Origin of the sequence: Nostoc sp. NMS9 (assembly GCF_017114995.1) — a bacterium.
Classification (GTDB): domain Bacteria; phylum Cyanobacteriota; class Cyanobacteriia; order Cyanobacteriales; family Nostocaceae; genus Nostoc.
In genome coordinates, this window is the sequence record NZ_JABXKL010000001.1 from 57,672 (window position 1) to 115,342 (window position 57,671).

Below are 57,671 nucleotides of genomic sequence, written 5' to 3' on the forward strand. Positions count from 1 at the left end.
GGGATCGATGGGAATTTGTCCCAACAGAGGCGCTTGTAATTCTGCCGCCAATTGTTCGCCGCCACCACTACCAAAAATCGGTGTGCGTGAACCACAATCACCGCACATTAAATAACTCATATTTTCAATGATGCCAAGGACAGGAACACCCACTTGGCGAAACATATATATATTACGTCGTACATCGGCAACAGCCACTTGTTGAGGAGTTGTCACTAAAATGACTCCACAAATTGGGCTTTCTTGGATAATTGTAATTTGAGCATCACCTGTACCGGGGGGTAAATCTATTAATAAATAATCTAATTCACCCCATTCCACATCTTGCAAAAATTGTGTGATAATTTTATGCAATACAGGCCCCCGCCATGCCAATGGACGATTTGCTTCTGCAAGTAAACCCACTGACATTATTTTTATTCCTTGAGCTTCTAGAGGTAAAAACTTATCACCTGTGGGAGTATTAATCACTTGAATATCAGTTTGTCCTAAACCCAACATTTGGGGAACATTGGGGCCATAAACATCAGCATCTAATAGTCCTACTTTTGCACCTTGTAATTTTAAAGCTGCGGCTAGATTAACGGCTGTTGTGGATTTCCCCACACCACCTTTACCACTAGAAACTGCAAGAGTTGTTTTAACACCGGGAATTGTACAAATTTGAATATAAGTTTTTTTACACCAATATAGAGATGATAATTTAGATTGAATTTCTGGCTGTAATTGGTGCTGATGAGAACCAATATATAAACGCAAGTAAATATAGTCATCAACTATGCGTAAGTTTCGTATCATTCCCAAACTAACGATGTCATTTTTTAAGGTAGGTTCGATAACCTGTTTGAGGAGTTGGACTACTTCTTGCTGCTGAAGATTAGTATCTGGTTTTACCTGATTTTCTGGACGCTGAAAGGGGTATTGGTGGTTAGACATTTAGAACTCCATAAAAATATTTATGTCAAACCTTGAATTTCCTCAAATGATGTATGCATAATAATTATAGACATAAAATAATACTAAATATAAATGCTTTTTCTCCTTCACATCCTCTGCAATACTTCTCTCACCCAAGCTTCTTCTGTGGGTGATTGCACTATCTTTAAAGGTTGTGAATAATCAATTGCCAAGTCAAATCTAGCACGTTCGTAAACTTCGTTTAATAACCTTTGCAATTCAAGTATCGGTTCAGGTTCTCCCTCACGCAAAGGTACAGGAAAAACAGGAATTGGGTTTTTTAAATCGAAAGTATATAAATCTGCATCAGGCCTGTTGTAGCTGCGACTGACCAAGATACTATAACTATAATCTGTGGTTGATGCTCCGAAAATAGGCATTGGCTGCCCTTGTCTGGTGAGGTCAACTTCTACTAAGTTGGTTGCAGAAGCCAAAATTTTCTGTCGTTTGCTTTCGTAGGCGGCTCTACCTTCTTTGGAGGGTTTATTTTTGGGAGAAAGTATTTCAATCACAGCGACTACTTCTTTGGTTGGAGTTGCTCGCACCTCTAAAAATCGCTCAGTTATCTGTTCAGGTACAGGAACTTTCACTTTACTGGGTTCAGCAAGTTTCGCAGCAGTCAAAGTTGTACTGATATCTGTAGTGTTACGTTTAGCAACTGCTACATCAGCAATTCCTACGAGTAAGACATCATCTACACTAGTGTAAACTCGCTCTTCAATGGAAACTCGGTATTTAGGGACGATTTGGGGAGTTAGGTCATCAGCGATCGCTACAATCAAACGATTGTGAACTTGATGCCAAAGTTCAGGCTGTTCCAAATACGGGTTCATTCCAGGAAATGGATTGTCCATTACGCTTTCCCTTAGTTATTTACTGCTCCCTTGAGACTATTCTATCTGTTTGAATCTTCTGAATTGCCCGTTGCGCTTGGATGGACACTTCTTTGTCAGGGTCATCTAAGGCTTGTTGTAGGGGGTTAATAACGTCGGGATGAGCTAAATTTCCAAGTGCGATCGCAGCTTCTTTGCGGACATCTGCATATTCATCTGTTAATGCTTGAATTAATCTTGGCATAACTTGAATATCTGGAATTTTTTGCAAAGCTTGCGCTGCTGATTTCCGCACTTGCCAATGTTCATCATTTAAAGCTATTTCTAATGCTGAAATTGCTTGATTATTTGCATGAATAGCTAGAGATTTAGCTGCATTTCGGCGAACTTGCCAGTCACTATCATTTGTGAGTGCTTGACAAAGTATTGTAATCACTTCTGGATCTTGTAAATGTTCTAAAGTTAAAGCAGCAGCACGACGTACACTTGCTTCATCATCAAAGATTAGATTTAAAGCTTGTGGACATTTTTCTAGTTGATTAATATATCGAAGTGTAGTAATGGCTGCTTCTCTTAACTCAGGGTTTTTGGATTCTAAAAATGGTAAAATGTTGGGTAAAGATTGAATATCATGTATCTTCCGCAAAAGCACCAAAATATTTAATTGAATATTTACATCATTATTTTGGAGTTTATTTAGTAAAAGTAACAATTCATTTTGTGTAATTAACTCGTTTAATGCTGATGCAGCTTCAGTACGAATATCTGTATCTGCTGAACCAAGGCATTCAATTAAAGCAGGGATGGCAACAGGATTAGCAATTTCCCAAAGGGCAGCGATCGCTATTTTCTGAACAGTAATATGTTCGTCTTTTAAAGCTATAATTAAACCATCAATTGTTTCATCATCACCTAAATGTTGCAAGGTTTTGACAGCTACTATACGATCATTTACGTCAGGCGATCGCAACATTTCTAGCCAATGCTTGAGGTCATCATTCATTAATTTTTACCACAGATAGTTAACGTAACAAAAAGGGAATTTGCACAGTAATTGCATTGGTTGGACATTCTTTTTCACAAGGTAGACAAAACCAACACTCATCATATTTCATGTAGGCTTTGCCTGTTTCTGGATTTTTCGCCAATACATCCAAGGGACAAACTTCAATACAGGCTGTACATTTTTCTAGACATTTCGATTCATCAACGATCACAGGAACATCTATTCTCTGATTGATTAAAGCCATAAAATAACTCCATAATTTTGTACTAAAACTGCTAATCGGTAAAATAAATGGGGTAAATTTGCATGAATTATCTCACCATTGTAGGTTGTTTAGATGCATACGATGTAGTTCATTCAAATATTTAAATCGCAGACGATCATTAAGCAGATGGTGAGTGGCAAATGTATTAATTAACTGCATATTTTTCACTAAAACAATTTTTTATGAAAAGTTAATGATTGTTTGATATTGGTATAGCCAATTTTCTCATAAAACAAGTGAGCTTCTTTGCGTTTAATATTAGAACGTAATAGAACACTATCACATCCAGCCAGAGAAGCCCACTGTTCAATTTGTTGCATTAAAAAACGTCCAATTCCACTATGACGATAATCTTTATCTACAACTAATCCCAAAATAATCGCTGGAGTCGGAATAACTATTGAGTCACAAATATGAGCGTGCGCCCAAGCTATTACATATTCATCTTCTAAAGTGGCAACATACACAATATGAGCATCGTTATTTTTAATTTTAGTAAGGCGCTGCTCTATTTTTTGATTTGTCACAGAATATTCAAGTTGTTCGCAAAGACTAGCAATTCTCTCGACATCTTTAATCTCAGCTTGTCTAATTTTAATTTTCTCACTTACACTAACTTTGTTTATCATAATTTAATTTTAAATTACAATTATTTAGTTATCCAGGGTTGCACGGATAAAACGATAGCCTATATCAATCTCTGTCAAATTGTGAATATCACCATATTTTTTCCTCCATTTTCCACTACTTAAATCTGCTGCAAGTAACTTTACTCCTTGCTCTGCTAAATCTTGATTAGCTAAAGCAAAAGATGATATTCCTGCACGTACTTCTGGTTGAAGATATAACTCTGGTCGTCTCCAGCCTGCTGCTGCGAATAAATCAGATAAATCGTATGGTAACAAAAGGGGTATAGCTTCAACACACCTTTTAGTATTACTCTGAATTAAATTAACCTGTTCGTTAAGTGGTAAAAATCGTAACGCATCTTCCCACAAAAACGAAAAATAATCATAAAGCCATATCTTCTGAGCTAATCTAATATCAAAAGTTAACAAAATTATTGCCCCATCTATAATTATTCTGTGCATTTCCTGAAAAGCTTTTTCGAGATGAGAAAAGTGATGAATTGCCAGGATACTTACAACAGCATCAACAGAGTTATCTAGTAGAGGTAAATTTTCTGCATAGCCAGTAAACCACTTAATTTGCTGATGTTCTACTGCTTGTTTTTGCATAACTACAGAAGGTTCAACAGCATTAACAAGAAATCCTTTATTAGCTAGCACTAGACTGTAACCACCAGTACCAGCGCCGATATCAGCAATAATGCTACCTTTGGGTAAATTGAGTAAATCAATTAATTTATTGACAATACGGATATCAGGAACGCGAGTTTTTGAGTATTGTTGACTAATTGAATTATATATAGACATATTAGAAAATTCCTCAAAATAATTTAAAACAAAGTATTTAAAATTTAACTTTAGATAAATAAATCAAAAATCTGTTAGTTAAACAATTCCAGCAAATTTAATAGTTCACTTATCATAAACTTTAGTTTTACTTCTTGTGGTAAACTTTGATTTTTTCTGTTGTAATAGCAAAAATCCATTTTGACTTGTATTGCTCCTGCATAGTCATGATTGAGAGAATCTCCTACATAAAGGACTTGTGCTGGGGTTAAATTTAACCTAGATAAAGCATGATAGAATATCTCAGGAGATGGTTTAGCAAAACCAATTGCTTCAGAAACTACAACTGCTTCAAAAAAATGCTCAATTCCAGCAGCTTGCATTCTCGGTAGTTGTGCTGATACAAAACCGTTCGTAATGACAGCCAAACGATAATTGCGTGCAAGAACAGTTAATACTTCATATACATCAGGTTCCAAGACACTTGAATGATTAAAAATCTCCCAAAAGATGTCTCCGAAATGGCTAATTTTCTCTGTTTTTATATTTAACTCAGCCAGTGTACTTTCATAAGACATCTTAATTAACTCACTAGGAGTAAAAATATCTCGCTGTCTCCAATACTGTGAGTTATAAGTTTCATATACTTGTAGAAAAATAGTTTCAGTTATCCTATGTAAATCTAAGGAGATTGCACAAGCTTCCAGTGTGCCAAGAATGGCTTTACGCTCACACAAATCAAAATTTAATAATGTATTATCCAGGTCAAAAATTATGGCTTTGTAACACATATTTGTTTTCCTAAACTGTAATACATCTACCAAATATCGATGATTTTCTATTAATAATAATTAATTAGTAGAAAGAATTTTTAAATACTCCTTCACAGCATTAAATAGTCCTATGTCTAAAGCATCTGCAATTAGGGCATGACCAATCGAAACTTCAAGTATATTAGGAATTGAACAAAATTTCTCTAAATTTTGTAAGTTTAAATCGTGTCCTGCATTGACTCCTAAACCAATTTCTTGAGCCTTTTTTGCCGATTGTTGATACTTTTGAAAAACTGATTCCACATCATCCTTACGAAAAGCTGTGGCATAAGGTTCTGTATATAGCTCTATGCGATGTGCGCCAATTTCTTTTGCATATTCAATTTGAGTTAAGTCGGGATCTAGGAATAGGCTGACTCGGATTCCAAGTTCTTTTAACTCTTGGATAATTGGTTTGAGCCAAAAGCCATTTGTAGCTAAATCCCATCCGTGGTCTGAGGTAAAAGCGTCAGGTGCATCAGGAACCAAAGTACACTGTGTTGGCTTTACCTCTCGTATTATGTTTAAAAATTGAGATGATGGATTACCTTCTATATTGAACTCAACAGTTAGCATTTCTGCCAATTCATAAACATCTTTAGATTTGATATGTCGTTCATCTGGACGTGGGTGAACTGTAATTCCATGTGCGCCTGCTTGAATGCAAGTAGAAGCTGCCTTGATTACGCTTGGTATACCAAAATTTCGAGAATTTCTGAGTAGAGCAACTTTGTTAAGATTAACACTGAGATTTATCATGAGATTAAATATATTACCTGACAGCTACATTGTATAATTCTTTGGCTGAATCTACTTCCACAATGTAAGTATCTACAGGACGCTTAAACAATATCATTTGTCCTGATTCATCTTTCTTTAAGTTGACATGACAAAACCATTCATCATCATTCTTTTCGGGGTAATCTAAACGGTAATGATAAAGTCCCCAACGAGTTTCTTGACGATATAATGATGCTCTGGCTGCCATTTCTGCACAGTCTCGAATAAAGTGAACTTCTAGACTACGCATCAATTCATGAGGGTCACGAGCGCCCATTAAATCTAATGTTTCTTGATATTGCACAAAATGTTTTAAACCAATCTCGATTTTATTACCTGATTTTGGTGGTTGTAGATAATCATTAACTAAGCGTCTTAATTTATATTCTACTTGGGTGTGAGGTACACCATTCGGACGAGTTAAAGGTGAATAAATTCTGGCTTTTTCAGCTTCTAAAAAATCTGTATCTGGCTCAATAAAATCTAAATCTTGGATATATTCAATGGCATGAGTTCCGGCTATGCGACCAAAAACAAATGCCCCAATCATGTAATTATGGGGAACGCTGGCCATATCTCCGGCTGCATATAAACCTGGGATGGTTGTTTGAGCGTTTTCATTCACCCACACACCAGAAGCACTATGACCACTACATAAGCCTATTTCAGAAATGTGCATCTCTACGCCGTGAGTGCGATAATCTTCATTTCTACCTTGATGAAAACGTTCTCTACTCGGTCGTTCATTCGCCCAAAGTATGGATTCAATCTCAGCGATTGTATCTTCATCCAAATGGGTCATTTTCAATTGGACTGGCCCTTTACCAGAATTTAATTCTTTCCAGATTTCCAACATCATTTGACCACTCCAATAGTCACAGCTAATGAAGCGATTTCCTTCGGCGTTAGCTGTATGTGCGCCAAAAGGCCCGGCAACATAGGCACAGGCGGGGCCGTTGTAATCTTTGATTAAAGGATTAACTTGAAAGCATTCAATATTACTAAGTTCTGCACCTGCATGATAAGCCATTGAATAGCCATCTCCAGCATTGGTAGGATTTTCATAAGTGCCGTAGAGATAGCCGGAAGCAGGTAATCCTAATCTGCCACAAGCACCTGTACACAGGATGACTGCTTTAGCTTGAATGACAATATAATCTCCGTTTCTGACATCAAATCCTACCGCACCAATAGCACGTCCTGCTTTGACTAAGACACGGGTTGCCATGACGCGATTTGTCACTTTGACTTTGTGGCGTTTGACTTGGCGGGTGAGAATTGTTTTGAGGTCTTTTCCTTCTGGCATGGGTAAGACATATTTACCCACACGATGCACTTGTTTTAAGTCATAGTTGCCTTGAGCATCTTTTTGAAATTTCACACCCCAACTTTCTAATTCTTGGATTACTTCATAACCTAATTTGCCTGTTTGATAAACGGCTTTTTGGTTGACAATCCCATCGTTAGCAAGGGTGATTTCGCGCACGTACTGTTCTGGGGTAGAATGACCGGGAATGACTGCGGTATTCACGCCATCCATACCCATTGCGATCGCACCACTCCGTCGGATGTTAGCCTTTTCTAAGATCAGCACCTCTGCATCGGGATTCGCTTGTTTGGCTTTAATTCCAGCCATTGTCCCGGCTGTACCGCCACCAATGACAAGTACATCCGTTTTTATTTGTTGGGTGTTGATGTCCATAAGCTTTTGCTAGTAGGGAGGAAGTTCTAAGATTTATTACTGTTCCAAACGATATCTTTGACTTGGATTTGCTTGGGAACTAGCTTAATTTTGTAAAAAGTATCCGCAATGTTTTGTTGCTGAGTGATTACTTCATCTGTTAGCGGTAAAACGCCATACTTTCGTCGTTTTTCGGCATTTTCTAATGCTGCTGCGGGAATACCTAACTCTGGTTCTAAAAACTTGGCAACTTCTTCTGGATTATTTGTTGCCCATTTATCTACTTTGCTGACTTCATCTAACAGGGTTTTCAACAAATCTGGATGAGAATTAACAAACTCTTGACGCGCAAGATAGTAACCCCGATTCGGTGCTAAATTTGTCGCATCTGTTAATATCCTAACCTTTGTGTCGTGTTCAACTGCTGCTAGGTAAGGGTCCCAAATTGCCCAAGCATCAACGTTACCACCAGTAAATGCTGCACGGGCATCTGCTGGTGTTAGATGTGCTGGTTGAATGTCGCTATACTTTAATCCGGCAGCTTCTACAGCTTTGACAACAAGATAGTTAGTGTTCGAGCCTTTAGCAAAGGCTACTCTTTTCCCTTTAAGGTCAGCAACCGTTTTAATTGGTGAATCTTTCGGTACAATAATTGCTTCAGCTTTGGGACCCCAAGGATCATAAGCAACATAAAGCAAGGGATTACCTCCAGCTTGGGCAAATATTGGTGGTGATTCACCTGTATAGCCAAAGTCAATACTACCTGCGTTCATTGCTTCTAGCATGGGTGGGCCTGCGGGAAATTCTGCCCATGTCACCGAAGCACCAGCAGTCGTTAAAGTTTGCGCTAAATTACCTCGGTTTTTGAGAGCACTGAGAATAGTCGCCGCTTTTTGATAACCGATACGAATTACCACACCTTGATTTGCTGTCTGTGTTGCTACAGAGTTACCTGTATTGTTGGCAGAACACGCAGATATCACAAGAGTCAAACTTAACCCACAGGTAAAGAATAAGGCAAATATGCCAATTCTGGATATTTCATAATTTTGAAGAAAGCTGCTGACAATCCTCATCAGTCGATGTGGTAAATACTTACTGAGCATACGTACATTAAACTACAAGCAATATCAATACTACTATAAATAGAGCAGCTTACCGTATTTTACTGATAGAATATTCACATAGATAAGCCGCAAATGCAAGATCCGAAAAAGTATGCCTATAAGGAAAACTACTATGGTTATTACGAATTAGCGCATAAAATTTTAGGGGTTTTTAAACGCAAAGGTCTGCTAAGGGAAGCGCAGAAGTACGCGGAGGATTTTTAAGAGGCGTTGGGTTTGATGCGTTGTAGGAAATCGATGTTTAAATCTAGGGCGTGTCATCAATTGAGCCAAATGACAGAAGCAGCCAGATAAATTGCACCTAGAAAGTTTGTAGCGCGTTTGTCGTAGCGCGTTGCGTCATGCTGGACTTTTGGAAAGACGGGTGATTTCGTAACGAGGGGAAAGTTTACAAGTGCCCTGGATTGGTCAAAGAATTAGCAATCCAGGGACTAGTACCGCAAGGCGGAAGTCAAAAGTCAAAAGTCACGCATAATTATATTCCAAGCTCTTGCGCCATTTGAAATGGTATGTTTATTTAGCCATGCTGTACTAGTACCTTATCTCCCCCCATACAGTTGTCGGCATACCTTCGCAACCTGGGCAATTACCAGCGGCATCACCGCTGATAAAGTTGCGCTCTGGATCGGTGACACTGTTCAGACCGTCTTGCAACACTACTGTCATCCAGAAGTGGTTAACGCTGAATGCCCCGATTTTTAGCTGCTACTAATTTGCTACTCAAAAATTACTTCTAAGTCAATTCCAGTCCACCTTGATAGCCAGTCACAATGCGGCCACCATCCTTGAGGATGTGGATTTCTATCTGGTCGCTAGCCCAAGTAATCTGGTCTTGGAAAGCCGGGTTTAACACCCGAACCCGTTGATTGCTAGAAGAAACTGGAGAATTGGGAGAATTAATTGCCAGAGATTGTACAAAAGGCCCGTCAATCAGGATATCAAGTTGTTCTAACAATGCTTGGGAACCTGGCGGCGCAGATTGGGACTGTAGCTGCTTAAGAGTGAACCCAGAAAAAGACATTACATTTAAACCAGCAGCTTTTACCTTCCGAGCTAAAGATGCTAGTGCAGTTGCTTGCCAAAAGGGTTCTCCACCAGAGAATGTTACACCTGTGTTGCGGGGATTGCTGAGAATATTTTCGGCAAGGGTATCAACAGCAATCAATTGGTTAGCCTCAAAAGACCAGGAGTTAGTATTAAAGCAGCCAGGGCACTCACGCAGACAACCTTGTACCCAGATGACTGCACGACAACCAGGGCCATTAACTTCTGATTGATCGACGTAACCCATAATATTGAGATAGCCTGGGGGAATTTCCATGAGTGCTAGCGATGGGTCAGTTGGCTTAATTTCCATCTCTTTAACTCCTTTTAGCCGTTAACTGTTAAATATAGCGAATCTCCAGTTAGATAACCGTGACAATGGTTATATAACTGGAGATTTAATTGATGATTAATCTCTCAAAAACTTTTGGGGGTTTGGAAAAGTCCGCTTTAACTTACTAGACTGAAGTTAGTTGCCTAATTAATATTGATTGTTCCATAACATAGAATAGATGACTGAACAAACTTCTAGAATTTGTATCCTTGGCGGAGGCTTTGGTGGTCTCTATACAGCCCTGCGGTTAAGCCAATTACCTTGGGAATCTACGCAAAAACCCGAAATTGTTCTAGTAGATCAAAGCGATCGCTTCCTATTCTCTCCTTTACTTTACGAATTACTCACTGGCGAACTGCAAACCTGGGAAATTGCCCCACCCTTTGAAGAACTTTTACAAGGTACAGGGGTGCGTTTTTATCAAGGAGTTGTGTCTGGAATTGACATTGACCAGCAACGGGTAAATATCCAAGAAGGCCCAGAAATCCCTTACGACCGATTAGTGCTGGCGCTAGGAGGTGAGACACCTCTAGATTTAGTCCCTGGTGCAACATCCTACGCCTACACATTCCGCACAATCTCTGATGCCTATCGTTTAGAAGAACGCCTGCGATTTTTAGAAGAATCGGATGCTGATAAAATTCGGGTAGCGATCGTTGGAGCTGGCTACAGTGGTGTAGAGTTAGCTTGTAAATTAGCCGACAGACTAGGCGAAAGAGGACGCTTTCGCATCGTTGAAATCGCCGACCAAATTTTGCGAACTTCCCCAGAGTTTAATCGGGAAGCAGCAAAGAAAGCTTTAGAAGCCCGTGGGGTGTTTCTTGACTTAGAAACCAAAGTAGAATCAATCGAACAAAATAGCATTTCCCTAGAGTACAAAAACCAGTTAGATACGATTCCCGTGGATTTGGTAATTTGGACTGTGGGAACTAGGGTTGCGCCTGTAGTGAAATCTCTTTCTCTCAAGCAAAATCAGCGTGGTCAAATCACCACTACATCCAATCTGCAAGTCCTCGATCATCCAGAAATCTTTGCCTTGGGAGATTTAGCAGACTGTCATGATGCTGAAGGACAGCAAGTCCCCGCTACTGCACAAGCGGCTTTTCAACAAGCTGATTATACTGCTTGGAATATCTGGGCAACTCTGACTAATCGCCCCCTCCTTCCCTTCCACTACCAGCAGTTAGGAGAAATGATGGCACTAGGAATAGATAACGCCACTCTCACTGGTTTGGGAATTAAACTAGATGGCCCCTTGGCATACGTCGCTCGCCGTGCTGCTTATTTATATAGGTTGCCAACTTTAGACCATCAGCTTAAAGTTGGTTTTAATTGGCTAGTCCGTCCGATCATAGAAACACTTTCTCGATAACTTTCAAGGTTGGGCATTGGGCATTGGGCATTGGGCATTGGTAAAAACCAAGATGTTTACGATGATTTGTTTTATTTCCGCCAATCTACTTAGCAGATGCTAGACTCTACCCACAGAAGCTCTTAACAAGCCAAAATCTAAAATTCAACATTCAAAATTTTCAAACTTTAATGGAACAACCGAAAGTTATTTTTTTAGATGCTGTGGGTACACTCTTCGGTGTTAAAGGTAGTGTGGGCGACGTTTATAGTCAGATAGCCCAGGAATTTGGCGTTATAGTTTCAGCTGAAACATTAAATACAGCCTTCATCCAAAGCTTTAAAGCAGCGCCGCCACCGATATTTCCAGATGCAGAACTGCAAGATATTCCCCAGCGCGAGTTTGATTGGTGGCGGATAATTGCTCTGAACACTTTTGAAAGGGCAGGTGTTCTCAAGGAATTTTCTGACTTTTCGGCTTTTTTTAGCGAACTTTACATTCACTTTGGTACTGGCGAACCGTGGTTTGTCTATCCCGATGTTCTACCAGCTTTAATCAACTGGCGGCGGTTGGGAGTCACTTTGGGAGTGCTGTCCAATTTTGATTCTCGGATTTACTCAGTATTGCAAAGTTTGGGATTGAGAGAGTTTTTTACTTCCGTCACCATTTCTACCCAGGTACGTGCAGCTAAACCCGATCCGCAAATTTTTGCTATTGCCTTAGACAAACATAAATGTTCTCCAGAGGCAGCATGGCATATCGGCGATAGCATTGTAGAAGACTATCATGCAGCTAAAGCAGCTGGACTTAGAGGCGTTTGGATTAACCGTGGTAAATGAGAATGAGGGGATACTTAGACGCTCCCACGGCTATGCAAACTTCTCTGTCACTCGTTTTCACGTAAAGCCGTAGAATTCTTGGCTGAATGAGTCCACTTAGCAAAAGTTGGTTTCTAAATTCATACTTCAATTCAGCAACGCCAAATTTTTAAAGTGGAATCCAATCCAATCTATCAATCCACTCTTCTGCCTCAGTCGCTTCCCAAATCAAATAAATTGTTTCTGCCCAAATACTAAGGTTCCCACTGGAACGCAACCAAACTAGTCCCCAAATATGTCCTCCATCTCCCCAGTGTTCTTCCAGATGTTCGGGCATACTTTTGCGGTTGTCTGTAACCAATATTACGTTGGGATAATTCCAGGTAGCGCAGGATATCTGGGTCAAGCGTACCTAATGGCGGTGCTTCGGGATCGCCTACGCGCAGAATAAGCTGTTAAGTACTTAATTTACACATTGAGACCGCAGGGGAGCAGAGGAGCAGGGGAGCAGGGGAGAGGGTTTGAAGTTCTTACCCACAATTTAAATTGTGCAACTTGTATGCACAACAGCTTATCTATTGGTGGATTGAGCCGCAAAACAGATGTCTTCAGCTTGGGCGACAAATTTTCATCAAGGAGAAAACGTACTTTCACCAAGAGTTTAGCAACTCCTGCTCACGTTGCGCCTTTAATGCTCTTTAACGTTGCATTAAAGGTGAAGGATTAGCTGATGATTCTTGATAGCGCTGTTCTCGCCACTTTGCTAGGCGTAACATATAAGCATCTATTTCAACACGATTATGCAGATAGTAGGTAAGCGTCGCGTAAATTTTCTCCAAATTCAGGGAAGGTAATTCCTCTATAATTTGCTCTGGTGAATATCCTTGCAAGTAATATTGAATCACATTATCAATACCAATGCGATGGCCTTTGATACGGATGTCATCTGGGTCTAAAAACTCAAAATAATCTTCTAGTTGCATTCATCTACCTCTCCAGGGTCTTTTAGCATTAATTCGTAATTGAATTCTATAATTACGAATTACGTTAGCGAGTCCGTGAGCATCATTATCAATTACGAATTATTTTGACATACTTTGTATTTATATTATCGAGACAAGAAACCACTCCAAGAGCGATCGCCTGATAAATTCCCTAGTCATCGGAAAACCTACCACTCCAAAATTTCCGATATTCTGCTCAAACGATGATGGATAAAGGGGACGGGGAAAAGTTAGAACTTAATGTATTAAGTTCAAAGACTCGTTCATCCACCTTTGAACTGGATTCATCTTAAATCCCAATTCTCAATGCCCAATGCCCCATCTCAATGCCCAATGCGCCCCAACACTCGTATGATCAACATATCAGGAAAACATAACAGCCAGATTTTTACCGCAAAATATGGGCAGTATTTGGGAAATCGATTTTTACTCCCGTCCGATTTTGGACGCTAATCAAAAAAAAGTTTGGGAAGTCTTAGTCTGCGAAAGCCCCTTGGATATCGGCACAAAAATAGACTCTTTGTTTCGCTATGCTCAATATTGTCCCAGTACCCAGGTAAATTCGGGCTGGTTGCGGACAGCATTGCAGGAGGCTATTAACCAAGCCGGAAAAGCGCCAATTAAAATCCGCTTTTTCCGCCGCCAAATGAACAATATGATTACTAAAGCCTGCCAAGATTTGGGCATTCCTGCCCAACCTAGCCGCCGCACTTTAGTTCTCAACCAATGGTTAGAACAGCGAATGGAAGAAGTGTATCCTCAAGAGGCAGGGTATCAAGGGGGGACTAATCCCTCAGTCCGCTTGGAGAAACCTTTGCCGCAACGTTTACCAGATGCTTTGGAAGGACAGCAGTGGGTATTTGTTACCTTAGATGGTGCGGATTTTGCTGATATGCCAGAGTGGGAAATTGGCTTTGGTGAAGCTTTCCCTTTAGAGTTGGCGAAAGTTTCACCCGAAGCCCGTATTCCTGGTATTTTGATTTTCTCATCGAGAGCGTTGCCCTTGGCTGGTTGGATGTCTGGTTTGGAGTTGGCTTTCTTAAGATTAGACACCAGCGAAGAGGCGAGATTGCTTTTAGAAACTGGTGTAACTGAAAGCTGGATTGTGGCAAATATCAAAAAAACTCAAATTCTAGCAGAAGCTAAAGGTTTTGAAGCAGCCAAGCAAAAAGCTAATGGAGTACATTTTCTCGGTATACAGTCCGATCCCAAAGCACAATCTTTTGCTGGTTTTTGGCTGTTGCAAGAGGTTAATCTGTGAAAATGGGCAGGGGGGCAGGGGAGCAGGGGAGAAGTTGCAGTAAGTTTTTCACCTCTGCCCCTCCGCACCTCTGCCCCTCTGCCTCTTGTGCCCAATGCCCAATGACAAATGACTAGATCCGTTGAGACATGACAATGATTTGGGATAATTAACTGCGTCCATCAGTATTGATCTGCGGTTCCAAATCGTAACTGTAAGGAAACACTGATGATTTTTGGATAGTTATCTGCGTTCATCACTGGAAAGTGCGATCGCACTTCTCTTGAGACAGCGTTGATATGCAGTTCAAAATCCACAATTCACTAAGGGTCATGGGTTCTGAAAATTTGTCACAAGATACACTAGCCGAGCAGTTGCTGGAACTAGCTATAAAATCTGGAGCAGAAGCTGCTGAGGTGTATCAGTCGCGATCGCTTTCTCGCCCAGTGTTTTTTGAGGCAAACCGACTCAAACAGCTAGAAACTAACCAATCTGAAGGCACTGCACTACGGCTTTGGCGAAACGGGCGTCCGGGACTAACGGTGGCTTACGGTTCTGTCTTAGCCGAAGTAATGGTGGAAAAAGCTCTGGCTCTGAGTCAACTAAATCAACCGGAAACTGTAGAATTAGGCTCTAACTCTCAGCCCTCCTACCCCGATTTAGGAGAAAGTTTACCGATAGAGGTTTTGGTGGACTGGGGCAAAGAAGCGATCGCACTCATCCGTGATGTCTATCCCGATGTTGTATGCAATGGTGACTGGGAATGTGATATTGAAACCACCAGACTAGTCAACACCAAAGGTTTAGATTGTCACTATACTGACACTACCCTCAGCTGCTATGTATCAGCAGAATGGGTACGTGGTGATGATTTTTTAAGTGTTGCTGATGGTCAAACTAAGCGGGGGGAACTTGACCCAGAGAGATTAGCTAACCAAATTTTACAACGGTTAATTTGGGCCAGAGAAAATATCTCACCTCCTACTGGTCGTGTGCCGATTTTGTTCACTTCTAAAGCCGCCGATATGCTTTGGGGTACTGTGCAAGCCGCTTTAAATGGCAAGCGAGTTTTAGAAGCAGCTTCACCTTGGGCAGAACGTTTGGGTAAGGAAGTCGTTGCACCCAGTCTCACCATCTACCAAGATCCAGAAGCTGGCCCTTACAGTTGCCCTTTTGATGATGAAGGCACTCCGACTCAATCTCTGGTATTTATCCAAAACGGAACTTTACAGCATTTTTATGGCGATCGCACCACCGGCTCTCAACTGGGTACTGATACCACTGGAAATGGTTTTCGCCCTGGTTTAGGTAGCTATCCCACCCCTGGTTTATTTAATTTTCTCATCCACCCAGGTTCGGCATCGCTACCAGATTTGATTCAACAATTAGATGATGGCTTGATTGTCGATCAAATGTTGGGTGGTGGCGGCAGTATTTCTGGAGATTTTTCGATCAACGTCGATTTAGGCTACCGCGTCCAAAATGGTCAAGTAATTGGGCGCGTTAAGGATACGATGGTTGCCGGTAATGTTTACACAGCCCTGAAGCAATTGGTTACACTAGGCAACGATGTTGATTGGAATGGTTCTTGTTATACTCCGTCTCTGATAGTAGAAGGGCTATCCACGACGGGGAGAAATAATTGAAGAAGAAGTCAGGAGTCAGAATTCAGAATTCAGAATTGATTATTACTCTACCTATAAAGAGATAGAGTAATAATCAAGGAAAAATATTTAACATTAGTTTCGCCCACTAGGGGCGAAAGCGCGTAGCGAGACGAAGTACGGTTTTAAACCATATATTCAGAGACTTTCTACGAGACGCTATGCGTAGCTGGCTTCTGGGCAAGAGTACGCGGACTCGCTACCGCGCTATCACCCAGTCGGACTCCAATTCATACTGAATTCTGACTCCTGAATTCTGAATTCTTTTTGATAAATTTGACATTATGTGGTACTCACCTATCTTCCAACGCTTGCGGCAACTGCTACAACCACGGCGTCGTTTAGCAATTTTTGAAGCTTGTCTGATTGGTTTGGTTTCTGCTCTTGGAGCAGTCTTACTTAAATCGGGGGTAGGATTGCTAGGTGCCTGGCGAGTGCAGACATCGCTGCTGCTACCAGCTTGGTTGGTGTTACCAGGTATCGGACTCGCCTTTGGATTCCTCGCAGGATGGCTGGTTGAGCGCGTAGCACCAGAAACTTCTGGGAGCGGGATTCCTCAGGTGAAAGCAGTGTTAGCCCGTATACCAATTGCTCTAGATTTGCGGGTTGCCCTGGTCAAACTAGTGGGTGGTATTCTGGCACTAGGTTCTGGGCTAGCTTTAGGGCGGGAAGGGCCAACAGTTCAACTTAGCGCAGCTTTAGCAGCTCAACTCAGTCGGTGGTTTCCGACTTCGCCAGATCACCGTCGCCAGTTGATTGCTGCTGGTGCTGGTGCAGGGTTAGCGGCTGCCTTCAATACGCCGATTGCAGGTGTGTTGTTTGTAGTAGAAGAACTGTTACAGGATTTTTCTGAATTTACCTTGGGTACTGCGATTCTGGCTTCTTTTATCGGTGCCGTCGTCTCGCGCGTATTGGGTGGTCGCAGCCTGGATCTCAATCTAGCATTAACTGCTTCCAAGACTGATTTTTTTGTTCAAGATATTCCCTTCTATTTGGTGTTGGGGGTTGTGGCTGGGTTGATGGGGGCGTTATTCAATCGCGGGATTATTGCCAGCTTAACTGTTTACCGCCGCTCTCTCCGTTTTGGATTACCTGTTCGTGTGGCTCTAGCTGGGTTAGTGTCTGGGATGATTGTGGCATTACTACCTATAGCGTTTCGAGACAACACGGGACTGCGGGAAATTTTAATTACAGGTGAGGCTAGCTGGTCAATAGCCGCGATCGCTTTTATCTCCCAATTTATTCTAACTCTCGTCGCTTATGGCTCTGGTGTGCCAGGAGGCTTATTTGCTCCCGCTTTGACCCTTGGGGCTGCCCTTGGTTACTTGGTAGGTATGGGAGAACAGACTTTGCTTCTTCCTTTCGGGATAGCGAGTGGATTACCAATTACTTATGCCTTGGCAGGAATGGGCGCATTTTTTACTGCGGTAGCCAGAGTGCCCATGACGGGGATAGTAATTGTGTTTGAAATGACTACAGATTTTAACTTAGTGCTGCCTTTAATGATTGGCTCTGTAACATCGTATCTAGTCGCCGAAAAGTTAGCGCCAGGATCGCTATACGACAAACTTTTAGCGTGGAATGGCATAACTATCGAAAAAGCAGCACCGGCGGGGGGGATAATGACAAATTTGACAGCCAAAGATGTCATGCAGCAACAAGTAGAAACTCTCGATACAGAGATGCCTTTAGATGAAGTGATCCAAGCATTCGCCCGTTCCCATCATCGTGGTTTTCCAGTGGTAGAGGAAAGTAAACTTGTAGGAATTGTGACGCAATCAGATTTACTAAATATTCGCGATCGCAATTTAGCAACCGATACTCCCTTAGGGGAAATTATGACTACCACTCCGGTGACAGTAACACCAATTCACACCCTAAGCAATGTCCTGTATTTACTCGATCGCTATCAAATCAGTCGCTTACCAGTCGTAGATGGACGAAAACTGATTGGAATTATTACCCGTGGAGATATTATTCGGGCGGAAGCAGACCATCTTAATGGTGAAAATGCGACCCCAAGACTGCGACCAGAACCTTCATACATAGTTTACCAGACGCGATCGCCTAGCACTGGGAGAGGTAGATTATTAGTACCCGTAGCTAATCCCGAAACAGCAGGTGTTTTATTACTTATGGCAGCAGCTATTGCCCGCGATCGCCATTATGAAATAGATTGCGTGCAAGTGATGCTGATACCCCGCCACAGTTCCCCATCAGAAACACAGGTAAGAACGGCAAAAAGTCGCCGCTTGCTACGACAGGCAGAAGTTTTAGCAAAAAAGTGGAAAATTCCCTTGCACACGCAGATTCGAGTTACCCACGATGTGGCGCAGGCAATTTTGGAGACAATCAACGAACAACACATCGACCTAATTCTAATGGGATGGAAAGGTAACACATCTACCCCTGGTCGGATTTTTGGCAACGTTGTTGACACCATAATTCGCCAAGCCACGTGCGAAGTCGTATTAGTAAAATTAGGCACTACTCCCCATTACCCCTTATCCCCAGAGGGGGCCCCACCTTCCCCACTCTCCACTCAGCACTCCTTTAACCGTTGGCTAGTTCCAGTGGCTGGTGGCCCCAATTCCCCACTGGCAATTAAATTGCTACCAGCTTTAATTACATTGGGAAACGATCCGAAAATTCGCCTGACACAGGTGTTTAAGCCATCTGAACTCAAGCCAGATATGTCAATTTCAGAACAAGCCATCCGCCATTTGATGCGTCGCCGCAAATTGTCTACTACTGTAGTTGCTCTCCCAGTACAAGCTAATTCAGTCGCTGAAGGTGTGATTAACCTAGTGCAAACCGAAGGTTACGACGTTGTACTTTTGGGAGCTTCCCGCGAGGGATTGCTACAGCAAGCAATTCAAGGTAATATTCCCGAAGCGATCGCCTCTGGTGTAGAAAGTACAGTGATTTTGGTTAGAGGTGCGATTCAAAAGTAAAAAACATAGATTTTAGTTATTTTATTAATGATAAAATACACCAATAATCAGAGTAAAAATTATTGGTATTAAGATTGGAATAGCAACTATCAGTCCCCACTTACCAAACTTTATTTCCTCACCCTCAGATTTGAGAAACGCAATCCAACCTACAACTCCCATCAAAACCCAAATAAACCCAAAGGCAAGAAATATAACAAATACTGAATCTTCCATTTTTCTTACCAAATTTTCTTAAATTGTAACTAATTACCACTAACTAACTTTGCTAAACTTGCACGAAACTGGCTAAAATCAAAAGCTTCAATAGTTTTTTCTTGTAAGTATTTTGGTTGGTAAATTACTCGATTAGAGTAATCGCCTTGTAGGATTTGAATTAGATTTTCAGCAATTTCTTCAACGTTATCAGGATCGACTAAACATCCCAACTTCCCGTCAGCCAAGGGATCTATAGAACCATCTTGATTACCCGCCAATACAGGTTTACCACAAGCTAAAGCTTCTAGAAAAACAATCCCAAATCCTTCTCCTTTACTAGGCAGAGCAAAAACATCGCAGAGATTGTAATGATCGCACAATTCTTTATCTGGAACAAATCCGGCAATTGTCACACAATCTTGTAGATTTAAGTTGGTAACTAAAGCTTTAATTCGAGGTATATCATCTCCTTTCCCTGCAAGAATGAAGTAAACATTAGGGAGATACAACCGCACTTTAACTAAAGCATACAGGATTTGGTCGTAACCCTTGTATTTTGCCGTGCTTCCCAGCCGCGTTACTGTTAAAATTACAGGCTGTTCATCTGTTAAATTATATCGCTTTAGTAAGTAGGCAGGTTTAGAATTTATTGGGAACTTACTAGCATCAAATGTATTAGGTAAAATAACTATCTTTTCTGAATCAATATTTGTATCTTGAAGCAAGCGCTGGCGAGTATAATTACTAACACTAATGATTTTATCTGCTTTTTCTAAAGCGAATTTTGTTGCCTTGTTTTCGATATCCCAAACTTCTAACCCATGAGCAACCACCCAGTAAGGAATTCCAGTGAAAAATTTTAGAATATAACAAACAATCGCATAGTTAACATGAGTAGAAATTACTACAACGGGATGTTGAAGAATAGCTAAAATAATTATTTTTGTGGCAAATAAAATTGGTTGCAATAATTTTGGTAAATCTCCAAAATAATGAAATCTTGTTGAACTTAAAAACTGCAATTTTTCTGGCTGTTTTAAACTATACTTATCATATTTTAGAAACACATCATAATCAGCTTCAGGATATATATCTTGTAAAGCTTTCAGCAAAAATTTTGAGTAAACTTGAATACCTCCCTTAAAATCAAATATATTCGGAAATATTAAGTAAAGACGAGGTTTAGCAATCATATTTTTTTAGCATTTTAAATGATTTCAGATTTTAATTGCATAACAATATCTTTTCGAGAATTGATAGCTGCTGCTATAAAATAAAACTCAATAGTTGTAAAAGTATAGTCTTCAGCAAAAAAATCTAGCATTTGAGACGCTAAAAACATAATAATCGGAACAGTAATTAAAGGATTAGCATATTTAACTTTAAATGCTATTTTCGCTAAAAAATTAGTAAATAGTAATAATCCAGGAATTCCTTGTTCTGCTGACACATTTAAAAATATATTGTGTGCGTGATAACCTTTCTTCCCCCAAACTTTCACTCCTATCTGGTCTGGAAAAACCCCTATACCTATACCAGTAAGTGGTCTTTTAATAGTTTCATTAATAGCTGCCTGCCACATTTGAAACCTTGAAAAACCTGTTACTAAAAGAGTATGAGGCTTTTTTTCGTTTGGATTTACTGAATTTGAATTTTCTAAAAATACATTAATTAATGGGAATATTTTACTATCTGCCAAACCAAGTCTCCATGTAGAAACTGGTACAGTTACAATGCATAAAAACAAAAAGATTATTAGATAAATCATTTTTCTAAAACTAATAATTTTATATATCAGCAAAAGAAACATACCAATTATAAAAATTACCCAACCATTTCCGCTAGCAGACAAAGCTAAGGAAATTATAAAAACTAATTCGCTTATATGTAATTCAATTTTAGAAATTTTATTCTGTTTTTCTAAAATCAGGCTTAAACATAATCCAATGGCGACTATGACCCCAAACTGATTAGGGTTTTGCATAATTGAACCAATCTCAGGATAAAAGCTGGGAAACTTTAATAATTTAAAAATCCAGTTATTGGGAAGTAAAAGCTCTAAAAAACCCAAACCTGCAATTATCTGTAGTAAGTATAATATACAACGATAATAAAATGTTAAATATACTGCTTTTATATTATTAAAAGTTAATAATATAAAAGCAAAAAACAATATATAATAAGTTGAGTATTTTAGACTATAAGTAATAGCAATATTTGGAAACTCGCTCATTAATGAGGACAGCCACATCCACAAATACATTAGACTTATAGATATCAAAATTATTTTATGCTTCTTAACAACTTCTGGTATCTTTTTTAAAGATAAACTAATGATTCCCAAGCTAAATGTAGGAAGTAATAAATAATGAATACCAATATTTATCCCTGGAAATTTAATTCGCCCTAAAAGTGAAGAAAATAGTATGAGCAGGAAAAATATATTAATCATAACCTTTTATTTAGAGATATTTTTTTGACAATATAAAACCTATATAAACCCACTTTCGTAGGTTTAGGGATAGATTTTGATATTTTTTTCAAGCTATAATCCTGAGAGGATGTTTGAAAATTTTTTAGTAATGTATCAAAGACTTTTAGATCCTCCTAAATCCCCCTTTTTAAGGGAGACTTTGATTACGGTTTCCCTATTTTTAAGGGGGTTAGGGGGGATCAATAACTGCCTAAAATCACAGCCAACTACTTTTCAAACAACCTCTGAGCACGTAAAGAATATTATCATAATACAGTCTTCGCCAATATCATCTTTTGAAGCTATGATTAATTTGAGATTTTTGCACAGTTAAATATTCTGAGGTAGAACCCGAAAAAGTCGTAATCTACCCCGAATGTACACTATCAGATATTTTTAATTAATCATCTGCCAAATTTTGAGAATGTTCTCACCACTTCCACCACCGGCAATGGTTTGTCCATCTGGGCTAATGGCAACGGCATAAATATATCCAGAACCTGTCTCCAAAGTGCGGATTTCCTTTCCTGTGACTGGGTTCCAAAGTTTGATTGTCTTGTCACTACTACCACTTACAAGTGTGATACCATTTGAACTTACGCTTGGCAAAAAGGCGACAGAATTAACCTTATCATGATGTCCTTTTAAGGTGTGGATTAACTTTCCTGTTTTTAGATTCCACAATTTAATTGTCTTGTCTTTACTGCCACTGGCAAGGATGACGCCATCGGGAGCAAAAGCGACTGAAAGAATCGATTCTGCATTTCCCTCTAAGGTGCGGATTAACTTTCCTGTCTCTAGATTCCACAATTTAATTGTTTTATCCCAGCTACCGCTGGCAAGGGTTTTACCATCAGGACTGAAAACGACAGATGCAACACCACTGGTATGTCCCTCTAAGGTGCGGATTAACTTTCCTGTCTCCAGATTCCACAGTTTGATTTTCATATCCTTACTAGCATTGCCACTCGCAAGGGTTTTGCCATCAGGACTGAAAGCTACAGAAGTAACTCCGTCGCTATTTCCCTGCAAGGTGCGGATTAACTTTCCTGTCTCCAGATTCCACAGTTTGATTGTCTTGTCCGCACTGCCACTAGCGAGGATTTTGCTATCAGGACTGAAAGCTATAGTCCAAATCCAATTGGAATGTCCTTCTAAGGTGCGGATTTCCTGTCCATCTGTCAGATTCCATAGCTTGATTGTCTTATCATCACTGGCACTGCCAAGGGTTGTACCATCAGGACTGAAAGCTACGGAATTCACGTCACTAGAATGCCCCTTGAAGGGTTTGGGTAGATAAGAATTTTCTGAGACGTTTTTTTGGGGCTGAATAGGCTGAGAAATAGGTTCAGGAACCTCGCTGACTGTATGGGGACGAGACTGAAAATACCAAACTCCCCCTAATCCCAACACCAAAATGCTAGAACCTAACAGCAGTTGACTTTTCAGATTGTTATTTGATTTTGGTGAAACTGGCCCCTTGTTTGCTGGGGTAGCTGTAAATGTTGGTGTAAGTATAGTTGGGGGCACTGATGACAATGGTGCTAGTTGAGGTGTCATCAAGTCAGTGATGACTTCATCAGCCGATTGATAACGCTTTTGGATGTCTAGTTGCAACAGCTTATCTAAAACTTCACCCAACTCCATAGATATAGAAATCCCGTCCCTACCTGAACTGGTTAAATGTTGCCGCCAAGATGCAACCCAAGCATAACCCTGGTATATCCACAGTTGAGATGGGCGAACTCCAGTCAGGAGATGAAAACAAGTAGCCCCCAAACTGAATAAATCACTGGCTGGGTAAGCTTTTCCATCTTGCATCTGTTCAAGTGCAGTGTAACCGTGTGAGCCAATAACAGTGCCTATTTTAGTCTGCACTGTTGCTGTCAGAAGTTTGGAAGCTCCAAAATCAATTAGGATTAATCGCCCGTCACTTTGACGGCGAATAATATTCTGCGGCTTGATATCTCGGTGAATCACTCCCCGCACATGGATAAACTTCAGTACCGGTAGTAAATCTAGCAAAAGTTGGCGAATCTCCGTTTCGTTATAGTTTGCCCGCGTTTCCGATTCTTTGAGCAAGTTTTGCCCATCGATAAACTGCTGCACCAAAAAGAGATAGCTATTTTGCTCAAAATAAGCTAATAAAGTAGGAATTTGCGGATGTTCTGCCAGTTCTTGCAGTCGGCTCGCTTCTTGTTTAAATAGTTCAACGGCCTTGGTTAGTGGCCCAGTTCCCTGAAGTTTTGGCGCGAATTGCTTAACAACACAGCATTCATTCAGTTTGTGTACATCTTTTGCCAGATAGGTTCTACCAAATCCGCCTTCGTCTGATAAAACCTGAGTGGGACGATAGCGACCTCCTAGCAGGGGTATCAATTCCGCTCTACAACTGTGGCAATAGTTGTTTTTATCAGGATTTAAGGGTTTTTGGCAATCGGGATTCACACAACACAGCATACTGGGAATCCATTTCAATTGGGGTATATATTCATCTTAAGTCATACAGTATAATCTCTCTTGTTAGTAAATATCACTGAGACACCATACAAATCACCAATTTCCTTACCTCATCAGGTATTGAACAATTTAGATAAATTGCAAAAAATTGTGTTTGAGCGATGCCTTTTGACGAATTTATGGGCATCAAGTCTGTACATCTGTGTGAGTCATTTAGTCAGGTTTACAAAAATATCTGGGCAAAAATCCGAAAAGCAGTAATTTAAGTTTGTAGCTCAGTATATACTTACGAAATTGAGATTTCCTCTAGTAGTGTAAATTGAAAATATAATTTTTCCGATTTGATTATGGCAACATTTGGGTATGTCGGATATACGAATTCATTTGATTACAGGCGACGCCTTTAGCAAGCCGCTAAGGTATATGCGCTAAATTTCCCTTTCAGTTGACATAACTGCTGCGGTTCAAACAGCAACTAGTATTAATTTTGTATTTCAGGAATAGACAAAATTACCAGCAAAATTAGGAGCGTAATTATGCTATTAGACAACAAAAACTATCGTCGCAAATTAAGTCATGTTTTAATTGGTTGCGTGACTAGTAGTTTGTTAATCACAAGTAATGTGCTGCCTATAAGTGCTTTGGTGAAATCTCAAAGTTCTCAAGACTTCATAATTGCTAAATCACCAGATGAGAGACAACCAGAAGCAGTAAAAAAAGGAATTGAGCAAATTCCTGCTTCTCAAGCATCAATATCTCCGAGACGGAAGACTTCTATTGAGTCACCAATACAGCAGACTCCTCGTGTATCGTCTCATAGAGAAAATTCTCCGCGAACTTCCAGCGTTTCAGATAATAGCTCTACTCCTACTAGATCGTCTAGACGTAGGACTTATAACTCAAACTCTAATCGTTCCAATAGTGGTGGCTCTGCATCTAGATCCTCTGGAACTAGAACTGCAAATTCAAACGCCAATCGTTCTAATGCTGGCTCTAGGAGAGTTGGCAAGCCAAGTTCTAATGTAGCTACAACTGGGAACCAAAATCTCGATAATTCAGCGCTTTCTTCGCCTGTAACACCAACTTACAAAGAGATTAACTTTGTAGATGTTGCATTAGGTATTTTAAGTAAGAGTGACTTTCAATCTGAAGGTAGATATTTTCATTTCTATGAGTTTGAGGGCAGAGAAAATCAATTAGTTCAAATTAGACTGATTGGCAGTAATGATACACGTAGATCCAATAATTTGAGTTTAAAACCCTTGTTGTTTCTGCACGATCCTGATAACAATATCATCGTTAAAAAAGGCGCTTTGGATAAAAGCAGTGGTGGTGATGATGCATTCATTTTTGCGCGACTGCCTAAAAATGGCACTTACAAGATTGCAGTTACTAGTCAAGATCCTGGAGATACAGGTCGCTATAGCTTGGCTCTCAGGAATGACAGAGCTAGCTATACTTTAGATGAATCAGATCAACTAACTGCCAAAAGCTCAACCCTGAAACAAAATGGAGGCGCTTACAATGTTTCTAATTTTCAAGGTAAAAAAAATCAGCTTATAAGTATTCGGGTAGATAGTGTTGATGAAGAGTTTTCTCCTTATGTAGCTTTGCTAAATTCTCATGGACAGACGATCGCTATCGATAAAGACAAAGACAAAAGTGGTGTCTACAGTGCTTTAATTGACCGAGCTAGGTTGCCTGAAGATGATACATACTATATAGTTATTACTTCCAAAAATCCACAGGAACGCGGTAAATATAGATTGACTATTTTCTGAAGTAATTACTGATTCTGGTGTCGAGACTATTGTAAAGTGGATATAGGCCGGAATGTTTTCTTTACTTACCGTAATAGTCTCGATACCATTGTATAAAGTTCAGTTAAGGGTTATTGGTGTAAATAATTAGTCTTTTAAGAGGCGATTTATCGCATCTCTACAATCTGGGTTTTGTTGCTCTATCTGAACTGTACTGACTGGAAAACGAGTCGAAGCTCCGAAATTTCACATCACTAATCAGCTTTTTAGCCTTAACTGAACTGTATTGTTCTATAATTTCTGCGATCGCCTATCGCCCTTCTATGACTCTGGAGAGAGAATAATTGAGGCGACTGGAAGTTACGGCTACAAAAACAAAGTCAGCCTGCGCGAATTCACTTTAATCTGACGAGTTCCCGATCGCCTGGTTATACCAATTCTGTATGAAGATGCGCTAAACCATACTTAAATACAAGAAAAAAAACGAACCGCATTCGCGTTAGCGTCTCCCCTTCTTCCAAAGGGAGAGGCTAACGCCAAGGGAGAAGGACGCATTCGCGCAGCGTCTCGTAAGAGTTGGACACAAAGAAAGAAAGAAAGAAAGAAAGAAGAAGTTAAGAGGGTTTGGCGCAGCCTGACAAAGAAATGGTATTAGTTTTAGAGGTTATTTATAAATAGGACTTACGCATTGGCAGAAACGCCGAAATGGCAGGTATGGTTTTCAACTACTGTTAGTTGTGATCGCGGCGATGGTTGGTGATGCTGCTCATTTTTACCCCTCCCCATTTGAAACAGTTTATCGCAATTGGGGATCGGGTAGTGGGGGCTGGCGAATGGTTTGAGATTCAAAGGTGGATGAACGAGTAAGCTGTTGTGCATACAAGTTGCACAATTTAAATTGTGGGTAAGAACTTCAAACCCTCTCCCCTGCTCCCCTGCTCCTCTGCTCCCCTGCGGTCTCAATGTGTAAATTAAGTACTTAACAGCTTATTTGAGGTGGATGAATCCAGTTCAAAGGTGGATGAACGAGATTCTAACTCTCCCTCATTCCCAATCCCCAATCTCCAATCCCTAATCCCCATTCACTGAGACAACCGCCAAATCTTAATAGTGTTATCTTCACTACCGCTAACAAGGGTTTTGCCATCAGGACTGAAGGTAACAGATGTTACAGTGTTGGTGTGCCCCGCTAATGTGAGAATTTCTTCTCCTGTAGCTGTATTCCACAGTTTGATAGTGCGATCGCGGCTACCACTAGCAACAATTTTACCATCGGCACTGAAGGCTACAGATGTGACAGTGTTGCTATGTCCCGCTAATGTGCGAATTTCTCTTCCCGTAGCTAAATTCCAAAGTTTGATGGTGCGTAGGTGTAGCCCGTCGTAGACATCGCGGCTAGCACTGGCTAAAGTTTTACCATTTGGGCTAATAGCCATAGTTGTCACTGTTTGAGAATTTCCTTCTAGTGTGCGAATTGGGTATCCCTTTGCTAGATTCCAGATTTTGATCGTCTTGTCAAAACTGCCACTGGCCAAAATTATACCATCGGGACTGATAGCCACTGACCGCACCCAAAATGTATGCCCTGCTAATGTCCGAATTTGCTCTCCTGTTGCCAAATCCCAGATTTTAATGGTGTTGTCATCACTCCCAGTAACTAAAGTCTGGCTATCAGCACTGATGGCTAGGGCATGAACTGAGTCAGAATGCCCTATAAGAGTGCGAATTTGTTTTCGCGTTGCCAAATTCCAGATTTTAATGGTGTTGTCATCACTGGCACTAACCAGAAGTTTGCCATCTGGACTAATTACTACGACATTCACCTGCTGAAAATGCCCGTTGAGTGAAGAGATTAGTTTTCCGGTTGCGAGATTCCAAAGTTTGATTGTGCTATCGTCGCCACTGCTGGCTATGGTTTTACCATCGGGGGTGATGGCGACAGATAAAACTGAGTTTTCGTGTCCTTGGAGGGTGTTAGCTAAGGAAACCTTACCCAAGCTAATCTGACTCAAAATCGCGTCATTTTTACCAGGACTATTGTGCTGAATCAACCTAGAGACCAAACTGGTTTGAATCCGGCGAAAATTTTTATACCAAGATTCGCTGAATCCAAACAACAGAATGAAAGCACTGATTAAGATTAAAATTCTCAGTAAGGGATAACTTTTTGGTAAAGCTGGTGCTTTAGTTGGTGGTAATTTCCCAGATGACTTACCCGCAGGTGGCAGGGCGAGGAGTTGTTTAGGAGTCAAGTCTCTAAGGACTTCTTCGGCTGACTGGTAACGTTCATGGATATCTTTTTTCAAAAGCTTGTCGATGACAAAATCCAACTCAGGATTTAGCGGACTCCGCAAATATTCCCGCCAATTACTCACCCAAGCGTACCCAGATTCCATCCACAACTGAAACGGTGAATTTCCCGTTAGCAGATGAAAGCAGGTAGCACCCACACCGAACAAGTCGCTGGCGGGGAAAGCTTTCCCATCTCTAATTTGTTCTAGGGGAGAATAACCATGTGAACCAATGGATGTGCCAGATTTCTGCTGAACTTTGGCGGTAAATTGCTTTGAGGAGCCAAAATCAATCAGGCTTAATCGCCCATCATTTTTATTGCGGATAATATTTTCTGGCTTGATGTCTCGGTGAATAACTTTGCGATCATGGATAAATTTGAGGATGGGCAGTAAATCTAGCAAAATAGATTGAATGTCTCTAGCGTTATAAGCCTTGCGCTGTTGCAACTCCTTTAACAAATTATCTCCATTGATAAACTGCTGCACCAAATATAGGCAGCCGTCTTGCTCAAAGTAAGCTATCAAAGTCGGAATTTGGGGATGTTCCCCAAGGTCTTGTAGTCGCTGCGCTTCTTCTGCAAACAACTCCATCGCCTTTTTTTGCGACCAAGTTCCTTGAAATTTTGGAGCTAATTGCTTGATAACACAGCGTTCATTGAGTTTATCTACGTCTTCTGATAGATAGGTTCTGCCAAATCCCCCCTCATCTGAAAGGACTCGGATGACACGGAAGCGATTTCTTAAAAGTGACACCAGCGGGGTGCTACAACTTTGGCAAAACTTCTTTCCATTGGGATTCAGGGGATTTGAGCAATCGGGATTTAAGCAGCAGATCATGATCTGACAGGCGCGACTGCATGACAACTTAGGCTAAGTTTGCCCCGAACTTTCCCTTAAGATAATTGACTCTCGCTTACTTGTGGTAGATAAACCCTGTTCTGGGGATTGGGGAATTACTTATATAGTTAGCTTTTGTAAATAATAGTCAGTCTTCCTCATCTGTGGAAAACTACGAGAGCCATAAGATTAATTATTCTATCGATTATATAATAATCTGAATAAAAATATTTTTTTGAACTTTTAAACCTAGTAATTTTGCTTGTATCTTGGCAAGCGATAACTGACTAAGTATTGAAGATAAACCCTGATTAATTAATCATTACTGACTATCAAATATAGTTAAAATGCTTACTAAATTTGTTTTAGCTATTTTAAATTGCCCATAATTAACTATTCATTTGATACTTTAGGTAAAAAAGGCTGCAACTTACAGCAGATTTCAAGTTTGTAAGGTACACAATGATTCGTCTATTACCCAGGTATAAAGCGTGTTTTACTCCTGTTAGCGCAGCGGGGCGTAGCCCATTTTGAATTCTGAATTCTGCTGTATGTGCTATTTTGTTTCTTTGAATCTTGCTCTCCATTTCCGAATGGCACTAGCAGTTCTGGCTACAGGTGGCATGTATACATCGTAATTTTCGTGTTGTGTAATTTCATGTTGGGTAATTTTGTTTTGTGTAATTTCGTGTTGTGTAATACTTTTATTATTTAATTTTTGGGTAGTTAGACAGTTAGCCAAAGTAGGTGAATAACTTTCACTACTTAAAGCTTTTATCACTTCATCGGCAGTCTTAAACCGCTCCTCTAAGTTAATTTTCACCATTTTTCCTAAAATCTGGGCGAAACTGTTGCTGATATTTACCTGTTTTTGCCAAGATATTTCACCAGTCTTTGGGTCGTAGTCCAATTCTAAAGGACTTTTAGCAGTCAACATATAAATACAAGTTACACCCAGCGCATAAATATCACTGGCATAAACTGGACGTAGAGAAAACTGTTCTGGTGGTGCAAATCCCCTAGTCCCGATAAAGTTGGTATTTGCAGCTTGATTGATTGAGTTTTCACAAGCATCAACTAATTTCTCTTTCACCGCACCAAAATCAATCAGCACTATGCGCCCATCATATTCACACCGCAATAAATTCTGAGGCTTAATATCCCGATGAATCACATGATGTTTATGAAGATACTGTAATACGGGTAATAATTCCTGTAAAAACCGCTTAACTGAGGCTTCACTTTTGGGCCCAGTTTGCCGCACTTCTCGCGCCAAAGTCAAACCCGGCACATATTCTTGAATTAAAAAGAACTCCCCATTCGCTCGAAAGTAGTCTAATAGCATGGGAATTTGCGAATGACTACCGAGTTGTCCCAAAGTTCTTGCTTCTTTTTCAAAGCGCATACATGCCTTTTGCCAACTTTGGGGAGTAGTTACTTTTGGACAAAGCTGTTTAATGACACACAGTGGATTCCCAGGTAATACGGCATTTTTGGCTAAAAATGTCACACCAAAACCACCTCTACCCAAAATTTGTAGTATTTCATAGCGATCGCGAAATAGCCGTTTGGAACCACACATCTGAATCAACTGAGTTTGTTGTAAAATGCTCTCTTGAGAATTCGTTGTTTTTTGAGAAAAACGATTCAGATTCATTAGTATAAAATATCTACTCTTAAATGAATGTCTCTAATTCTATGACAATTCTTTATTGACAACAGTAAGATTACTGAATCTTTGCCAAATCCTCATTACTCTTCAAAAAGTAAAAATAAATTTTTGTAGAACTAGCCCTTTCACGGATGTGTGACGAGCTAATTTGTAGTTTAGTAGAGGTGAAAGTTTGTTGCATGGGTACTTATAATAATTTTGTATGAAGATGCACATAACAAAACCCCTCTGGTTTAGCAAAAGGGGGACGGCGTAGCCGGGGGGTAAAAATATGTAGTTTCACGCTTAGTACATTTATAGGGATGCAAGGACTTGCATCCTGACGATGGGATGTTTTTTAACTATAAGTACCTAAGCTGGTGGAGTTTGTGAAGAGAAAATATCTGTGAGATTCTCCTCAACCAGCAAATCTGCTGTTTGCATAATAAATGGGAGTTCGGCTCCCACAAGACCTCTTTGGATGCGTTCTAAAGTCTCACTAAAAACTACAAACAGAGGATATATAGTATTAGCTCCCTCACTCAAAATATGACTGTGACGGAGAGGCATCAACCACTCATAATCATTGTCCAGGCAAACTTGGGTTTGTCGCCAACGTCCTAACAAATCAGAAAAGTCTTCGTGAGCGCGATGAATAAAGACTAAAATTTCTGCTCCAGTTTTAATTTTCCACTCTGGATCGCACATCAAAATTGCCACATCACAAGGTAAGCAAATCGTTTGTGGGGCTGTTGTAGCAGTATTGCGAATCCGGACAATTGGCAAAGGTACAGTGATGACACTTTCCTCTGGACGGCGCAGACTGGGAATCATCTCCAAGTATGGCCGATATTGCTTTAGTAAGGCGATCGCAGCTAGATGATTGCTGTACTCTGCCAAACTTGCTTCGTACTGAGATTTTTGCACAGTCATAGTTTATTAAATAGTGAGTAGTTAGGAGTTAAAAATAAAATTAATCAGTTAGGATATAAAAGTTAGGAATAAAATTTTTAATTCCTAACTCATAACTTTTAACTATTAACTATTAATCCTTTATCCCAGCTTTTCAAATACTGCAAACATAGGCAGATACATCGCTAGCAAAATGGTTCCAACCATTCCCCCTAGAACTACAATCATCACCGGTTCCAAAATACTGGTCATTGCTTTTACTGCTTGCTCGACTTCATCTTCATAGAAATCGGCAACTTTCATCAACATTGCATCTAATTCTCCAGTTTCTTCTCCGATACTAATCATCTGAATTGCCATAGCCGGAAAAACGGCATCTTTTTGTAAAGCAATGCTAATCATGCCTCCTTGTTGAATCTCCATACGGGCGGCGTCTATGGCATTAGCAATCACTTGGTTTCCTGATGTATCTCGGACAATTTCTAAACAAGTTAAAATTGGTACACCTGAACGAGTCAAAGAACCAAAAGTCCGGCTAAAGCGGGCAACTGAAGATTTTTGAATTAAGTCACCAAACAATGGCATCTTGAGGGAAAAACGATCGATAGTGATGCGACCAACAGGAGTTTTACCGTATTGTGTAAAGGCAAATTTCAGTCCTATAAGAGCAGCAAGAAGGACGATAGCACCCGGACTTCTCAGAAATTTGCTAGCATCCATCAAGAATTGTGTTAAAGGTGGTAATGTGATTCCAAGTTGTACAAAAATCGTGGCGAAAATTGGAATCAGAAAAATTGTCATACCAAGAAAGATAGCAACTGCGATAAAACCCACAACCGTTGGATAAGACATTGCTGATTTAATTTGGTTTTGTAACCGGGCAACATCTTCTAACAACTTGGCTAAACGATTTAATACTTCGTCTAGAACACCACCAACTTCGCCAGCTTGAATCATACTCACGTATAATCCATCAAAACAGTCAGGATGCTTCCGCATTGCCTCTGAAAGATTCATTCCGCTTTGAACATCGGTGCTAATGTCTACAAGGGCTTGTTTCAATTTAGTATTACTACACTGTTCGGAAAGCACCCCCAGACTTCTAACGATCGCAACTCCCGCATTCATCAAAACGGCAAATTGACGCGAAAAAACGGCTTTGTCTTTCACAGAAACCTTAACTAAGGAATTCTGAAAGTTTTTGAAGGCAACATCTGGCTGAAATCCTTGAGATTGCTTGAGTTCTTGAACTACAAAACCTTGATCTCTGAGATTAGTACGAGCTTGTACTAAGGATTCAGCAACAATTTTTTCTGTTCGGGATTTTCCTTGTGAATCACGAACGCGGGCAACGTAGTTTGGCATAAATAAATTCAAAATTCAAAATTCAAAATACTCAAGGGGATGAAATATTCTTCATCTCCTCTATCCCCAATTCTTTTAATGTGCTTTGGCAGCCACACCAGGTTTAGCACCTGCGGCAGCTTGCGGTGTAGAATTACCAATGAGACGTTGAATTTCATCTGGCTTAGAAGTCTTAGACATTGCCGCTTCAAAGGAAATCGTTCCGGCTTTGTAAAAATCGGCTAAAACCTTCTCCAGAGTTTGCATTCCCAATTTACCGCCAGTTTGAATCGCTGAGTAAATTTGAGATGTTTTGCCTTCTCGAATTAAGTTGGAAATAGCAGGAGTGACAATCAGAATTTCTTGAGCCATCACCCGACCATATTCACCGGGTTTAGGGTTTTTCTTGGACACCAAGGTTTGGCTAAATACCCCCACTAATGAGTTAGACAATTGCACCCGCACTTGGGTTTGTCTTTCATGGGGGAAAACGTCGATAATCCGGTCAACAGTTTGGGCGGCGGAACTAGTGTGTAGCGTACCAAATACCAAATGTCCTGTTTCTGCAGCAGAAATCGCCAAAGAAATCGTTTCCAAATCGCGCATTTCCCCTACCAGAATAATATCTGGATCTTCCCGTAGGGCTGCTTTCAAAGCATTAGCAAAGCTTTTAGTATCTTCTCCTAGTTGTCGCTGGTGAACCAAGCTTTTGATTGGTTCATAGACAAATTCAATTGGGTCTTCCACCGTTAAAATATGCTCTGCCTTGGTGCGGTTAATCAAGTCAATCATTGCCGCTAGAGTAGTTGTCTTCCCCGAACCTGTAGGGCCTGTCACCAGAATAAGTCCTCTGGGCTTATCGCACATTTCCCGCACGATATCTGGCAGACCTAATTTTTCAAAGTTAGGGATCTTAGAACTTAATGCCCGTAAGCAAGCAGCATAAGCACCACGTTCTTTATAGACATTCACCCGGAAACGAGCCAAACCTTTGACACCATAAGAACAATCCAACTCCCAGGTCTGCTCTAAGGTTTTACGCTGGGTGTTGTTGAGCATACTAAAAATCAGCCTTTGACATTGATCGGCTGTCAATACATGCTCACCTATAGGGGTAAGTTTGCCACTGATGCGGAAGTAGGGAGGTAAACCTGCGGATAAATGCATATCCGAGCCACCCATTTCAATCAACTGCTCCATCAAGTCTTCAATCATCATTTCCATAGTTCTGCTTCCTTTTAATGTTTTTTATTTGTCCTTTGTCATTTGTCCGTTGTCATTTGTTTAAAGTTACTAAGCATCGACTAATGACCAATGCCCAATGCCCAATGCCCAATGACTATTAGTCTTAAAACCGAGGTGTCATACAGTAAGGACAATCCAGCCATTCTTGTTTTAATGTGGCATCGCAACTCCGACAGGTAAGACCAGTCTTGCGTTTGGCTTTTAACTCTGCTTCCAAACCAGTATCAGTAAACGTCACTCGTTCTACTTCTTCTAGAGTGGTGGAACCTTCACGCACTAAGTCCAAACTATAAGCCAGCAAGGTTTTCATCCCCTCTTCTATTGCCACTTCCTTGATGCGTTCTGTGGGTGCGTCTTCGTTGATCAGAGTTTGCAGATTTTCGGTGACTCGCATGACTTCATAAACACCACAACGCCCTTTGTAGCCGACACCATTACATTTTGGGCAAAGGTGATTTTTGGCTTTGGCTTCGGCGATCGCTTCTAATGTCAAGGTGTTAGCTTTATAGAAGGTGACTCCGACATCAGAGGAAGCTGATAGACCATAACGAGCCAGTTCCTCGGTTGTAGGAGTGTAGGGAATGCGACATTCAGAACATACACGCCGCACCAAACGTTGAGCTAAAACGCCAATTAGGGAACTAGAAACCATGAAAGGCTCAATCCCCATTTCTCCCAAACGAGCGATCGCTCCTGGGGCATCATTGGTATGTAAGGTAGTTAATACCAAGTGACCGGTCAAGGCAGCTTCAATTGCTGTTTTTGCCGTTTCCTTATCCCGTGTTTCACCCACCAGTAGCACATCTGGATCTTGCCGCAAGAAAGCCCGCAATGCAGTAGCAAAATCTAATCCTTTTTCCCGAATCACCTGTACTTGAGTAATCCCTGGAAGACTGTACTCAATTGGGTCTTCCACAGTACTGATATTAATTCCGGGATCGTTCTTTTCAGAGAGTGCAGAATACAGCGACGTTGTTTTTCCCGAACCAGTTGGCCCAGTTACCAAAATTAGCCCAAAGGGGCGGCTAACCATATCCTGGACAATATGTAAAGTCTCTGGATCGGTAATTAACTTATCTAATCCCAGTTGGGTAGAGGAGTTATCCAAAATCCGCAGTACCACCTTTTCCCCGTAGCGACTGGGTAATGTATTCACCCGAAAATCCACCTTGCGTCCCTCAAACAGCCGACGGATACGTCCATCTTGGGGTAGACGCCGTTCAGCAATGTCTAGATTGGAGATGATTTTAAATCGGGCTGTCACCGCCGGGATGATTTTTTTCGGCATTAAGGGGAAAGCTTCACGCAGCACTCCATCTTTACGGAAGCGAATACGTAAGTTTTCTTCTTGCGGTTCGATATGAATATCAGAAACGCCCTCATGCAAGGCTTTAGCTAGGATTCTGTTGACTAGGTTGATGACTGGGGCATCCTCCGCACCCTTCATTGCCGCCCCAAGATCAGCCTCCATTTCTTCAGGAGCATCCGAAATATCGAGATTTCCGAGATTTTCTAAATCCTGACTAATATCTGTAGAGTTTTCTCGTTCTAGATGCTTCTGCTTAACAGCCATTTCATCCAGGTATTGGTTGATTAGCTGCTGGTAGTCTTCCTGGGTAATCACCATGCGCTGCAACGCCAAGCCTTGGGGGCGTAAGATGCGGTTCAGGTCATCGGAAGCCTCTAGATTATCTGGAGCAACCATCGCCACTAAAACTGAAGGCGGGGTTTGGTCTTCGTGTTTCGACAGTGGTACTAAACGATGGCGACGGCAGATATCCACTGGGATGAGGGTTTCAATCAGGTTCCCCATCATCGTGTTGCCAACGGAATTGACTTCTGGATCGAGGAATTCAACTCCGTATAGTATTTTCAGTTCAAATAGCTGTTGTTTTTTGTATTGCCTGAGCAACTCAGGCGATAGTTGTTGCCCAGTGATTGACTCTAATACTTCTGTTAAAGGTCTGCCAGATTTGCGGCTTTCAATTAATGCCTGCCTCATCTGTTCGGTATTGACATAGCCAGATTGCACTAGCTTGTTGCCGAAGGGCGAAAACTCTGTTCTGGTAGTTAGAGCGGTACTGCGCCGTTGTGGTGACGAGTTCATAAATGAGCAATTGATTTGGGGAAACCTCTGCTTAAAGTATTCCCAGGCTGTGAGACAGAATTCTCATTTCCCAAAAAAGTCCTGAGTCACGTCGTTTTGCTCCGAATTCAAAATTCAAAATTCAAAATTCAAAATTAAAGATATTTTCAAATAAGATAAGGGGCGAGTCACATTCGGCGCTACTATTGCAAATTACTCGTTCGGGTTCCCGCCTTAGTGGCGTCTGGGCTAACGTGTTCACCATTTGTCACAATAAGAGGACGGTTACATCACTTCCAGGAACTTGTCGGCAATAAAATCAGCCTCAGTTGCAAGTCGTGGATGACGACGGTTGCAAGCTGTAGAGATACACTGCCATAAATAGGATCTGGAATGAGTAGACAATGATCGATGAAAATAAACAGATAAACAATACAAGCCAGCAATTGGGTGAACCAACAGAGGTAAAGCAAGCAATGAAGAGTGACTCCCCAGCCCAAATTAATTTCAATGAATCTGGTAGCGAGGTGACAGAGCAAGTGGCAGCCCAAACAAATATATCAGGGGATACTGCTGTAAATTCAGAAAATAGCGTTGCAGCAACTGAGAAAACTGAAGTAGAAAGGGCAGCTTTGGCAGAACTGACTCAACAAATCGAGTCTGTCAAAACGCAATTGGAAGAGCGTAGTACTCAATATATGCGGATTGCCGCTGATTTTGAGAATTACCGGAAACGCACTAGCAAAGAAAAAGAAGACCTAGAGTTGCAGGTGAAGCGGAATACGATTTTGGAATTGCTACCAGTAGTCGATAATTTTGAGCGGGCGCGATCGCACCTCAAACCGCAGTCTGATGCCGAAATGACCATGCACAAAAGTTACCAAGGCGTTTACAAACAATTAGTAGATAGCCTGAAGCGCTTGGGTGTATCACCAATGCGTCCCGAAGGTCAAGAATTCGATCCTAACCTGCACGAAGCAGTAATGCGGGAACCTACGGATGAACATCCTGAAGGAACAGTGTTAGAAGAGTTAGTGCGCGGATATTACTTGGGCGATCGCGTGCTACGCCATGCAATGGTCAAAGTAGCTGCTCCCAAGGAAGATACACCTTTTGCACCAGAAGATCAGTCGAGTTCAGCCAGCAGTTAAGCTGTAGTTGCTCGCCTCGCTGACCTCAAGTGCCTGGGTTATAGCAAGGACGAGCATCGCGTACCTAAAACTTGGACAAGGCTTTGGATAACTCTGTTGTGTTTCAACTTCTTTCTTGCTACCAGCAACAGGGGTTCCACAGACGTTATCCGCTAGCCTTTGTTCTTAACAAAAAAGTTAGTCCGCGACATATTACAGAAGAAAGACTCAGTAAAAATACTGGCAAATATGGGAAAAGTTATTGGGATCGACTTAGGCACTACTAACAGTTGCGTCGCAGTTTTGGAGGGTGGTCAACCACTTGTGATCTCCAATTCTGAAGGTGGACGAACTACTCCAAGTATTGTGGGATTTGGGAAGAGTGGCGATCGCTTGGTTGGTCAATTGGCAAAGCGCCAAGCCGTAACCAATGCTGAAAACACAATTTACAGTATTAAACGATTCATCGGGCGGCGTTGGGAAGACACAGAAGTAGAACGCGATCGCGTTCCCTACAACTGTGTCAAAGGTCGAGACGAGACTGTTGATGTCCAAATCCGCTCAAAGAACTACACGCCCCAAGAACTATCCGCCATGATCCTGCAAAAGCTGAAGCAGGATGCGGAAAACTTTTTGGGTGAGGAGGTGACTCAAGCAGTAATCACCGTACCAGCATATTTTACAGATGCCCAAAGACAAGCAACTAAAGATGCTGGCACAATTGCTGGACTAGAAGTCCTGCGAATTATTAATGAACCAACAGCTGCGGCTTTAGCTTTCGGATTGGAAAAGCAAGACCAAGAGCAGCTAATTTTAGTATTTGACTTGGGAGGCGGTACTTTTGACGTATCGATCCTGCAACTTGGAGATGGCGTTTTTGAAGTGAAGGCGACTTGTGGTAATAACCACTTGGGTGGAGACGACTTTGATAATGCGATCGTCCTTTGGATGATGGAACGTTTCCAAGAACAAGAGAAAATCGACCTTTCCAAAGACAAGATGGCATTGCAACGCCTGCGGGAAGCTGCGGAAAAGGCAAAAATTGAACTCTCCAGTATGGTGAATACCTCCATCAACTTGCCATTTATCACAGCGGATGACACCGGGCCAAAGCATCTGGAGATGGAACTCAGCCGCTCGAAATTTGAAGAACTCGCCGCGAAATTAATTGAAGCGACCATTGAACCAATGATTCAAGCGCTCAAAGATGCGGATTTAAAACCAGAAGCCATAGATCGGATTATTTTGGTAGGTGGTTCTACGCGTATTCCCGCAGTCCAAAACGCGCTAATTAAGTTTTTCAACGGCAAAGCTCCCGATCGCTCCATCAACCCTGACGAAGCCGTAGCATTGGGAGCAGCTATCCAAGCAGGTGTGTTGGGTGGCGAAGTCGATAATCTCTTACTATTGGATGTCACCCCTCTATCCTTGGGAATTGAAACTTTGGGTGAAGTGTTCACCAAAATCATTGAACGCAACACTACAATTCCTACGAGTCGGTCACAAGTTTTTTCCACCGCAGTTGATGGGCAAACCTCAGTAGAAATTCACATCCTCCAAGGTGAACGGGCGATGTCACGAGATAACAAGAGTCTCGGCAAGTTTCTACTCGCAGGAATTCCCCCATCTCCCCGTGGTGTACCGCAAATTGAAGTATCCTTTGAAATCGATGTCAACGGCATCCTGAAGGTTTCTGCCCAAGATAAAGGTACAGGTAGAGAACAGAGTATCAGGATTACCAATACAGGTGGTTTGAGTAGCAACGAAGTCGAACGGATGCGGCAAGAGGCAGAACTGTTTGCCGAAGAAGATAGAAGACGTAAAGAACTGGTTGAACTTAAAAACCAAGCAGATAATTTGTTGTTCAGTTATGAATCTACCATCAAGGATAATAGCAACTTTATCGGCGACCAGATGAAAACCTTGGCCAGCGAAAAAGTTGCACAACTCCAAGCTGCAATGATTGACTCCAGCATTTCCACAGGGGAATTTAAGGAGCGCTTAGACGACTTCCAACAAACCTTGTTTGCAATTGGTGCTGATGTTTACAATCGAGCTAACAGCCAAAGTGATGAGATTGAGGGGGGTTCATCTGGTCACTTTACCCCAGAAGTAGACTCACCAATGAATGGCACGCTAATACCACAATTCAACTTTGATTTTGACGAAGAAAGTACCGCTCAGGCTGATTATGAGGCGATAGATTAGGGGTTGGGCATTGGGCATGGGGCATGGGGCATTGGGCATTGGGCATTGGGTATGGGGCATGGGGCATTGTCCCCTTGTCTGCCTCATTTTCCCCACTCCCCACTCCCCTAAGTTGCAAATTTTTATTAAGATATTTTAATATATCTAAATATTTAGCGAAGTTTCACAAGACCTCAGCGGTTTGCTAGATTGTAGAAGCAAATTACTTTGGGCTAGGCAATGTGCAAGTTCAGGCCCAATCCAAAGCATAAGGGTGGTTTTCCACACCTAATGGTGCGGCTAGCCCCTCTGGTTGATGGGCGAGGTTTTCCTCTCCTACATAGCACAATTGTAAAAGAGACAGCCGACTCGGCAGTGAGAAGTCTGAGCAGAGGCTTCCCCTGTTCTTAACTTCTATAGCTTTTGTCGTCTCCCACGAGGAAAGCACCTGTTGCTCAAGATTTGTCGGTGATTTTTGTAAAAGGTAAAGGGTAAAATCAGTTATTAACAAAAATTAATTTTATCTTCTGCCTGCCCTCCGGCAAGCCGCCCTCTAAAGGATAATGTGTTGCTCTTGCATATCTGTAGGCAAAACACTTAATCCATAGGGTAGCAAGTGACCGTGAATGACGTTCTACTGACTTCTGCTTTCTTCCTTCTAACTTTTACCTTTGCTATATGGCCCGCGACTATTATGAAATCCTGGGTGTCTCTCGTGACACTGACAAAGAAGAAATCAAACAAGCCTATCGCCGTCTAGCCCGGAAGTATCACCCAGATGTGAACAAAGAACCGGGGGCGGAGGATCGCTTTAAAGAAATTAACCGCGCTTATGAGGTACTCTCAGAACCCGAAACCCGCGCTCGTTATGATCGCTTTGGCCCAGAGGGTGTATCGGGTGCTGCTGGCGCGGGCTTTCAAGATGTCGGCGATATGGGTGGTTTTGCCGATATCTTTGAAAGCATTTTTAGTGGCTTTGCTGGTGGTATGGGTAATCCCACGCAACAAAGACGGCGCAGTGGGCCTGCTAGGGGTGATGACCTGCGGCTAGACCTGAAGTTAGACTTTCGGGAAGCGATATTTGGCGGCGAAAAAGAAATTCGCATTTCCCATCTAGAAAATTGTGAAGTTTGTAGCGGTTCTGGTGCTAAACCTGGAACCCGCCCTCGGACTTGTTCGACTTGTGGTGGTTCGGCTCAAGTACGCCGTGTGACTAGAACACCCTTTGGCAGTTTCACTCAAGTCTCGACTTGTCCCACCTGTAATGGAACAGGGATGGTAATTGAAGATAAGTGTGACGCGTGTGATGGTAAGGGCGCAAATCAAGTCACAAAGAAACTCAAAATTACCATTCCAGCAGGGGTGGATAATGGCACGCGTTTGCGGATTTCTAGTGAAGGAGATGCTGGTCAACGTAGTGGCCCTCCTGGAGATTTATACGTTTACTTGTTCGTAAATGAGGACGAGGAATTCCAACGAGATGGGATTAATATTCTCTCGGAAATCAAAGTTAGCTACCTGCAAGCGATTTTAGGTTGTCGGTTAGAGGTAGATACAGTAGATGGGCCAGTAGAACTAATCATTCCAGCTGGAACTCAGCCGAATACAGTGATGAAGTTGGAAAACCGCGGTGTACCTCGCTTGGGTAATCCCGTAAGTCGTGGAGATCACATGCTGAACGTGTTAATTGATATTCCCAATAAAGTCACCCCAGAGGAGAGGGAACTGCTGGAGAAGCTAGCTAAAATTAAGGGGGATCGGACTGGTAAAGGCGGTCTAGAAGGATTCTTGGGAAATTTATTTAAGTGATGAAGCCCTCTTCTGTTTTAACTCCCGACGCTCAACTTGATTTACGGGGCACCCCTTGCCCAATTAATTTTGTGCGGACAAAACTACGTCTAGAGAAAATGCCATTGGGAGGTTTGCTAGAAGTCTGGCTAGACCCTGGTGAGCCGATTGAGCAGGTTCCCGATAGTTTGACAATGGCAGGTTATCAGGTGGAACAAATTACAGACTGCACTAATTATTTTTCTCTGTTAGTGCGCCGTCCAGTTACTGGCCAATGACAGGGGAAAATTTTGCCGCAACTGGACAGTTATTGGGTACAGTGGTGGCTGTACAGGCTAATTTTTACCGAGTACAGATGGATCAAGAGGCAGGGGAGCAGAGGAGCAGGGGAGCAGAGGAGAAACTGGATTTAAATGCCCTTCTGCCCCACTGTCCCACTGCTCCCTCGCCTCCTCTCCTGCTTTGTACCCGGAGGACACGTCTGAAAAAAATCGGACAACAGGTGATGGTAGGCGATCGCGTTGTGGTAGAGGAGCCAGATTGGGCTGGGGGACGGGGTGCGATCGCTGAGGTTTTACCCCGCCAAAGTGAGTTAGATCGTCCGGCGATCGCCAATGTCAACCAAATCCTATTGGTATTTGCTGTTGCTGATCCACCTTTAGAACCTTATCAGCTGAGTCGGTTTCTGATTAAGGCTGAGTCTACTGGTTTGGATGTGCTTTTATGTTTGAATAAAAGTGATTTAATTTCACCACAGGAACAGCAACAAGTTAGCGATCGCCTGCTTGGTTGGGGCTATCAACCAATATTTATTAGCGTTAAAGATGGTATTAATACCGACCAAGCAGCCAAATATTTGAGCAATAAAATTACCGTAATCGCTGGGCCTTCTGGTGTAGGTAAATCCAGCTTAATTAATACGCTGATTGACTCTCTTCAGCTGCGAGTCGGAGAAGTCTCTGGTAAACTGGCTCGTGGTCGTCATACCACTCGCCATATAGAATTATTTGAGTTGCCTAGCGGTGGAATGCTTGCAGACACTCCCGGTTTTAATCAGCCGGATATGGATTGTAACCCAGAAGAATTAATCCACTATTTCCCAGAAGCCAGAAAGCGGTTAGCAGTTGCTAGCTGTCGGTTTAGTGATTGTCTGCATCGAGACGAGCCTGAGTGCGTCGTGCGGGGAGACTGGGAACGATACGAACATTATTTAGAATTTTTGGACGCTGCGATCGCTCATCAAACTCAGCTACACCAACAAGCCGATCCAGAATCTACCATGAAGTTAAAAAGCAAAAGCAAAGGCAAAGGGCAGAGTCAATACGAACCCAAGCTAGAAAGTAAAAAATATCGCCGGATTTCCCGGAAGACTCAGTTACAAGACTTGCAAGAGTTATATCGGGATGAGGAATAAGGAGTGCGATGTCTCCGACGGGCTGTGCCTACGCATTCATAATGCAAAGGTTGGTCACGATAGCATAGATACAAACAGAAAAAGAGTATCTTGTATGTCTCAGCCCATTGCCAACACCCCTAGTTTACAAGCTGTCACTGAGAGTATAATTTTCCCACCAGGTGATATCTATAGTGACGAACCCCCTTGGAATCTGATTTACACCGCGAACAACTTGATTTACTCATTCGCCTGATTAAATGGTGGTGGCGCGATCGTCAGGATTTTTATGCTACTGGCAACCTAACTATCTATTTCAGTCCCAACCAGAAAAAATCAGAAGAATTTCGAGGCCCCGATTTCTTTGTGGTTTTAGATACAGAAAAAAAAGACCGCAAAAGCTGGGTTGTGTGGCAAGAAAATGGTAAATATCCCAATGTGATTATTGAGATGTTATCTGATTCCACTGCCTCGGTTGATAAAGGTTTGAAAAAGCAGATATACCAGAATACATTTCGGACTCCTGATTACTTTTGGTTTGACCCAAATAACCTAGAATTACAGGGATTTCACATAGTTGATGGGCAATACCAAGAACTTGTACCCACTGAGTCAGGTTGGTTGTGGAGTCAGCAGTTAGATATGTATTTAGGAGTTGAGTCTGGTAAATTACGCTTTTTTACCCCAGATGGGCATCTGGTAATATTGCCAGAAGAAGAAGCAAACCAACAGTTAGAGCAAGCAAACCAACAATTACAGCAAGCAAATCAAGAGCTAGAGCCGGAACGTCAACGGGCTGAAAAGTTGGCAGAACGCTTATGAGCCGCAGGTATTGATCCTGAGCAAATATTCTGAAAAATAGAATTTTATCTCTAAACTAGGCATAGAAAAATAGTGCTATGAACCAAACAATATCTGATCAAGTCCGTTGGACAACCTCAGACTTAGAATTACTCCAAACTGACGAATGGAAGCGCTATGAAATTATTGACGGAGAGCTATTTGTGACTAAAGCGCCTGACTGGAAACATCAAGGGACTGCGGGTAATATATCCTTAGAATTACAAATTTGGTCTCGCTCTAGTGGGCTGGGGGAAACCCGTCAAACTCCCGGCATAATTTTTACAGATGCGGATAATGTCATACCCGATGTAGTTTGGATTAGTCGTGAGCGTTTAGCACAATTGCTAGATGACAAAGGGCATTTGAGAGGAGCGCCAGAACTCATTGTGGAAGTGCTTTCTCCCGGGACAACTAACGAACGTCGAGACCGAGAAGCCAAGCTGAAACTATACTCATCCAGAGGAGTCCAAGAATATTGGATTGCAAATTGGCAATTACAACAGCTAGAAGTTTATCGCCGAGAAGCTGCTCAATTAAAACTGATTGCAACCTTGCTGGCTGATGACGAAATCACATAGCCAATTTTACCAGGTTTCGGCGTTGGAGGGAAGCGTTTTTTTGTATAATTCTGGCGTAGGCGTAGCCCGCCGTAGGCATCGCTCATGAAACTCAGCTGCATCAACAAGCTGATCTGAATCTACCATGAAGTATAAAAAGCAAAGGCAAAGGGCAGAGTCAATACGAACCCAAGCTAGAAAGTCAAAAATATCGCCGGATTTCCCGCAAGACTCAGTTACAGGACTTGCAGGAATTATACCGGGATGAAGAATAAGGAGTGCGATGTCTACAACGGGCTGCGCCTACGCACTTCTATATAAAGGAAATAAAGGAAGACTTTACTTTGTAGCTGGCTTTGCCACAGGATCGATCGGTGCAACGCTCATCTGGCTGCAAGTCTTGATCCAAAATGTAACTGTTCGGGTTTCTGGTTGCGGGAATCACAGGTTTGCGAGTTTAAAGGTTGATTGGCAAACTTTGGGTTAGCGCTTACCCGCAGTATAGCGATCGGTACTGTCATCCCAAATGCAACCATCAATCCGATCCAGCCCAAGATGTGTCCGAAGTCGTTAATCGAAGCCGCGTTGACTGCACCGTTGGGGTTGGTACTCAGAGAACCCAAATCCGTTGCCTGATAACGGTAAAGCGGGCCGGTTATTGCCTTCACCCGCAAAGATGGTGTTCTTCCCACCCCGAATATATCTAAATGTGCGGTGGTACTGTCAGGAAATTAGCAAGATAAATTGTTGAAGTTGCTATTGGTACTGGATGTCATTGAGAATCTTTCCGAAAACTTGGTGTAGTAAATTTGCAACAGAACCGACCCCAGTCTGCGAGCGATCGCCGATCATTCAGCATCTAAGCAAGCTTCTGAGGTCAAATATATCAATGTAGATAGTGCCAACGTAATTGATACTATTTACATTTTTATTGAGAAAAAACTCAATATTTTGCCAAGACAAATTTCACAAATCACAAAATTTGACACACTAATGCATCAAAATGTTCTTTGAGCATAATTCGTAAGCACAAAAGCCTTATGCTTAAATTACTAACTCTTGCGAGTTAATCCTAACTATCACTTTTGAGGCAATACAACTCATTGAGAAGTACTGTCAATAGGTTGAATAAAATTGTTAAGTAATTTCTATATTGTCAAGTGCAGAAAGTAATAAATATATTTTTTAGCTGAAAAATATAAAATAATAATTATTATTGCAAGACTATCTCATTACTTTTGGATTTATGATTTGCGATCGCGTAGCGTTAGCGAGCCGTCTCACAAGGTCACTTGTGACACGCTTAGAGGATGTTTGAAAAGTTTTGAGGGGTTAAATTTTATGCTAATCGCCGAACCATAATTCGGATCATGGCAAGGTAGATAAACGTCTCCGATGTTTCCGGTAATAACTCATAATCTCGGACTAATCGCCGACACCCCATCAGCCAACCAAAAGTACGCTCAACTACCCAACGTTTCTTGAGTAAGACAAAGCCCTTAGTTTGCCGTGGTCGCAGAACCACCTGTACAATCCAACGGCAAAAATCCATAACCCACTGCATGAACGCCTCACCGTCAAAGCCGCCATCCACCCATAAGGTTGTCAACCGAGATACTTGCTTACTGGATTGTTTAACCCGTTTGAGAACCTGTTTGCCCCCTTCTCGTTCTGGGATATTAGCAGCCGTCACCAAGACCCGCAAAACTAACCCCAAAGTATCGACTGTCATAAATCGCTTGCGCCCTTTAATTTTCTTGCCCGCATCGTAGCCCACGGCTTCATGTACCATTGCAGTAGTTTTTACACTTTGACTATCAATGATTGCCTCCGATGGACTTCGATGACGCTCCTGCTCAATCCGTGTCCACTGCCGCAGACTATCATGAATTTTCAACCAAGTTCCGTCTTTGCGCCAATTACGAAAATAGGTGTATACAGTCTGCCAAATGGGAAAATCAGCTGGTAGCGATCGCCATCTAACTCCTTCTACCAGGACATAAAAAATTCCATTGAGGACTTCCCACATATCGACTTCAAGAAAAGCGACCACCGGGTTTTGGTTCTGGAATCATGTCACTCAGAAATTCATATTGAATACGGGTCAGATTGCTGGGGTATGCTTTACTCATGTTGCTCTCTCAGTGCTGTCTACTATCTATTCACAGCGTATACTGAGAGAGCTTTTTTACAACCTAGCCGACTTTTCAAACACCCTCTTAGACAAAATCAGTTTTGTCAGTAGTAGTTAGGCTAAAAATTAACCACTTATACTTGAGACTTGTGTATACACCGTAGATTGTTGAACCTGAGTAAATATTTTCAGTCCGGGCTTATACAATAAGCAAATAAGCACGTTTTACAACTAGTTAACAACAACACGGACTGGGGGCATCAACATTGTTGTGCCCCTACAAACACTGTAATTAACTCAATTGAAAACTATTCTTACGATCCCCATAAAGTCTTAAAATATTGTTAATTTCTGCCAAACCTCTCGACCTTCAACTTACAAGTATCACCCCAAAATCACTATGGCTATCGGCTACGTCGCGCTTGTACTCCACGCACATCTGCCCTTCGTTCGTCACCCGGAAAGTGACTACGTGCTGGAGGAAGAATGGCTCTATGAAGCCATCACAGAAACCTACATCCCCTTATTGAAAGTATTTGAAGGCTTAAAGCGAGACGGTATCGACTTTAAAATCACGATGAGTATGACACCCCCTTTAGTGTCGATGCTTCGCGATCCTCTGCTTCAAGAACGCTACGAAGCACACTTAGCTCAACTAGAAGAACTTATAGCACTAGAAGCAGAACATAATGTCAACAACGGGCATCTTCGTTATTTAGCCGAACATTACGCGACTGAGTTTAGCGAAGCACGTCAGCTATGGGAACGCTATGGCGGGGACTTGGTGACAGCTTTTAAGAAGTTCCAAGACAGTAACAACCTGGAAATTATCACTTGCGGCGCTACTCACGGCTATTTACCGTTGATGAAAATGTATCCACAAGCAGTGTGGGCGCAAATTCAGGTAGCTTGCGAACATTACGAGCAAACCTTTGGACAAGCACCTAGAGGCATTTGGTTGCCGGAATGCGCCTACTATGAAGGTTTAGACCGGATGCTAGCTGATGCTGGGTTACGCTACTTCCTCACTGATGGGCATGGCATCCTTTACGCCCGTCCGCGTCCGCGCTTTGGCACTTATGCCCCAATTTATACAGAAACTGGTGTTGCTGTCTTTGGACGAGATCATGAATCTTCCCAACAGGTATGGTCTTCTGAAGTGGGCTATCCTGGAGCGGCGGAATATCGAGAATTTTACAAAGATTTGGGCTGGGAAGCAGAATATGAGTATATCAAGCCCTACATTATGCCTAATGGTCAGCGGAAAAATACAGGCATTAAGTATCACAAAATTACGGGGCGTGGCTTAGGTCTATCAGATAAGGCGCTCTACGATCCTTATTGGGCTAGGGAAAAGGCAGCAGAACACGCTGCTAACTTTATGTATAATCGAGAGCAACAATCTGAGCATCTCTATGGTATAATGCAGCGACCGCCAATTATCGTTTCGCCTTATGACGCAGAGTTATTTGGACATTGGTGGTATGAAGGCCCTTGGTTCATCGATTACCTATTCCGCAAATCGTGGTATGACCAAGGAACATATCAAATGACCCATTTAGCAGACTATTTGCGAGATCAGCCAACTCAGCAAGTCTGTCGTCCTTCGCAGTCGAGTTGGGGTTTCAAGGGTTTCCACGAGTATTGGTTGAATGAAACGAATGCGTGGATTTATCCACATTTGCACAAAGCTGCTGAACGGATGATTGAAATCTCGCACCTGGAACCAGAAGATGAGTTGGGGTGGAAAGCCTTGAACCAAGCAGCGCGGGAATTGTTATTAGCACAATCTTCCGACTGGGCATTTATTATGCGGACGGGAACAATGGTACCCTATGCAGTCAGACGGACGCGATCGCACCTAATGCGGTTTAATAAACTCTATGAAGACGTTAAAGTTGGCAAAATTGATAGTGGTTGGCTGGAAAAAGTCGAGTTAATGGATAATATCTTCCCCGAAATCAACTATCGCGTCTACCGTCCGTTATAGTCTCACACAAAATAATCAGCAGTAGTAAGGTGGGCATTGCCCACCTTATATTAGTAGTGAGCAGCGTTTATTTTACCAACAACAGAGCAAGCCTTAGCCTGTGTACGGGTTTGTCAAATGCTGTCAAATGCTGTCAAATCTGTACAAAGACATCCGCTTATTTCGATTTGACGACAAAACTGGAGAAGTTTACATTCCATCTGCGGATGAACTGCAAATTATTGTTTATCGCAATGGCGAATGGGAGTTTGTCAATGAACCAGAATTATGAGCAAATGAGTTTTTCAGAATTGAGAGCTTATGTCGTGGAAAATCGTGAAGATATTGAAGCTATACGTTTTTTGATGAGTAAACGCGACCCTAATTCTCCAAAGTATCCTATGCCGATGACAGAAGCTGATATGCAAGCCCAGATGGAAATCATCAGGCGCAAGATTAATGGAGAGCTTTGAGATTATTGTCTAACTTCAGTAAGTATAATTAGGGTGGGTAAATCATACTCACCCTATTATTTTATTAACACTGCCGGATTTAGCTAAAGGTTATCTAGATCAATATTTAATTCTCGGAGTTTAGCAGCTAATCTTTGCGCTTTCTCTTCTGCGGCTTGCCTATATTCTAGTGAGGCTGTCATGGGCAAATCCCTCAACTTAACTAGGGCTAGATTCAATAATATCGCTCAAAATCCTGTCGCCATGACTTAGAGCGTAGCCAACAAATTTGAATAACGTATTTTTAAATAATGCATTTTTGTGTTTTTTCAAATTCGCCTCCTACATTTTGAGGCGTTAGGTAGGATGTGACTTCTCATATTGATTTAATCTCTATTTATATTACAACTTTATTTTCGCTTTGAACTGAGCGTAAAACTCTTGGGGAGCCTCATCAAAATACTTAAATAGAGCAGGGCAAAGCCATCCTTCCCGATCTAAATCTGCACTGTAATACCAGTTACCTCCATATTCTTCACGTCGCCAGTCAAACTTGAGTTGATAGCCAGGAAAAGGAGATGCAGAAAATATCAAACTGAACCCTGACTCTGCATCTGGAATGTGTGACACCATTCTTTCAATAATTTCGTCCGCCCCTGCCACGAAAGGCTCTCGAACTAAATCTACATTGTCATCGTCAAACACCCACATCTCGCAGAATTTATAGGGATGAATAACCATGATTGAGTTCATAAAGTTTACTAGCACTTAATACCGTTTCACTTTAATAATGATACAAATACATTGGTAGGGTTACAGCAATTGGTATTAAGTTCCAAATTTACAGGCTTCGTGTAACTAACATTAAAAAAGACAGGCAAGATGCCTGTCCTACAAGTAATGATTTAGCAAAGAATTTAGAAATTCATCTCAGCAGCTTGAACTTTTTCAACCTGCTTCTTCTTCAGCACCAGCATAACTTGAGCCAACATTACAAGAGCGATGAACGCAATCATCCATTTGACTCTAGAGGCGTCTTGCAATACGATTTCTGCATCTATTTGACCGAATCCACCGACGTTCGGGTTGCTGGTCAAAGCATCACCAGTCTTAACTGCTTGACCTTCGGAAACAAGCAGGTCTGGTCCTAAAGGAATCGTATCAACGACAACATCACCCGATTCAGGTTGGATGTTTACTAAATATTTAACGTTACCGTCTCCATCTTCCTCTTTGGCAATCTTGGTAATTGTGCCAGTAGCGGAAGCGTTGTAAACAGCGTTATTGCTCTTTTCACCTGTAGGATAAACCTGTCCGCGTCCCCGATTACCACCTACGTGAACTGAATATTTACCGAAGTGGATGTTTTTGTCGGTTGCGGGGTTGGGAGAAAGAACTGGGAAGACGATTTCCTGATACTGTTCGCCGGGTAAAGGCCCGACGATGACGACGTTATCTTTGTCTTCGCTGTAGGGTTGGTAGAAAGTGTCGCCAACTTCTTCTTTAAGTTCTTCGGAAAGACGGTCTTCAGGAGCAATCTTAAAGCCTTCGGGTAGCATCAGTACTGCACCGACGTTCAAGCCAACCTTAGAACCATCGGCACCAACTTGCTGGGCGCCGAGATCGTAAGGGATTTTCACCACAGCTTTGAATACAGTGTCAGGTAGCACCGATTGGGGAACTTCCACTTCTGTAACCTTGGCGGCTAGGTGACAGTTGGCACAAACAATTCGCCCTGTTGGTTCGCGGGGGGTTTCGGGATAGGTTTGCTGTGCCCAAAAGGGATAGGCGGCAGCTGATTGGGGAAGGGCTAGATCGCTAGTGAAGTAAAATGTCACAGTAGCGATCGCTATGAGCAATGTTTTTACAATCGCTCTAGCACTGCGAGTTAACCTCGCTGTTATGAAAACATTTCTCATCTCTATAAGGGCGACAATTGAATTAGTCATTAGTCATTGGTCATTAGTCATTAGTCATTAAGCCCTGAACGAAGGACAAATGACTAAGAACTAATGACAAAATTATTAACCCCACCAAGGTGCATCACCTGTGCGGAAGTCGGTTTCAGTCCAAGGGGTTAAAACGATTTTGTCGTCGTTGACGTTGGTATGCGCTAAAGCCAGAGACAGAGGTGCTGGCCCCCGAACAACTTTACCAGTTTCGTCATACTGGGAACCATGACAAGGACACTTGAATTTGTTCTCAGCAACGTTCCAGGGGACGACACAACCTAAGTGGGTGCAGATGGCGTTAATGCCATAATCTTTGATCGCCTCTTTGCTGTCTACCACAATATAAGTAGGATCTCCCTTTAGTCCTTGGACTAGGTTGCGATCGCCTGCATTCCGGTTTTCTAGAAATTTAGTGACGCTAACATCGTTACCTAGCTCGTCTTTTGCTGTTACACCGCCACCAGCACCACCAGCAGCAGGTGGAATAAAGTATTTGACAACGGGATACAATGCACCCAGAGCTACTCCAGTGACAGTCCCAAAAGTGAGCAGATTCATGAACTGACGACGCCCCATATCGGGCACGTCTGCTGATTCAGAAAATTGAGCCATAATCTACGCGCTCTTTGTGTATTTTGTTAAGCATTTTGACAAAAGTACTAGTACTTGAGCAACTCTTGTCTAAGTCGAAATGCTAGCGCTGACAACGATGCCATAATTCTTTGTTCCAAGATATAAAAAGCATCTTTTCTGTTAGCATTACATTTCTTTATATCCTTATCATACTGGAGTCACGGAACTTAACATCATAACTAAATGTAAAATCTGATTGAGAAAAGCTATGACAGGACAGGAATTACGTCAGATGTTGCTTGATAAGTGGGGATACTCTTACGATGTCCAGTTCCGGCGGGCACAGGGAAAGATATTTTTGCAAGTAATGTGGAAATACTTGGAGCAAGCTTCTTTTCCCTTGAGCGAGGCGGAGTACCAAGAACATCTCGATAGCATTGCCAATTATCTTCATGCCTTGGGTGGGTCAACACAGGTACAAACTTTTATTACCCAAACACGCGATCGCCCCCGGCTCGGTAAAGCTGTTAGCATCCCTCTAGATTTGGGCGAACGTTCTTCGGAATGGATATTGTGACCGATTATTGCATTAATATTTATAAATTTCTAAGTATTCACAGTATTTTTTATCCCAAAATACCATAGCTCGTGTATGATACTTTTACTCACTGGTAATGTGATAAAAATACACATACTCAAGGAAAAAACTAATGGCTTTTATCTCAACATTTGAACTTCTTCTTAAGCCTCAACTTCCAAAGGAACTTACAGATGCAAAACCTGAACTTAGCCCACTAGCGAGAAAAGTTATTCAGGGCTATTTCCTTACGATTGCCAATGTCACCAATGAGCTCGTATCTCTCTCGCTTGTAGTTACAACTAGAACGCCCGGATTAGAACGTGACAAAATCTTCACTGTTCTTGATACTACTGGTGTAAATGGCCCTGTAAGTCTGCATACTGCTGGTGTAGATGGCCCTACAACCAGTGTTTTTGGCGGCAAAGGAGAAATACAAAAATCACGCTTTACATTTCCCGTCAATGCTAATGACACAGGCTTATTTATTCTGCAACCGGATGCCCGTAATGAACAACTTGTAAAAGAGGCAAATTTTGAGTTACGGGGTTATGTCGAGATATACATTAGTTCAGTATCAACTCCAAAAACAGCTCAGTTGCTAATAACTGCTGAACATCGAGGTACATTTTTTGGGGCAGAGAAAGCCGAGCTAGGTGAGATTGCTTATGCGTTGCCCCTTGCTAACGGAAAAGCTTTATTTGATCTGTAAGCAAGAATGATTAACTCTATCAGACAATTACTAACATCACTTTTGAGCTTTGGCGCACATTTTTTCTGTCAGCAGAATTGATCCTTTAGCTCCAAAACTTAGATTAGATTCTTTAGACTCTATATATAGGACTCATATCTGATTTTTGAACAACATTTCTGATAAAACGCACTTTTCAGTCTCAGTATGTTTCCAGAAATCAAATACTAGTCCTATATTGCAAGAAATTATAACCTCTTAGAACTAACTGTCTGAACTAAAAATGATTTTAGACAGTTAGTTTTTTAGTTTTAATTTAATAGGATTTGGTCATACCTTGCACTTAATCCTGTTATGGTCTCAATGAAAAAATTAAAAAATATTAATAAGTATATGTTGCAAAATACTGAACCAAACTTTAGAAAGCTATCCAACAGTCAGGTCGCGCTACATCCAAATCCTAAAGGAATCATCCAATTTATTGGTAGCTTTATTTTTGGTTCTTTTCCTGCGTGGGCATATAAATATCTACATCAATATCTCTTTGATCAAGGATATTCACTGATTTTATACCGATTTCCTCTAAATCCGATTCAATTTAATCATTGGGAGGTTTCTTTTGGCCTACTCAAAGAGCAATATCTTCTGAAAACTGAGATTATCAAAACCTTAAAAAAAGAGAATCAACCTGATGATGTTATAAATACATATTCAAATCCTGCTAATTACTTATGGCTTGGTCATAGCCTCGGATGTAAGTACATTATTCTTTTGGAAATTGCGAGCAATGAGCCAGCGAGGCGAATGCAAATTCTTCGGGAATGCTTAGACAAAAAAGATGCTGAGGAAGCCATTAAACAGATAGCTTCAATAGAATCTGTGCAGCAAATATCTCAAGGAGTCATTGACCAGTTATTACCTACAACAGAATCAGTTAATCAATTTTTCATTAAGGATCAGTCTTCTATATTACTTGCACCTGAAATCAGTAACACAGTAAGAATTCTGAAATCGGGCTGGAGAATATCGAACTCTCTAGCCAATCCAAATCAGAAACAAACTGAATGTTTGATCCGATCTAGTAAAGAACTCTTTAACTTAACGGCCGTCATTTCTTTTAACTGGGATAGTATAGCTGAAGATGACGTAGCGTTCATGGTAAAACAGATTAAAGATAAATATTTTCAACCCTATTTATATAAGGAGCTAGAAGGGTGGCATTTTCAACCTCTCAGTATTTACATTGAGCATTTAGGTCAGAGCATCGTACATTTCTTTGATGAGCTTAAATATCGACAATCTAATCGCTAGAGGTACAAGTACCATAGCTAATACGTCGCGCAAGTCAAAAGTCAAAAGATTTTAATTTTGGGCTTTCTGGCTGTAATGAAATGGTATGTTTATTTCCGCCGACCTGTACTAGTCGGCAGACTCGATAAAGGCGGTCGGGGTTTAAGTAAACATTTGGTCACAAACTAAGATTGAAAATCTTTTTACCGATTTCAGATGTTATTTACCTGTAAGCTTCACCAGTCCAACACCGCCGAAATAAAGCGCTAAAACTGCTCCAGCTAAGAGACTTTGAGTCAAGGGGTCAGTAGAAGGCGTCAGGACGGCTCCTAAAACCACTGATCCCATAATCACGTAACGCCAACCAGAAACCATCCGTTCTGACGAGACAATGTTCAAATTACCGAGCAATAGTTGGATGATGGGAATTTGAAATGCTAAACCAGTGCTGAATAACAATAGCAGCACAAATTCAAAATATTTATCAATTGACCAAAGTTGTTCGACTACATCTGCTCCGTAGCTAATGAAAAATTTCAACGCTGCGGGGATAAGAAGTAAGTAGGCAAATACTAAACCTGCCCCAAATAGCACACTCGAACCCAAAACCACAGGCCCCAGTAAACGGCGTTCGCGGCGAGTCAAGCCTGGAAGCACAAACTGGATAATCTGGTAAAGAATGAAAGGACTAGTAAGTACGAAGCCAGTGTATGCTGCAACTTTCAGGGAGACAAAGAAATATTCTCCAGGTGCAAGTTGGAGAAATTTTACTCCTTGTGCTGGAACCTCAAGTAACTGGACAATCGGCTTAACGGCAAAGAAACAGCCAATAATGCCTACTGCTACGGCAATCAACGAATAGAAAATCCGTTGCCGCAACTCTTCTAGATGGTCGAAAAGGGACATTTCGACTTCACCTGGCAACTCATCAAGAGGATCGGTGTCTGAGTTGTCATATCCTTCTGGGTCGAGGTTAGGAACGTTTACAGTATCTACGTCTTGTGAAGGCGTCACGTCGCTTCGCTCCGAATTCAAAATTCACGCATTCAAAATTCAAAATTAACAATACCCTAAATTTATTTATGGGCCTGTATCATGAGTGTTTGTCGGTCATCGACCATTTCGGTGACTCAGCATTCTTCATTATTTTATCTGGGGAATGCAGTTACTAAGATATGTTTTTGGGTGCTGTGGGTTTTTTGTCCTGTTTTTTGGGTTTACATCTGCATAAGTTAGTAGGAAGCCATCTTGTAGGCAATGCCTAACCTAAAAAAAGGTGGAACCGATAATTTAGAAATCACGTCTTTGTAGCTAGTAGCGCTGCATAAATTCACAGAACATCAACATTTAATACTCAGTTTTAAAAATCCGGTTCATCAAGGTGGCATCTATACATATCGTAATCGGAAATTGTTAGCTGAGGTTGGGTATGAACCGGATAATTTGCATTGCCCTCATGGCATTGCCTGTTTATTTATACAATGTTGAGCTAGGCAATACTTCTAGTAGTGACGTGACAATTGTTAAAAACCAGTATCCCACAATAGCTGCTCTAATTGCCTACAGTACAAATGCTCAGTTACGCATCTTGCCGTGGCAAATATCGGCTAGAGATGACCAAACCGAAGATTGCCTTCGTTTTGGCACTTGCAAAGATTGATAAAAAAGGCAGGAGGCAGAGGGCAGGAGGCAGGAGGAAAGAAGTATGAATGAAAACTTTAGTTATGGGTCATTACCCACTTTAAAAAGAAGAATTGTATTGAGACTGGCAGTGCGCGTCGCAGCACGAAGTGCGATACAAAGCTTCCAAAACCTAAGTTCCACGCTTTTAAGCATGGGTTAATTCTGCCTCCTGCCTTCTGCCTTCTGCCTTCTGCCTCCTGAAGGCAGCCCCATCATCAAAGAAAATTAATGGTTGTAGAAAATCAACGTACAGTAGTGGTTACAGGAGCCTCAACAGGAATTGGTCAAGCGTGTGCTTTGCTTTTAGACCAATTGGGTTTCTCTGTTTTTGCTGGAGTGCGTCAAGATGTTGATGCTCAAACACTTAAACAGAAAGGGTCACAAAGGCTGATTCCGATTTTTTTAGATGTTACTGATGCTGAATCGATCGCAGCTGCGGTTGATACGGTAACAAATGCAGTTGGTGGTGTGGGAATTTTAGGTTTAGTGAATAATGCCGGAATTGCTGTTCCTGGGCCGTTAGAATTATTAGCGATCGCTGAATTTCAACACCAGATGCAGGTTAATGTCACTGGACAATTAGCAGTGACACAAGCATTTCTTGGTCTTCTACGCCAAAGTCGGGGTCGAATTGTCAATATGGGTTCCATTGCTGGTAGGAGTCCTACGCCGTTTTTGGGTGCTTACAACGCGTCTAAATTTGCTTTGGAAGCACTCACTGATGTGATGCGAATGGAGTTACGACCTTGGGGAATCTCAGTTTCAATTATTGAACCTGGTTCGATTGCTACCCCAATCTGGGAAAAGTCTCTTAGTCAGTCTGAAATAGCACAGCACGATTTACCACAATCGGCACAAAATCTCTACGGTCAAGCAATGAATATTGTCCGCAAGAAAATGCAGATTCTCGCATCTAAGGGAATTTCTGCGGATATTGTCGCTCAAGTTGTTGTCCATGCGCTGACTACAAAACAACCCAAGACGCGCTATCTGGTTGGACAAGATGCCAAAATTGGAGCTGTGCTGAAGCATATATTGCCCGATCAACTACATGACAAGATAATTTTATACTCAATGGGGCTGTAGATTACTGATTGTGAATACTTCAGAGGTCGTCACTCTGAATGCAAAGGCTGTCATTAACAAAATCATGATTTTCATAACAAAATCATGATTTTCGTTAACAAAGTCGTGATTTTCATTCACAAAATCGTGATTTTCATTCACAAAATCATGATTTTCGTCAACAAAATCGTTCTGATTTAAGAACGAAAAGCAAAATCTAGTCAAAAAGTAACTTTTAACTCAAGTTTACTTAACCGACGTTTTGGTTAAAAGCCTTATGCTAGAAGCATTGTAGATTATTCTTTTGTAAAATTGCCGAAAGCTCGTTAATAAATCAAGCTGATAATAAGTTCAAGACAGCTACAAAACTGTACTTAACAGTACCTTTTTTTGTGTTGAATATTTTTAATATTCATAAGAGTACCTTATTGAATATCAGATATTTTTGCTATTTGTACTTATAGTAGTATTTCTGCTTACTTTAACTCAAACATCGCCATTAATATGTGCTATATCGAACATAGATATAAACAATTATCCTGAATGCTGCTAGTTTAGTTAGTAGTTTGATTAAAATAAGGCATAAATTACCTAAAATCAATATATTTATCTAGTAAATTTTTGCATCCCCATTCCTGAGTGAACTTGATTAGTTATGCTCCTAGATTTAGAAAGATTTTATCAGGCTTGCAATCCCAGCAGACCTCTAATTATAGGAAACGCTAGCGATCGCAGGTACTATATTGATTTTGCTGCGGTGCGGGGTGGCAAAATTATCGAAGCTTTGCAGCGCACGATCGCTAGAATATCGCCAGATATACCAACCTGTCAACTATTTACAG

General features: G+C 41.5%; 50 protein-coding genes and 3 pseudogenes (2 of these 53 cut by a window edge). 23 read left to right on the forward strand and 30 right to left on the reverse strand.

The genetic code is table 11. From position 1 onward, the window contains the following. The 11 genes from HWQ40_RS00205 to HWQ40_RS00255 form a co-directional block, all read right to left on the reverse strand. On the reverse strand, nucleotides 1-936 hold the 5' portion of the coding sequence (locus HWQ40_RS00205) for an Mrp/NBP35 family ATP-binding protein (RefSeq protein ID WP_292774123.1). It extends 147 nt beyond the left edge of the window; 936 of the gene's 1,083 nt are visible here — the first part of the coding sequence; the start codon lies at nucleotides 934-936; its stop codon lies beyond the left edge, outside the window. A gap of 107 nt (nucleotides 937-1,043) precedes the next feature. Next, on the reverse strand, nucleotides 1,044-1,811 hold the full coding sequence (locus tag HWQ40_RS00210; RefSeq protein ID WP_292774125.1) for a DUF4058 family protein: 768 nt from the start codon (nucleotides 1,809-1,811) through the stop codon (nucleotides 1,044-1,046). Between the two features lie 19 nt (nucleotides 1,812-1,830). Next, entirely contained in the window at nucleotides 1,831-2,793 is a 963-nt protein-coding gene (locus HWQ40_RS00215) for a HEAT repeat domain-containing protein (RefSeq protein ID WP_292774128.1), read from the reverse strand. A gap of 19 nt (nucleotides 2,794-2,812) precedes the next feature. Beyond that, complete coding sequence (locus HWQ40_RS00220; protein ID WP_012408944.1) at nucleotides 2,813-3,040, reverse strand: ferredoxin family protein; 228 nt, start codon at nucleotides 3,038-3,040, stop codon at nucleotides 2,813-2,815. Nucleotides 3,041-3,228: 188 nt separating this feature from the next. Beyond that, nucleotides 3,229-3,690 carry a GNAT family N-acetyltransferase gene (locus HWQ40_RS00225; RefSeq protein ID WP_292774130.1) on the reverse strand — a complete coding sequence of 154 codons (462 nt, stop codon included), beginning with the start codon at nucleotides 3,688-3,690 and terminating at the stop codon, nucleotides 3,229-3,231. A 24-nt stretch (nucleotides 3,691-3,714) separates the two neighbouring features. After that, a complete protein-coding gene (locus tag HWQ40_RS00230; RefSeq protein WP_292774132.1) occupies nucleotides 3,715-4,497 on the reverse strand; it encodes a class I SAM-dependent methyltransferase in 783 nt (260 codons plus the stop codon). Nucleotides 4,498-4,571: 74 nt separating this feature from the next. Beyond that, nucleotides 4,572-5,267, reverse strand: a complete 696-nt coding sequence (locus HWQ40_RS00235) for an HAD family hydrolase (RefSeq protein ID WP_292774134.1) — start codon at nucleotides 5,265-5,267, stop codon at nucleotides 4,572-4,574. Nucleotides 5,268-5,327: 60 nt separating this feature from the next. Beyond that, nucleotides 5,328-6,047, reverse strand: coding sequence for a pyridoxine 5'-phosphate synthase (locus HWQ40_RS00240; RefSeq protein ID WP_292774136.1), 720 nt, complete (start codon nucleotides 6,045-6,047; stop codon nucleotides 5,328-5,330). 13 nt (nucleotides 6,048-6,060) lie between these two features. Next, nucleotides 6,061-7,770 carry a fumarate reductase/succinate dehydrogenase flavoprotein subunit gene (locus HWQ40_RS00245; RefSeq protein WP_292774138.1) on the reverse strand — a complete coding sequence of 570 codons (1,710 nt, stop codon included), beginning with the start codon at nucleotides 7,768-7,770 and terminating at the stop codon, nucleotides 6,061-6,063. Between the two features lie 26 nt (nucleotides 7,771-7,796). Further along, a complete protein-coding gene (locus tag HWQ40_RS00250; protein WP_292774140.1) occupies nucleotides 7,797-8,855 on the reverse strand; it encodes a sulfonate ABC transporter substrate-binding protein in 1,059 nt (352 codons plus the stop codon). Between the two features lie 754 nt (nucleotides 8,856-9,609). Then, nucleotides 9,610-10,233, reverse strand: a complete 624-nt coding sequence (locus HWQ40_RS00255; RefSeq protein WP_292774142.1) for a 4Fe-4S single cluster domain-containing protein — start codon at nucleotides 10,231-10,233, stop codon at nucleotides 9,610-9,612. 199 nt (nucleotides 10,234-10,432) lie between these two features. On the opposite strand from HWQ40_RS00255, the gene HWQ40_RS00260 reads away from it, so the two are divergent. Both HWQ40_RS00260 and HWQ40_RS00265 read left to right on the forward strand, forming a co-directional pair. Continuing rightward, a complete protein-coding gene (locus HWQ40_RS00260; RefSeq protein ID WP_292774144.1) occupies nucleotides 10,433-11,626 on the forward strand; it encodes an NAD(P)/FAD-dependent oxidoreductase in 1,194 nt (397 codons plus the stop codon). A 170-nt stretch (nucleotides 11,627-11,796) separates the two neighbouring features. After that, entirely contained in the window at nucleotides 11,797-12,444 is a 648-nt protein-coding gene (locus HWQ40_RS00265) for an HAD family hydrolase (protein WP_292774146.1), read from the forward strand. Between the two features lie 148 nt (nucleotides 12,445-12,592). On the opposite strand, the gene HWQ40_RS00270 is transcribed toward HWQ40_RS00265, so the two are convergent. Continuing rightward, a complete protein-coding gene (locus HWQ40_RS00270; RefSeq protein WP_292774148.1) occupies nucleotides 12,593-12,829 on the reverse strand; it encodes a hypothetical protein in 237 nt (78 codons plus the stop codon). A gap of 292 nt (nucleotides 12,830-13,121) precedes the next feature. Next, nucleotides 13,122-13,406 carry a DUF433 domain-containing protein gene (locus HWQ40_RS00275; protein ID WP_292774150.1) on the reverse strand — a complete coding sequence of 95 codons (285 nt, stop codon included), beginning with the start codon at nucleotides 13,404-13,406 and terminating at the stop codon, nucleotides 13,122-13,124. 421 nt (nucleotides 13,407-13,827) lie between these two features. Here HWQ40_RS00275 and HWQ40_RS00280 point away from each other — a divergent pair, with 421 nt between their 5' ends. The 3 genes from HWQ40_RS00280 (at nucleotide 13,828) to HWQ40_RS00290 (ending at nucleotide 19,285) form a co-directional block, all read left to right on the forward strand. Beyond that, nucleotides 13,828-14,688 carry a Tab2/Atab2 family RNA-binding protein gene (locus HWQ40_RS00280; RefSeq protein ID WP_292774152.1) on the forward strand — a complete coding sequence of 287 codons (861 nt, stop codon included), beginning with the start codon at nucleotides 13,828-13,830 and terminating at the stop codon, nucleotides 14,686-14,688. 311 nt (nucleotides 14,689-14,999) lie between these two features. Continuing rightward, on the forward strand, nucleotides 15,000-16,313 hold the full coding sequence (locus HWQ40_RS00285; RefSeq protein WP_292774154.1) for a TldD/PmbA family protein: 1,314 nt from the start codon (nucleotides 15,000-15,002) through the stop codon (nucleotides 16,311-16,313). A gap of 302 nt (nucleotides 16,314-16,615) precedes the next feature. Next, nucleotides 16,616-19,285 carry a chloride channel protein gene (locus HWQ40_RS00290; RefSeq protein WP_292774156.1) on the forward strand — a complete coding sequence of 890 codons (2,670 nt, stop codon included), beginning with the start codon at nucleotides 16,616-16,618 and terminating at the stop codon, nucleotides 19,283-19,285. A 24-nt stretch (nucleotides 19,286-19,309) separates the two neighbouring features. Here the strand turns inward: HWQ40_RS00290 and HWQ40_RS00295 are convergent, their stop codons facing one another. The 4 genes from HWQ40_RS00295 to HWQ40_RS00310 all read right to left on the reverse strand — a co-directional run bounded on the left by HWQ40_RS00295 (nucleotide 19,310) and on the right by HWQ40_RS00310 (nucleotide 24,416). Beyond that, entirely contained in the window at nucleotides 19,310-19,501 is a 192-nt protein-coding gene (locus tag HWQ40_RS00295) for a hypothetical protein (RefSeq protein ID WP_104909255.1), read from the reverse strand. Between the two features lie 29 nt (nucleotides 19,502-19,530). Then, complete coding sequence (locus HWQ40_RS00300; RefSeq protein WP_292774160.1) at nucleotides 19,531-20,676, reverse strand: glycosyltransferase family 4 protein; 1,146 nt, start codon at nucleotides 20,674-20,676, stop codon at nucleotides 19,531-19,533. 14 nt (nucleotides 20,677-20,690) lie between these two features. Next, complete coding sequence (locus tag HWQ40_RS00305) at nucleotides 20,691-21,935, reverse strand: O-antigen ligase (protein ID WP_292774162.1); 1,245 nt, start codon at nucleotides 21,933-21,935, stop codon at nucleotides 20,691-20,693. 417 nt (nucleotides 21,936-22,352) lie between these two features. After that, complete coding sequence (locus HWQ40_RS00310; protein ID WP_292774164.1) at nucleotides 22,353-24,416, reverse strand: serine/threonine-protein kinase; 2,064 nt, start codon at nucleotides 24,414-24,416, stop codon at nucleotides 22,353-22,355. A 536-nt stretch (nucleotides 24,417-24,952) separates the two neighbouring features. Here HWQ40_RS00310 and HWQ40_RS00315 point away from each other — a divergent pair. Then, a complete protein-coding gene (locus tag HWQ40_RS00315) occupies nucleotides 24,953-26,197 on the forward strand; it encodes a pre-peptidase C-terminal domain-containing protein (RefSeq protein WP_292774166.1) in 1,245 nt (414 codons plus the stop codon). A gap of 1,061 nt (nucleotides 26,198-27,258) precedes the next feature. Here HWQ40_RS00315 and HWQ40_RS00320 read toward each other — a convergent pair. The 6 genes from HWQ40_RS00320 to HWQ40_RS00345 form a co-directional block, all read right to left on the reverse strand. Next, the gene (locus tag HWQ40_RS00320; RefSeq protein ID WP_292774168.1) at nucleotides 27,259-29,307 is read right to left on the reverse strand and encodes a serine/threonine-protein kinase; all 2,049 of its coding nucleotides are present in this window, start codon (nucleotides 29,305-29,307) and stop codon (nucleotides 27,259-27,261) included. A gap of 556 nt (nucleotides 29,308-29,863) precedes the next feature. Next, nucleotides 29,864-30,958 (reverse strand): serine/threonine-protein kinase, encoded by a 1,095-nt coding sequence (locus tag HWQ40_RS00325; RefSeq protein WP_292774228.1) that lies wholly within the window; start codon nucleotides 30,956-30,958, stop codon nucleotides 29,864-29,866. Between the two features lie 372 nt (nucleotides 30,959-31,330). Then, complete coding sequence (locus HWQ40_RS00330; RefSeq protein ID WP_292774170.1) at nucleotides 31,331-31,891, reverse strand: hypothetical protein; 561 nt, start codon at nucleotides 31,889-31,891, stop codon at nucleotides 31,331-31,333. A 120-nt stretch (nucleotides 31,892-32,011) separates the two neighbouring features. Then, nucleotides 32,012-33,235 carry a type II secretion system F family protein gene (locus tag HWQ40_RS00335; protein ID WP_292774172.1) on the reverse strand — a complete coding sequence of 408 codons (1,224 nt, stop codon included), beginning with the start codon at nucleotides 33,233-33,235 and terminating at the stop codon, nucleotides 32,012-32,014. Between the two features lie 75 nt (nucleotides 33,236-33,310). Then, the gene (locus tag HWQ40_RS00340; RefSeq protein ID WP_292774174.1) at nucleotides 33,311-34,438 is read right to left on the reverse strand and encodes a type IV pilus twitching motility protein PilT; all 1,128 of its coding nucleotides are present in this window, start codon (nucleotides 34,436-34,438) and stop codon (nucleotides 33,311-33,313) included. Nucleotides 34,439-34,562: 124 nt separating this feature from the next. Beyond that, complete coding sequence (locus HWQ40_RS00345; RefSeq protein ID WP_292774176.1) at nucleotides 34,563-36,566, reverse strand: type II/IV secretion system protein; 2,004 nt, start codon at nucleotides 36,564-36,566, stop codon at nucleotides 34,563-34,565. A gap of 383 nt (nucleotides 36,567-36,949) precedes the next feature. Between HWQ40_RS00345 and grpE the strand changes: the two genes are divergently transcribed. Together grpE and dnaK are read left to right on the forward strand one after the other, a co-directional pair. Beyond that, nucleotides 36,950-37,696 (forward strand): nucleotide exchange factor GrpE, encoded by a 747-nt coding sequence (gene grpE, locus HWQ40_RS00350; RefSeq protein WP_292774178.1) that lies wholly within the window; start codon nucleotides 36,950-36,952, stop codon nucleotides 37,694-37,696. Between the two features lie 228 nt (nucleotides 37,697-37,924). Continuing rightward, entirely contained in the window at nucleotides 37,925-39,883 is a 1,959-nt protein-coding gene (gene dnaK / locus HWQ40_RS00355; RefSeq protein WP_292774180.1) for a molecular chaperone DnaK, read from the forward strand. 229 nt (nucleotides 39,884-40,112) lie between these two features. Here dnaK and HWQ40_RS00360 read toward each other — a convergent pair whose 3' ends face one another. Beyond that, nucleotides 40,113-40,373 (reverse strand): hypothetical protein, encoded by a 261-nt coding sequence (locus tag HWQ40_RS00360; RefSeq protein ID WP_292774182.1) that lies wholly within the window; start codon nucleotides 40,371-40,373, stop codon nucleotides 40,113-40,115. A 167-nt stretch (nucleotides 40,374-40,540) separates the two neighbouring features. On the opposite strand from HWQ40_RS00360, the gene dnaJ reads away from it, so the two are divergent. The 6 genes and pseudogenes from dnaJ to HWQ40_RS00390 form a co-directional block, all read left to right on the forward strand. After that, nucleotides 40,541-41,671: a molecular chaperone DnaJ gene (gene dnaJ / locus HWQ40_RS00365; RefSeq protein ID WP_104909241.1), complete on the forward strand. Its 1,131-nt coding sequence runs from the start codon at nucleotides 40,541-40,543 to the stop codon at nucleotides 41,669-41,671. Then, entirely contained in the window at nucleotides 41,671-41,928 is a 258-nt protein-coding gene (locus HWQ40_RS00370) for a sulfurtransferase TusA family protein (protein WP_292774184.1), read from the forward strand. The genes dnaJ and HWQ40_RS00370 overlap by 1 nt, the downstream gene beginning before the upstream one ends. After that, nucleotides 41,925-43,064, forward strand: a complete 1,140-nt coding sequence (gene rsgA / locus HWQ40_RS00375; RefSeq protein WP_292774186.1) for a small ribosomal subunit biogenesis GTPase RsgA — start codon at nucleotides 41,925-41,927, stop codon at nucleotides 43,062-43,064. Before HWQ40_RS00370 ends, rsgA begins: the two co-directional genes overlap by 4 nt. 94 nt (nucleotides 43,065-43,158) lie before the next feature. Then, nucleotides 43,159-43,865, forward strand: a pseudogene (locus tag HWQ40_RS00380) (Uma2 family endonuclease). 77 nt (nucleotides 43,866-43,942) lie between these two features. After that, nucleotides 43,943-44,464, forward strand: coding sequence for a Uma2 family endonuclease (locus HWQ40_RS00385; protein WP_292774188.1), 522 nt, complete (start codon nucleotides 43,943-43,945; stop codon nucleotides 44,462-44,464). A gap of 77 nt (nucleotides 44,465-44,541) precedes the next feature. Further along, nucleotides 44,542-44,718 (forward strand): annotated as a pseudogene (locus HWQ40_RS00390) (ribosome small subunit-dependent GTPase); the annotation flags it as partial. 108 nt (nucleotides 44,719-44,826) lie between these two features. Here HWQ40_RS00390 and HWQ40_RS00395 read toward each other — a convergent pair. After that, nucleotides 44,827-45,135, reverse strand: a complete 309-nt coding sequence (locus tag HWQ40_RS00395; RefSeq protein ID WP_292774190.1) for a hypothetical protein — start codon at nucleotides 45,133-45,135, stop codon at nucleotides 44,827-44,829. A 647-nt stretch (nucleotides 45,136-45,782) separates the two neighbouring features. After that, nucleotides 45,783-46,575: pseudogene (locus HWQ40_RS00400) on the reverse strand (IS5 family transposase). Nucleotides 46,576-46,977: 402 nt separating this feature from the next. On the opposite strand from HWQ40_RS00400, the gene HWQ40_RS00405 reads away from it, so the two are divergent. The 3 genes from HWQ40_RS00405 (at nucleotide 46,978) to HWQ40_RS00415 (ending at nucleotide 49,019) form a co-directional block, all read left to right on the forward strand. Further along, nucleotides 46,978-48,567, forward strand: a complete 1,590-nt coding sequence (locus tag HWQ40_RS00405; protein WP_292774192.1) for a glycoside hydrolase family 57 protein — start codon at nucleotides 46,978-46,980, stop codon at nucleotides 48,565-48,567. Nucleotides 48,568-48,694: 127 nt separating this feature from the next. Beyond that, nucleotides 48,695-48,838 carry a hypothetical protein gene (locus tag HWQ40_RS00410; RefSeq protein WP_292774194.1) on the forward strand — a complete coding sequence of 48 codons (144 nt, stop codon included), beginning with the start codon at nucleotides 48,695-48,697 and terminating at the stop codon, nucleotides 48,836-48,838. Then, on the forward strand, nucleotides 48,822-49,019 hold the full coding sequence (locus HWQ40_RS00415) for a hypothetical protein (RefSeq protein WP_292774196.1): 198 nt from the start codon (nucleotides 48,822-48,824) through the stop codon (nucleotides 49,017-49,019). The genes HWQ40_RS00410 and HWQ40_RS00415 overlap by 17 nt, the downstream gene beginning before the upstream one ends. Before the next feature lie 381 nt (nucleotides 49,020-49,400). Here the strand turns inward: HWQ40_RS00415 and HWQ40_RS00420 are convergent, their stop codons facing one another. From HWQ40_RS00420 to petC, 3 genes are all read right to left on the reverse strand, one after another. Beyond that, on the reverse strand, nucleotides 49,401-49,751 hold the full coding sequence (locus HWQ40_RS00420; RefSeq protein WP_292774198.1) for a DUF6717 family protein: 351 nt from the start codon (nucleotides 49,749-49,751) through the stop codon (nucleotides 49,401-49,403). A 164-nt stretch (nucleotides 49,752-49,915) separates the two neighbouring features. Next, entirely contained in the window at nucleotides 49,916-50,917 is a 1,002-nt protein-coding gene (petA, locus tag HWQ40_RS00425) for a cytochrome f (RefSeq protein WP_292774230.1), read from the reverse strand. 105 nt (nucleotides 50,918-51,022) lie between these two features. Further along, entirely contained in the window at nucleotides 51,023-51,562 is a 540-nt protein-coding gene (gene petC, locus HWQ40_RS00430; protein ID WP_292774200.1) for a cytochrome b6-f complex iron-sulfur subunit, read from the reverse strand. Between the two features lie 229 nt (nucleotides 51,563-51,791). Here petC and HWQ40_RS00435 point away from each other — a divergent pair, with 229 nt between their 5' ends. From HWQ40_RS00435 to HWQ40_RS00445, 3 genes are all read left to right on the forward strand, one after another. Beyond that, entirely contained in the window at nucleotides 51,792-52,100 is a 309-nt protein-coding gene (locus HWQ40_RS00435; RefSeq protein ID WP_185585129.1) for a DUF3067 family protein, read from the forward strand. Nucleotides 52,101-52,233: 133 nt separating this feature from the next. Beyond that, a complete protein-coding gene (locus HWQ40_RS00440; protein WP_292774202.1) occupies nucleotides 52,234-52,812 on the forward strand; it encodes a hypothetical protein in 579 nt (192 codons plus the stop codon). 342 nt (nucleotides 52,813-53,154) lie between these two features. Then, entirely contained in the window at nucleotides 53,155-54,102 is a 948-nt protein-coding gene (locus HWQ40_RS00445; protein WP_292774204.1) for a DUF1350 family protein, read from the forward strand. A 198-nt stretch (nucleotides 54,103-54,300) separates the two neighbouring features. Here HWQ40_RS00445 and tatC read toward each other — a convergent pair whose 3' ends face one another. After that, a complete protein-coding gene (gene tatC / locus HWQ40_RS00450; RefSeq protein WP_292774206.1) occupies nucleotides 54,301-55,095 on the reverse strand; it encodes a twin-arginine translocase subunit TatC in 795 nt (264 codons plus the stop codon). Between the two features lie 415 nt (nucleotides 55,096-55,510). On the opposite strand from tatC, the gene HWQ40_RS00455 reads away from it, so the two are divergent. The 3 genes from HWQ40_RS00455 to HWQ40_RS00465 all read left to right on the forward strand — a co-directional run. Beyond that, nucleotides 55,511-55,741, forward strand: coding sequence for a hypothetical protein (locus HWQ40_RS00455; RefSeq protein WP_292774208.1), 231 nt, complete (start codon nucleotides 55,511-55,513; stop codon nucleotides 55,739-55,741). Nucleotides 55,742-55,992: 251 nt separating this feature from the next. Further along, nucleotides 55,993-56,850 carry an SDR family oxidoreductase gene (locus HWQ40_RS00460; protein ID WP_292774210.1) on the forward strand — a complete coding sequence of 286 codons (858 nt, stop codon included), beginning with the start codon at nucleotides 55,993-55,995 and terminating at the stop codon, nucleotides 56,848-56,850. A 634-nt stretch (nucleotides 56,851-57,484) separates the two neighbouring features. Continuing rightward, a protein-coding gene (locus HWQ40_RS00465) for a P-loop NTPase fold protein (protein ID WP_292774212.1) crosses the window boundary here: on the forward strand, nucleotides 57,485-57,671 show its beginning. The gene runs 1,145 nt beyond the window's last position; the window shows 187 of its 1,332 coding nt (coding positions 1-187); the start codon lies at nucleotides 57,485-57,487; the stop codon falls past the right edge of the window.

Coding starts and splice junctions, on each gene's coding strand:
- HWQ40_RS00210 (WP_292774125.1), bottom strand. CDS start 1,811: ATGGACAATCCATTTCCTGGAATGAACCCGTATTTGGAACAGCCTGAA.
- HWQ40_RS00215 (WP_292774128.1), bottom strand. CDS start 2,793: ATGAATGATGACCTCAAGCATTGGCTAGAAATGTTGCGATCGCCTGAC.
- HWQ40_RS00220 (WP_012408944.1), bottom strand. CDS start 3,040: ATGGCTTTAATCAATCAGAGAATAGATGTTCCTGTGATCGTTGATGAA.
- HWQ40_RS00225 (WP_292774130.1), bottom strand. CDS start 3,690: ATGATAAACAAAGTTAGTGTAAGTGAGAAAATTAAAATTAGACAAGCT.
- HWQ40_RS00230 (WP_292774132.1), bottom strand. CDS start 4,497: ATGTCTATATATAATTCAATTAGTCAACAATACTCAAAAACTCGCGTT.
- HWQ40_RS00235 (WP_292774134.1), bottom strand. CDS start 5,267: ATGTGTTACAAAGCCATAATTTTTGACCTGGATAATACATTATTAAAT.
- HWQ40_RS00240 (WP_292774136.1), bottom strand. CDS start 6,047: ATGATAAATCTCAGTGTTAATCTTAACAAAGTTGCTCTACTCAGAAAT.
- HWQ40_RS00245 (WP_292774138.1), bottom strand. CDS start 7,770: ATGGACATCAACACCCAACAAATAAAAACGGATGTACTTGTCATTGGT.
- HWQ40_RS00250 (WP_292774140.1), bottom strand. CDS start 8,855: ATGCTCAGTAAGTATTTACCACATCGACTGATGAGGATTGTCAGCAGC.
- HWQ40_RS00255 (WP_292774142.1), bottom strand. CDS start 10,233: ATGGAAATTAAGCCAACTGACCCATCGCTAGCACTCATGGAAATTCCC.
- HWQ40_RS00260 (WP_292774144.1), top strand. CDS start 10,433: ATGACTGAACAAACTTCTAGAATTTGTATCCTTGGCGGAGGCTTTGGT.
- HWQ40_RS00265 (WP_292774146.1), top strand. CDS start 11,797: ATGGAACAACCGAAAGTTATTTTTTTAGATGCTGTGGGTACACTCTTC.
- HWQ40_RS00275 (WP_292774150.1), bottom strand. CDS start 13,406: ATGCAACTAGAAGATTATTTTGAGTTTTTAGACCCAGATGACATCCGT.
- HWQ40_RS00280 (WP_292774152.1), top strand. CDS start 13,828: ATGGGCAGTATTTGGGAAATCGATTTTTACTCCCGTCCGATTTTGGAC.
- HWQ40_RS00285 (WP_292774154.1), top strand. CDS start 15,000: ATGGGTTCTGAAAATTTGTCACAAGATACACTAGCCGAGCAGTTGCTG.
- HWQ40_RS00290 (WP_292774156.1), top strand. CDS start 16,616: ATGTGGTACTCACCTATCTTCCAACGCTTGCGGCAACTGCTACAACCA.
- HWQ40_RS00295 (WP_104909255.1), bottom strand. CDS start 19,501: ATGGAAGATTCAGTATTTGTTATATTTCTTGCCTTTGGGTTTATTTGG.
- HWQ40_RS00300 (WP_292774160.1), bottom strand. CDS start 20,676: ATGATTGCTAAACCTCGTCTTTACTTAATATTTCCGAATATATTTGAT.
- HWQ40_RS00305 (WP_292774162.1), bottom strand. CDS start 21,935: ATGATTAATATATTTTTCCTGCTCATACTATTTTCTTCACTTTTAGGG.
- HWQ40_RS00310 (WP_292774164.1), bottom strand. CDS start 24,416: ATGCTGTGTTGTGTGAATCCCGATTGCCAAAAACCCTTAAATCCTGAT.
- HWQ40_RS00315 (WP_292774166.1), top strand. CDS start 24,953: ATGCTATTAGACAACAAAAACTATCGTCGCAAATTAAGTCATGTTTTA.
- HWQ40_RS00320 (WP_292774168.1), bottom strand. CDS start 29,307: ATGATCTGCTGCTTAAATCCCGATTGCTCAAATCCCCTGAATCCCAAT.
- HWQ40_RS00330 (WP_292774170.1), bottom strand. CDS start 31,891: ATGACTGTGCAAAAATCTCAGTACGAAGCAAGTTTGGCAGAGTACAGC.
- HWQ40_RS00335 (WP_292774172.1), bottom strand. CDS start 33,235: ATGCCAAACTACGTTGCCCGCGTTCGTGATTCACAAGGAAAATCCCGA.
- HWQ40_RS00340 (WP_292774174.1), bottom strand. CDS start 34,438: ATGGAAATGATGATTGAAGACTTGATGGAGCAGTTGATTGAAATGGGT.
- HWQ40_RS00345 (WP_292774176.1), bottom strand. CDS start 36,566: ATGAACTCGTCACCACAACGGCGCAGTACCGCTCTAACTACCAGAACA.
- grpE (WP_292774178.1), top strand. CDS start 36,950: ATGATCGATGAAAATAAACAGATAAACAATACAAGCCAGCAATTGGGT.
- dnaK (WP_292774180.1), top strand. CDS start 37,925: ATGGGAAAAGTTATTGGGATCGACTTAGGCACTACTAACAGTTGCGTC.
- dnaJ (WP_104909241.1), top strand. CDS start 40,541: ATGGCCCGCGACTATTATGAAATCCTGGGTGTCTCTCGTGACACTGAC.
- HWQ40_RS00370 (WP_292774184.1), top strand. CDS start 41,671: ATGAAGCCCTCTTCTGTTTTAACTCCCGACGCTCAACTTGATTTACGG.
- rsgA (WP_292774186.1), top strand. CDS start 41,925: ATGACAGGGGAAAATTTTGCCGCAACTGGACAGTTATTGGGTACAGTG.
- HWQ40_RS00385 (WP_292774188.1), top strand. CDS start 43,943: ATGAACCAAACAATATCTGATCAAGTCCGTTGGACAACCTCAGACTTA.
- HWQ40_RS00405 (WP_292774192.1), top strand. CDS start 46,978: ATGGCTATCGGCTACGTCGCGCTTGTACTCCACGCACATCTGCCCTTC.
- HWQ40_RS00410 (WP_292774194.1), top strand. CDS start 48,695: ATGCTGTCAAATCTGTACAAAGACATCCGCTTATTTCGATTTGACGAC.
- HWQ40_RS00415 (WP_292774196.1), top strand. CDS start 48,822: ATGAACCAGAATTATGAGCAAATGAGTTTTTCAGAATTGAGAGCTTAT.
- HWQ40_RS00420 (WP_292774198.1), bottom strand. CDS start 49,751: ATGAACTCAATCATGGTTATTCATCCCTATAAATTCTGCGAGATGTGG.
- petA (WP_292774230.1), bottom strand. CDS start 50,917: ATGAGAAATGTTTTCATAACAGCGAGGTTAACTCGCAGTGCTAGAGCG.
- petC (WP_292774200.1), bottom strand. CDS start 51,562: ATGGCTCAATTTTCTGAATCAGCAGACGTGCCCGATATGGGGCGTCGT.
- HWQ40_RS00435 (WP_185585129.1), top strand. CDS start 51,792: ATGACAGGACAGGAATTACGTCAGATGTTGCTTGATAAGTGGGGATAC.
- HWQ40_RS00440 (WP_292774202.1), top strand. CDS start 52,234: ATGGCTTTTATCTCAACATTTGAACTTCTTCTTAAGCCTCAACTTCCA.
- HWQ40_RS00445 (WP_292774204.1), top strand. CDS start 53,155: ATGAAAAAATTAAAAAATATTAATAAGTATATGTTGCAAAATACTGAA.
- HWQ40_RS00455 (WP_292774208.1), top strand. CDS start 55,511: ATGAACCGGATAATTTGCATTGCCCTCATGGCATTGCCTGTTTATTTA.
- HWQ40_RS00460 (WP_292774210.1), top strand. CDS start 55,993: ATGGTTGTAGAAAATCAACGTACAGTAGTGGTTACAGGAGCCTCAACA.